The organism is Spirosoma sp. SC4-14 (assembly GCF_037201965.1).
Lineage (GTDB): Bacteria > Bacteroidota > Bacteroidia > Cytophagales > Spirosomataceae > Spirosoma.
Genome location: NZ_CP147518.1, coordinates 25,001 through 82,671, shown reverse-complemented (window position 1 = coordinate 82,671; position 57,671 = coordinate 25,001). Strand labels below are relative to the sequence as shown.

General features: G+C 47.2%; 43 protein-coding genes, 1 tRNA gene and 2 rRNA genes (2 of these 46 running past the window's edge). 12 read left to right on the top strand and 34 right to left on the bottom strand.

Going from position 1 to position 57,671, the window contains the following annotated elements:
• Nucleotides 1-1,718 carry the 3' portion of a T9SS type A sorting domain-containing protein gene (locus tag WBJ53_RS00320; RefSeq protein ID WP_338874059.1) on the top strand. Its footprint begins 595 nt before the window's first position, so only the last 1,718 of its 2,313 coding nucleotides appear in the window; its start codon lies off the left edge, out of view; it ends in the stop codon at nt 1,716-1,718.
• A gap of 46 nt (nt 1,719-1,764) precedes the next feature.
• Entirely contained in the window at nt 1,765-3,204 is a 1,440-nt protein-coding gene (locus tag WBJ53_RS00315; protein WP_338874058.1) for an MOP flippase family protein, read from the top strand.
• 63 nt (nt 3,205-3,267) lie between these two features.
• Here the strand turns inward: WBJ53_RS00315 and WBJ53_RS00310 are convergent, their stop codons facing one another.
• The 7 genes from WBJ53_RS00310 to WBJ53_RS00280 all read right to left on the bottom strand — a co-directional run bounded on the left by WBJ53_RS00310 (nt 3,268) and on the right by WBJ53_RS00280 (nt 21,241).
• On the bottom strand, nt 3,268-7,341 hold the full coding sequence (locus WBJ53_RS00310; protein ID WP_338874057.1) for an amino acid adenylation domain-containing protein: 4,074 nt from the start codon (nt 7,339-7,341) through the stop codon (nt 3,268-3,270).
• A complete protein-coding gene (locus WBJ53_RS00305) occupies nt 7,342-14,034 on the bottom strand; it encodes an amino acid adenylation domain-containing protein (protein WP_338874056.1) in 6,693 nt (2,230 codons plus the stop codon).
• 101 nt (nt 14,035-14,135) lie between these two features.
• Nucleotides 14,136-16,331: a lipopolysaccharide biosynthesis protein gene (locus WBJ53_RS00300; RefSeq protein ID WP_338874055.1), complete on the bottom strand. Its 2,196-nt coding sequence runs from the start codon at nt 16,329-16,331 to the stop codon at nt 14,136-14,138.
• 9 nt (nt 16,332-16,340) lie between these two features.
• Entirely contained in the window at nt 16,341-17,162 is an 822-nt protein-coding gene (locus tag WBJ53_RS00295; protein WP_338874054.1) for a TolC family protein, read from the bottom strand.
• A 406-nt stretch (nt 17,163-17,568) separates the two neighbouring features.
• Complete coding sequence (locus WBJ53_RS00290) at nt 17,569-18,768, bottom strand: glycosyltransferase (RefSeq protein ID WP_338874053.1); 1,200 nt, start codon at nt 18,766-18,768, stop codon at nt 17,569-17,571.
• A gap of 225 nt (nt 18,769-18,993) precedes the next feature.
• Nucleotides 18,994-19,911, bottom strand: a complete 918-nt coding sequence (locus WBJ53_RS00285) for a PfkB family carbohydrate kinase (protein WP_338874052.1) — start codon at nt 19,909-19,911, stop codon at nt 18,994-18,996.
• A 94-nt stretch (nt 19,912-20,005) separates the two neighbouring features.
• Nucleotides 20,006-21,241, bottom strand: coding sequence for a hypothetical protein (locus tag WBJ53_RS00280; protein WP_338874051.1), 1,236 nt, complete (start codon nt 21,239-21,241; stop codon nt 20,006-20,008).
• A 260-nt stretch (nt 21,242-21,501) separates the two neighbouring features.
• On the opposite strand from WBJ53_RS00280, the gene cysS reads away from it, so the two are divergent.
• The 3 genes from cysS to WBJ53_RS00265 all read left to right on the top strand — a co-directional run bounded on the left by cysS (nt 21,502) and on the right by WBJ53_RS00265 (nt 24,562).
• Nucleotides 21,502-22,989: a cysteine--tRNA ligase gene (gene cysS / locus WBJ53_RS00275; protein ID WP_338874050.1), complete on the top strand. Its 1,488-nt coding sequence runs from the start codon at nt 21,502-21,504 to the stop codon at nt 22,987-22,989.
• An 81-nt stretch (nt 22,990-23,070) separates the two neighbouring features.
• Nucleotides 23,071-24,090 (top strand): M28 family peptidase, encoded by a 1,020-nt coding sequence (locus tag WBJ53_RS00270; protein WP_338874049.1) that lies wholly within the window; start codon nt 23,071-23,073, stop codon nt 24,088-24,090.
• Between the two features lie 91 nt (nt 24,091-24,181).
• Nucleotides 24,182-24,562 carry a hypothetical protein gene (locus WBJ53_RS00265; protein ID WP_338874048.1) on the top strand — a complete coding sequence of 127 codons (381 nt, stop codon included), beginning with the start codon at nt 24,182-24,184 and terminating at the stop codon, nt 24,560-24,562.
• A 15-nt stretch (nt 24,563-24,577) separates the two neighbouring features.
• On the opposite strand, the gene nadD is transcribed toward WBJ53_RS00265, so the two are convergent.
• The 7 genes from nadD to WBJ53_RS00230 form a co-directional block, all read right to left on the bottom strand.
• A complete protein-coding gene (nadD, locus tag WBJ53_RS00260) occupies nt 24,578-25,150 on the bottom strand; it encodes a nicotinate (nicotinamide) nucleotide adenylyltransferase (protein ID WP_338874047.1) in 573 nt (190 codons plus the stop codon).
• A 45-nt stretch (nt 25,151-25,195) separates the two neighbouring features.
• Nucleotides 25,196-25,795 (bottom strand): guanylate kinase, encoded by a 600-nt coding sequence (gene gmk, locus WBJ53_RS00255; RefSeq protein WP_338874046.1) that lies wholly within the window; start codon nt 25,793-25,795, stop codon nt 25,196-25,198.
• A 165-nt stretch (nt 25,796-25,960) separates the two neighbouring features.
• Nucleotides 25,961-26,203 carry a hypothetical protein gene (locus WBJ53_RS00250; RefSeq protein ID WP_338877132.1) on the bottom strand — a complete coding sequence of 81 codons (243 nt, stop codon included), beginning with the start codon at nt 26,201-26,203 and terminating at the stop codon, nt 25,961-25,963.
• 128 nt (nt 26,204-26,331) lie between these two features.
• Nucleotides 26,332-27,006, bottom strand: coding sequence for a sigma-70 family RNA polymerase sigma factor (locus tag WBJ53_RS00245; RefSeq protein ID WP_338877131.1), 675 nt, complete (start codon nt 27,004-27,006; stop codon nt 26,332-26,334).
• A gap of 270 nt (nt 27,007-27,276) precedes the next feature.
• The gene (locus WBJ53_RS00240) at nt 27,277-27,774 is read right to left on the bottom strand and encodes a hypothetical protein (RefSeq protein ID WP_338874045.1); all 498 of its coding nucleotides are present in this window, start codon (nt 27,772-27,774) and stop codon (nt 27,277-27,279) included.
• A gap of 80 nt (nt 27,775-27,854) precedes the next feature.
• Nucleotides 27,855-28,658 (bottom strand): (Fe-S)-binding protein, encoded by an 804-nt coding sequence (locus WBJ53_RS00235; RefSeq protein WP_338874044.1) that lies wholly within the window; start codon nt 28,656-28,658, stop codon nt 27,855-27,857.
• Between the two features lie 100 nt (nt 28,659-28,758).
• On the bottom strand, nt 28,759-30,150 hold the full coding sequence (locus tag WBJ53_RS00230; protein WP_338874043.1) for a 4Fe-4S dicluster domain-containing protein: 1,392 nt from the start codon (nt 30,148-30,150) through the stop codon (nt 28,759-28,761).
• Nucleotides 30,151-30,291: 141 nt separating this feature from the next.
• On the opposite strand from WBJ53_RS00230, the gene WBJ53_RS00225 reads away from it, so the two are divergent.
• Nucleotides 30,292-30,364: transfer RNA gene (locus tag WBJ53_RS00225), tRNA-Phe, on the top strand.
• A gap of 400 nt (nt 30,365-30,764) precedes the next feature.
• On the opposite strand, the gene WBJ53_RS00220 is transcribed toward WBJ53_RS00225, so the two are convergent.
• The 7 genes from WBJ53_RS00220 to WBJ53_RS00190 all read right to left on the bottom strand — a co-directional run bounded on the left by WBJ53_RS00220 (nt 30,765) and on the right by WBJ53_RS00190 (nt 36,487).
• A complete protein-coding gene (locus tag WBJ53_RS00220) occupies nt 30,765-31,196 on the bottom strand; it encodes a hypothetical protein (RefSeq protein WP_338874042.1) in 432 nt (143 codons plus the stop codon).
• A 17-nt stretch (nt 31,197-31,213) separates the two neighbouring features.
• Complete coding sequence (locus WBJ53_RS00215) at nt 31,214-31,339, bottom strand: hypothetical protein (RefSeq protein WP_338874041.1); 126 nt, start codon at nt 31,337-31,339, stop codon at nt 31,214-31,216.
• Between the two features lie 76 nt (nt 31,340-31,415).
• The gene (locus WBJ53_RS00210; protein WP_338874040.1) at nt 31,416-32,201 is read right to left on the bottom strand and encodes a LytTR family DNA-binding domain-containing protein; all 786 of its coding nucleotides are present in this window, start codon (nt 32,199-32,201) and stop codon (nt 31,416-31,418) included.
• Nucleotides 32,198-33,232: a histidine kinase gene (locus WBJ53_RS00205; protein ID WP_338874039.1), complete on the bottom strand. Its 1,035-nt coding sequence runs from the start codon at nt 33,230-33,232 to the stop codon at nt 32,198-32,200. Before WBJ53_RS00205 ends, WBJ53_RS00210 begins: the two co-directional genes overlap by 4 nt.
• A gap of 124 nt (nt 33,233-33,356) precedes the next feature.
• Complete coding sequence (locus WBJ53_RS00200; RefSeq protein WP_338874038.1) at nt 33,357-34,385, bottom strand: S41 family peptidase; 1,029 nt, start codon at nt 34,383-34,385, stop codon at nt 33,357-33,359.
• A gap of 39 nt (nt 34,386-34,424) precedes the next feature.
• Nucleotides 34,425-35,246, bottom strand: coding sequence for a hypothetical protein (locus WBJ53_RS00195; protein WP_338874037.1), 822 nt, complete (start codon nt 35,244-35,246; stop codon nt 34,425-34,427).
• Between the two features lie 821 nt (nt 35,247-36,067).
• Nucleotides 36,068-36,487 (bottom strand): DUF1772 domain-containing protein, encoded by a 420-nt coding sequence (locus WBJ53_RS00190; protein WP_338874036.1) that lies wholly within the window; start codon nt 36,485-36,487, stop codon nt 36,068-36,070.
• Between the two features lie 121 nt (nt 36,488-36,608).
• Here WBJ53_RS00190 and WBJ53_RS00185 point away from each other — a divergent pair, with 121 nt between their 5' ends.
• Both WBJ53_RS00185 and WBJ53_RS00180 read left to right on the top strand, forming a co-directional pair.
• On the top strand, nt 36,609-37,580 hold the full coding sequence (locus WBJ53_RS00185; protein WP_338874035.1) for a helix-turn-helix transcriptional regulator: 972 nt from the start codon (nt 36,609-36,611) through the stop codon (nt 37,578-37,580).
• Nucleotides 37,581-38,006: 426 nt separating this feature from the next.
• Nucleotides 38,007-38,906, top strand: a complete 900-nt coding sequence (locus tag WBJ53_RS00180; protein ID WP_338874034.1) for a DUF2279 domain-containing protein — start codon at nt 38,007-38,009, stop codon at nt 38,904-38,906.
• Here the strand turns inward: WBJ53_RS00180 and WBJ53_RS00175 are convergent.
• The 4 genes from WBJ53_RS00175 to WBJ53_RS00160 all read right to left on the bottom strand — a co-directional run bounded on the left by WBJ53_RS00175 (nt 38,897) and on the right by WBJ53_RS00160 (nt 44,111).
• On the bottom strand, nt 38,897-40,711 hold the full coding sequence (locus tag WBJ53_RS00175) for a DNA mismatch repair protein MutS (protein ID WP_338874033.1): 1,815 nt from the start codon (nt 40,709-40,711) through the stop codon (nt 38,897-38,899). The genes WBJ53_RS00180 and WBJ53_RS00175 overlap by 10 nt on opposite strands.
• 57 nt (nt 40,712-40,768) lie before the next feature.
• Nucleotides 40,769-41,185 (bottom strand): transcriptional repressor, encoded by a 417-nt coding sequence (locus WBJ53_RS00170; protein ID WP_338874032.1) that lies wholly within the window; start codon nt 41,183-41,185, stop codon nt 40,769-40,771.
• Between the two features lie 52 nt (nt 41,186-41,237).
• Nucleotides 41,238-43,043 (bottom strand): ABC transporter transmembrane domain-containing protein, encoded by a 1,806-nt coding sequence (locus WBJ53_RS00165; protein ID WP_338874031.1) that lies wholly within the window; start codon nt 43,041-43,043, stop codon nt 41,238-41,240.
• Nucleotides 43,044-43,133: 90 nt separating this feature from the next.
• Complete coding sequence (locus WBJ53_RS00160) at nt 43,134-44,111, bottom strand: gliding motility protein (protein WP_338874030.1); 978 nt, start codon at nt 44,109-44,111, stop codon at nt 43,134-43,136.
• A gap of 39 nt (nt 44,112-44,150) precedes the next feature.
• Here WBJ53_RS00160 and WBJ53_RS00155 point away from each other — a divergent pair, with 39 nt between their 5' ends.
• A complete protein-coding gene (locus tag WBJ53_RS00155; RefSeq protein WP_338874029.1) occupies nt 44,151-45,053 on the top strand; it encodes a porin family protein in 903 nt (300 codons plus the stop codon).
• A gap of 56 nt (nt 45,054-45,109) precedes the next feature.
• On the opposite strand, the gene hisF is transcribed toward WBJ53_RS00155, so the two are convergent.
• The 6 genes from hisF to WBJ53_RS00125 form a co-directional block, all read right to left on the bottom strand.
• Nucleotides 45,110-45,964: an imidazole glycerol phosphate synthase subunit HisF gene (hisF, locus tag WBJ53_RS00150; protein ID WP_338874028.1), complete on the bottom strand. Its 855-nt coding sequence runs from the start codon at nt 45,962-45,964 to the stop codon at nt 45,110-45,112.
• A complete protein-coding gene (locus WBJ53_RS00145) occupies nt 45,964-46,386 on the bottom strand; it encodes a GNAT family N-acetyltransferase (RefSeq protein WP_338874027.1) in 423 nt (140 codons plus the stop codon). Before WBJ53_RS00145 ends, hisF begins: the two co-directional genes overlap by 1 nt.
• A gap of 18 nt (nt 46,387-46,404) precedes the next feature.
• Complete coding sequence (locus WBJ53_RS00140) at nt 46,405-47,064, bottom strand: hypothetical protein (RefSeq protein WP_338874026.1); 660 nt, start codon at nt 47,062-47,064, stop codon at nt 46,405-46,407.
• Between the two features lie 11 nt (nt 47,065-47,075).
• Nucleotides 47,076-47,798, bottom strand: a complete 723-nt coding sequence (gene hisA / locus WBJ53_RS00135; protein WP_338874025.1) for a 1-(5-phosphoribosyl)-5-[(5-phosphoribosylamino)methylideneamino]imidazole-4-carboxamide isomerase — start codon at nt 47,796-47,798, stop codon at nt 47,076-47,078.
• Between the two features lie 24 nt (nt 47,799-47,822).
• Complete coding sequence (hisH, locus tag WBJ53_RS00130) at nt 47,823-48,425, bottom strand: imidazole glycerol phosphate synthase subunit HisH (protein WP_338874024.1); 603 nt, start codon at nt 48,423-48,425, stop codon at nt 47,823-47,825.
• 223 nt (nt 48,426-48,648) lie between these two features.
• Nucleotides 48,649-49,560 carry a DUF72 domain-containing protein gene (locus tag WBJ53_RS00125; protein WP_338874023.1) on the bottom strand — a complete coding sequence of 304 codons (912 nt, stop codon included), beginning with the start codon at nt 49,558-49,560 and terminating at the stop codon, nt 48,649-48,651.
• Between the two features lie 162 nt (nt 49,561-49,722).
• Here WBJ53_RS00125 and WBJ53_RS00120 point away from each other — a divergent pair, with 162 nt between their 5' ends.
• Both WBJ53_RS00120 and WBJ53_RS00115 read left to right on the top strand, forming a co-directional pair.
• Nucleotides 49,723-52,380 carry a valine--tRNA ligase gene (locus WBJ53_RS00120; RefSeq protein WP_338874022.1) on the top strand — a complete coding sequence of 886 codons (2,658 nt, stop codon included), beginning with the start codon at nt 49,723-49,725 and terminating at the stop codon, nt 52,378-52,380.
• Between the two features lie 191 nt (nt 52,381-52,571).
• Nucleotides 52,572-53,090, top strand: a complete 519-nt coding sequence (locus WBJ53_RS00115; protein WP_338874021.1) for an HAD family hydrolase — start codon at nt 52,572-52,574, stop codon at nt 53,088-53,090.
• 323 nt (nt 53,091-53,413) lie between these two features.
• Here WBJ53_RS00115 and WBJ53_RS00110 read toward each other — a convergent pair whose 3' ends face one another.
• Entirely contained in the window at nt 53,414-54,895 is a 1,482-nt protein-coding gene (locus WBJ53_RS00110; RefSeq protein WP_338874020.1) for an arginine decarboxylase, read from the bottom strand.
• Between the two features lie 282 nt (nt 54,896-55,177).
• Here WBJ53_RS00110 and WBJ53_RS00105 point away from each other — a divergent pair, with 282 nt between their 5' ends.
• Nucleotides 55,178-56,560, top strand: a complete 1,383-nt coding sequence (locus WBJ53_RS00105) for a Mur ligase family protein (RefSeq protein WP_338874019.1) — start codon at nt 55,178-55,180, stop codon at nt 56,558-56,560.
• 100 nt (nt 56,561-56,660) lie between these two features.
• Here WBJ53_RS00105 and rrf read toward each other — a convergent pair.
• Nucleotides 56,661-56,771: ribosomal RNA gene (gene rrf / locus WBJ53_RS00100) — 5S ribosomal RNA — on the bottom strand.
• 103 nt (nt 56,772-56,874) lie between these two features.
• Nucleotides 56,875-57,671, bottom strand: a 23S ribosomal RNA gene (locus WBJ53_RS00095); it runs 2,036 nt beyond the window's last position.

Sequence of the window (57,671 nt, the reverse complement as noted above, 5' to 3'; positions counted from 1 at the left end):
GCGTTAACGCATTTGAATGGAATTTTGAAGAAGCCAGTTCGCCCTGGCAGGTAGAAGACAGCCGCATTCATGCAATGAAAGCCTTTTCGTCAGTGCGGCATTATATCGACTGGGAAAAGCTCGAAGCAACCAAAGGGGCCTATACATTTAACCCAACGGCGGCTGGAAGCTGGAACTACGATGCCATTTATGAACGCTGTCGGGCAGAAGGTATCGAGGTGTTGGCCTGCATAAAAACACTTCCTAAATGGCTCGAAGAAAGCTATCCGCCCAACGGGCGCGATCATGAAAATATACCAGCGCCATATGGCAGCGATTTATCGTCGCCGAAGTCGTACATCGATCAGGCAAAAGTAGGCTTTCAGTTTGCTGCCCGCTATGGCAGTAATAAAACCCTCTCGCCCTCGCTCGTCAGTGTAAGTAATGAAAAAACCTGGGCAGGCACCAACACGGTTAAAATTGGCCTTGGCCTAATCCATTATATCGAGTGCGAAAACGAACGCGATAAAACCTGGAAAGGACGCAATGCGTATCAGTCGGCCCGAGAGTATGCAGCTAACCTGTCGGCTTTCTACGATGGCCATAAAAATACTCTGGGACCGGGCGTCGGTGTAAAAAATGCCGATCCATCCATGACCGTTGCCATTGGCGGACTGGCGGCTTCTACTACCGATTATGTACGGGCCATGATCGACTGGTGTAAGGAATTCAGAGGCTATTTGCCCGATGGCCGCGTCAATCTGTGTTGGGATGTAATGAATCAACACCTGTATGCCAATGATGCCAGGTCGTCGCAAAATGGTGGCGGAAACCGGGGAGCAGCTCCCGAACTAGCCGGTGTTGGCGACCAGGCTGCCGCTTTTGTAGCCGTTTCTCATCAGTTGGCCAACGACATGCCCGTCTGGATTACTGAAGCGGGTTATGATGTTAACCAGGGTAGTCCATTTAGAGCCATTCCGATCGGCAACAAAAGTGTTCTGGAAACCCAGGCCGACTGGATTTTGCGCACGGCTCTTTTGTATACGCGGGTGGGCATCGATCGGCTGTTTTTCTATCAGTTGTACGACGACAATCTGGAAAACTCTACTCAATTTAGTTCAATGGGGCTGGTGAATGGTGATAAGACACGCAAACCAGCAGCCGACTACCTATATCAGGCGCGGCAGTTATTGGGCGACTATCGCTATAAAGAAACAATTAATGCCGATCCGATCGTCGATCGCTACGAAGCCGACGGCCGATCGGCCTACGTACTGGTTATTCCCGATGAGAAAGGCCGCACCGGAAAATTCAGCCTTCCAGTCGCAAAAGGCGATACCATGTTCGTCTGTACGCCAGTCATTGGACGCGATGCAATGACTCAGACAGCCCAGGTCAGCACAACCGGCACCATTACCATAAACGTTACCGAAACGCCTGTGTTTTTGATGCCTTCTGCTCGCTCCTTGCCAGAATTAACCGACTTAGGTACGGTTTCTGTTTATCCGAATCCAACGGCCGATAATGTGCAGATCGCGATCGAAAACGGCGTAAACAGCTCCGTCGAAATAACTATGTATGATGTGACTGGCCGACAGCTCAAACAAGCGACATTTCCCAAAGCCAACCGAACTTTTAGTGAAACCATACCCTTAACCTCGCTGCCTTACGGTATTTATTTGCTGGAAATTAAACAGGGGAAAGCGCGAGCCGTAAAAAAAATTCTTCGGGCCAAATAACTGTCCCCGATTACCTATTCTACAAAATAGTTAGTAAAATTAACGCATGAGTAACACAACTAAGGCAATGAACGGCGGTAAATGGATCACAATTGCAACCGCAATTTCGACCGTTTTCCAGTTTATCCAGGTAGCCATCTTAGCGCGCTTACTGGAGCCTTCGGCTTTCGGTATTGTTAGTGTTAGCACATTAATTATCAGTTTCTTTCAGATCTTTTCAAATCTCGGTTTTTCGAACTCAATCATTTATAAGCAGGAGAGCGACCAAAAGGTCTTATCGACTCTCTATTTTCTGAACCTGCTGGTAGGTGTATTTATTTTTATTGTGATTCAGTTTAGCTCACCTTACATTATTTCATTTTATCACGAGCCTAAACTGGATCGGGTTCTACGCTTTTCTTCCTGCTATTTCCTGATCGTTTATTTTGGTCAGCTGTATATGTTTTTGCTGGAAAAAGAGCTTCGGTTTAAGTCAGTAGCAACGATCGACATAACCGGAACCATCGTAGGATCGCTCACTACAATTGTACTGGCCTATAGCGGTTTTGAAGAGCTGTCTCTGATTATTGGTTCGCTAGTAATGCAGACTGTAAAAACTGTTTTGCAGATCGTGTTCGGCCTTAAATTTTTCTTTCCATTATTGGCTTTCGACCTCAAAAATGTACAGGAGCATTTGCGATTCGGGATCTATAATCTGGGCGATGGTCTACTGGGATTTATTCAGGCCAATTCAGATAGTATTTTCATTGGCGGTATGCTGGGCGTAAAAATGCTAGGCTATTATACCATTGCCTATCAGTTGTCGGTTTTCCCTATTTCTAAGTTAAATCCGATTATTCTACAGGTAGCCTACCCCATCCTGGCGAAAATGAAAGATAGCAATGATGCTCTCAAAAATTCGTACCTGAAAATTCTGGATTTCATCAGCTATTGCAATATGCCCCTCCTGGCCGGTTTATTCATAACGGCCGATAGCGTTGTACCCTTAATCTATGGCCCCGGCTGGGACATGACCGTCGATCTTATTAAAATCTTCGTGTTTGTTTCCATCCTTTCCTGTCTGAGCCATCCATTGTTTACGCTTGCGTTTTCGAAAGGGAAACCGAATTTGCTGTTTTACCTTAATCTGGTAACGCTAATCGTAAAAATTCCGCTTGTGTACTGGATGGGCAATACCTGGGGGGTTATGGGAATAGCCACAGCTTTTCTGCTGGCAACACTCTTTAACCTGATTGCCAACTTTCTGCTGGTTCACTACCTAATCGGCAATTTCTGGGAAGATTTTCTAAAAAATATAGCGAAGCCCACGCTCTTCTGCCTGATTATGATTGGTATTATTTATGCCTATAAAATCCTGATCGGCAACGATGGTATTATTAATACAGGCGTCGAAATTGCACTTGGCGGTATAACCTATCTGGCGTTAACATTAGCCTATAAATTATCTTTTTCGGAGCTGAAGGCGTATAGACAAGCGCTTTTATAAACGACTCGTCCGCGATATAATCGCGGACGAGCATTATTCCATTCGGCTCTATTGAGCCATTTTTCAGCAGTTATCCAACGCTTTCTGGAGCACCTGGGCAAACGTTTTATCGTTGGGCGGAAGCAGCATCATCTTATGATCGCCGGGAACGTTATGTACACGTACACCTTTTCGGGCAAACTTCTTCCAGCCTAAAAACTTACTATCCTCAACAAAGTATAATCTTGTCTGCGCTTTAAATAAGTCAATTACACCATCATAGGGTTTCATGGTGTAATGCAGATATGCCGTCTCGTGTTTTTCAACAATGTGGCTGATTAGGTCGAAACCCGCTTCTTCCTGAGGTGGCTCATGCCGCAACCCAGCAGCCCGCAGAAGATTACCCCATATACGTTTAGCATGATCCCGCTGGTATCGTATTGTATCGACCGGATTTCTGAACAGCGACCGGCTAAACCAGACTGCCTTAGGGAACTGTCGAAGTATTTTCCGCCCGAGCCTGCTCGTGGCCGAATAGTTGATCTCCGATTCCTGTGCATTGGTGTCGAACATGGCCAGCATCTTCACCTCTTTCCCCATTGCCTTTAGTTGCTGAGCCATTTCAAGAGCAACATACCCCCCAAACGAATAACCAGCTATGGCATAAGGCCCCGATGGGTTCTGTTCCAGCAGTTCTTTTATGTAAAATGCGGCAATTTCCTCCATCGTATCTGGGGGTTCATCGACACCATCCAACCCACGAGCCTGAAATCCGTATATGGGTTGTTCCGGATCGAGATTTGCCAGCAAACCGCTAAAATTGAGCACGTTTAAACCAATGCCATGAATCACATAAATCGGCATTTTATTGCCTTTCGGTTTAATGGGGACCAGCGATTTCCACTTCGTAACTGGTTTTTCTTCATCAACAAGCTGAGCTAATTTCTGAATGGTGGGATAGGTCATCAAGGTCGACAATGGCAGTCGACGCCCGGTTGCTTTTTCAAGCTCAGTCATAACCTGAAGGGCAATCATCGAATGGCCTCCTATCTCAAAGAAATCGTCGTGAATACCAATTTTTTCCAGCCCGAGCGCATCGGCCCAAATAGCGGCAATTAGTTTTTGATTATCCGTACTAGGCTCGGCGGTATCGCTTCCAACTGTCCGTAGCGCCCGATCTGGTTTAGGCAGGGCTTTCCGGTCAACTTTTCCATTAGGTGTAACCGGAAACGCCCTTAACTGAATAAAATCGACCGGCACCATATAGTCGGGTAGCTCTTCCTGTAGGCTCGAACGCCACGCCGGAATCTGTTTCACAAAGGCATCAGCCGCCAGCAGAGGTTCAGTTACCAGATAGGCCACCAGACGCTGGTCGCCAGGACGGTCTTCGCGTGCCATCACCAGCACCTCCTTAATACCATTCAGGCGACTAAGTGCCTGCTCTATTTCGCCCGGTTCAACACGATAGCCTCTGATTTTTATCTGTTGATCGACCCGGCCCAGGCAGTAAATTTCGCCGTTGGCCATGAACTTACCCAGATCGCCGGTTCGATACATACTAGCCTGCCCTGATCTATCGAACGGGTTAGGCACAAATTTCTCCCGATTTAGCTCTGGTCGGTTCAGATAGCCCCGCGCCACCCCATCGCCCGCAATGTAGATTTCACCGATGATTCCTTCGGGCACCATGTGCAACTGTTCATCGAGAATATATACCTGCGTGTTATCAATGGGCCGCCCAATGGTTATAATCTCATCGCTGGCCAGTATTTGTTTACCCGTCGAATAGATTGTTGTTTCGGTAGGCCCATACATATTGAAGAGCGTATCGCAGCGGGCCGTAAGCTTCTGGGCGAGATCTTTCGACATGGGTTCGCCACAGCAAAGAATTTTGATGGGAATGGGTGTTTCCCAGCCAGCCGCCAACATCATTTTCCAGCTTATGGGCGTAGCCTGCATAATAGAAATGGACCGAGTTACTCCCGTTGGTGCAAGTTGAACAGGCTCCTGAAGAATCTGCAACAAGGCCCGACCATCTTTAGCTGTTTCGGCATCGGCCAGAACAAGGGTTGCGCCTACCAGCAAAGGCAAATAAAGCTCTAAACCGGCAATGTCGAATGACACCGTTGTTACACCCAGCAAAACGTCTTCGGCCGTTATACCGGGCATGGTTATCATACTGTAGAGCAGATTAACCAGGTTATGATGCTCAATCAACACCCCTTTCGGTCGCCCGGTCGATCCAGATGTGTAGAGGATATAGGCCAGATCGTTACCCGTTACAACTACGTCTGGAGCTTCGGCAGTTGCTCCCTTCGGTCCACTCATTATGGCTTCAATGAGTAGTTCTTTCGCCCGATGAGCGAGTCGGCCAGCATATTTTTTAGATGTGATTAGTAATCCCGCCGACGAATCGGTTAGCATGAACGCAATCCGATCCTGCGGATAGGTTGGATCGATAGGCACATAAGCGGCTCCCGCTTTCAGGATTGCCAACAACGTAATAAGCAGTTCGGGAGAACGATCCAGCACTACGCCTACAACATCGCCTGTTTTGATACCTTGCTCACAAATGGCGAAAGCTACCCGATTAGCCTCCTGAATCAAATCTCGATAAGTCAACGAACGCCCGTTCGAAATCAGAGCCGTTTTATTGGGATGGGTAGCCGCCGTCTGATCCAGCAGTATGTGTAGTGGCGTATGGCGCGGATACTCGGCGGCTGTATTATTCCAACGGGTTACTTTTTGAATGAGCTCGTCGCTATCCGTTAACGGAATTTGCTCGATTCGTACGGATGGGTTCTCGACAATTGCCTCCAGCAAACTCACGAATTCGGCCATTATACGGTCAATCGTGCTTTCCTGAAACAATTGGGTATTATAGGAACATTCGGCCGTTAGCGACTCGGCCGACGATCCGCTTATGTTTACAGACAACTCAACGGTTTCGAACTGGCGGGGATTACTAATGAGCCGATGTTCAAGACCGTAGAAGTCAACGCCGTCGTCCAATCCGATATCGACATTAAAAATGACAGGAACGAGCGGTACTCTAGACGGATCTCGGGCAATGGGTAGTTTTTTCAATAGGCTACCAAAGGTCAGTTGCTGGTGTTCATAAGCATCCAGAACACCGTCTTTCCGTTGCCGCAGAAACTGAAGAAAACTTTGCCCAGGCTCCGGAAAACTACGTAGGGGCAGCAGATTTACACAATGCCCTACCAGCCGCAGATTACCAGTTGCCGATTGACCGGCCGCCGGTAATCCCAGCACAATATCTGTCTGGCCCGTTAGGCGATGCATCAAAACCTCAAATGCCGCCATCAGCGTTGTTACAAAGCTGGTACCAGACTTTATGCCCATTTGCTTAAGAGCCAGTACCAGCTTGTCGTTAAGCGGGTAGTCGCGACGGTTGCTTTTGTAGGTTCGTAAGGCTGGACGGGGAAAGTCGGTTGGCAGAGTTACGACGGGGACCGTATTCGCATACTGATTTACCCAAAACGCTTCTACCTGCAGATATTCCTTACTTTTCTGATACGAAGCCTGCTCCATAGCATACTGCGCAAAGGAAGGGGCTTCTGGCAGTTTTGGGAGTAGATTTTGGGCATAAGCCGAATAAAGCGTACTTAAGTCCTGAAGCAGAATACCGGTCGACCAGCCATCACAAATGATATGATGGGCAGTAAGTATAAACTGATGTTCGGTTGCCGATAATTTAATCAACCCCACTTTAACAACCGGTCCATTAACCAGATCAAAAACATGCCGTGTATCCTGCCGAACATAGTTCGAAACCACCTGCCGCTGCTCGGTTTCAGAGGTCGCCGAACAATCTATGTATGCCAGATCAAGTGGGGCATTGCGAAGTACACAAATCTGCGTACCATCGCCACTAAAAACCGAACGAAGCGCTTCGTGCCTCCGCACAAGCGCCAGTAAGGCTTTTTCGAAGGCCGATCGATCCAATGTACCGCTTAATCGGAGTGAAACAGACTCATTATAAGCACGGCTGGCATCATCACCCCCTAGTTGGCAAGATGTCCATATCTCTTCCTGAGATTCCGTAATTGGCGCCAACCGAATAAGCTCGGAACCTATAAATGGATCATAATCAATTTCAACTAGGGTTATGCTGGTGTGGGTAGCACTTTTAATCATCTAAATTTCATTTAGTTTGACTTGGAGATATTTACCGGGCCGTTCGGGATTGGGAACGAACCAGGCCGGATTACCAACCAGATCGCGCCCTAATCGGGCTCCCGGAACGGGTGGTAAATCTCCTGCAAGTGCTACGCCAGCCATGTTTGCTCTAGCGGTTAACGTTGGAGAAGCGTTTAAAAAGCCCGCTTCAACCAGTTCATTAATGCTTCGCGAAAAACGATCAATGATCGTATTTATATCCTTATCTGTATGGGCTTCTGTAAGAAAACACGGAAAACCATCCCAAATGTGAATACCTTTTTCGCGCATAAGTGTGAACAGGAGCTCGCCATAGGGTATATCTTCCTTAAATTTTATTTTCCAGAGGGAGCCAAAATGGGCAACAAAAAGAGGAAGTTGCTGACGGTCCAGCAAAGCATTTAACTCATCGGACAAACGGCGGGTTTTCTGCGTAAGCTCCTGCTGTAGAGTTGGGCCTTTTGCCTTCATATACTGCAAGGCGGCTTTGGCAGAGGCCAACGCCAGCGGATGCCGAACAAATGTGCCAGCAAAATACGTAACCCCTACTTCAGGTACGGACTTGTCGCCATATTGCCAGAAACCACCATCGAGCGCATCCATAAACTGGCGTTTACCGGCAATAACACCGATCGGCAATCCGGCGCTCACTACTTTGCCATACGATGCCAGATCGGCTTTAATACCAAATAAAGCCTGAACGCCACCAGGATGCGTTCTGAAACCCGTAATCACTTCATCGAAAATGAGTGCTGTACCTGAGGCTGCCGTAATAGCCCGTACTTCTTTCAGGAAATCGACTGGCACAAATTCTGGACGACGGCTTTGGACAGGTTCAACCAGAACGGCTGCCAGCTCGTGAGCCCGCTCCCGAATAATTTGCAGGCTTTCGTCGGTACCGTAGTCCAGAATGAGCATATTCTGAACAGACTCAGGCATAATACCAGGCGCTGCCGGAAATGACTTTAGTTTCTTTGTGCCCCGAACTAAAACCTCATCGACAATGCCATGATAAGACCCAGAGAAAGCTACAATCAGCGACCGCCCCGTTACCGTACGGGCAATACGCATCGCCCCTAATACGGCTTCCGACCCCGTATTACACAAAGCTACCCGATCGGCCCCAGTTAATTCACAGATTAACTGACTCACTTGACCCGCCAACTCATGCTGAGGGCCAACTTCGTATCCGGCTTCGATTTGCTCGTGCAATGCTTTTTTAATGATATCGGGCTGATAGCCAAACATATTCGAGCCAAAGCCATTGAGTGCGTCGATGTATTCATTACCATCCATATCCCACAATCGGCTTCCCTGCGACCGATTAACGACTAATGGATAGATAATTTCTTTTGTAAGAGGCCGAAAACCCGTTACCACCCGTGGGTCGGCCATATGCGCCCGATGCTCCTGTGCATAGGCTTTACTCTTACGCGTCTTCTGATTGTAACGATTTGTAAGGCGGATTAAAAAAGTCTGTTGCTCATCCGTCAGTTCCGATGCCTGACGTTCGATCCGGGCGGTGGCCCCAAAGGGCTTTTTCAGCTCAACTTTTTCTTCCGGCGTTAAATCAGCCGTTTCATTAAGCGATTTGGCGGGCACTTGTTTATCTGGCTCCGAAACCGGTGGAACTGCTACTGGAGTAGACACCGGAATTGCCGGTACTGCTACCGGGCTGTCTTGTAAAAGCGCAACCTGTTTGGCCAGTATCTGCAACTGCTGCGCAATAAGGCCCAGCGCCGAATCAGTTAGCGGAACGCTCAGTTGCCCCATTGATGGAGCGGGTTGAGCTATGGGTTGGTTAGTGGTGGTAGATGTTGTCGATGGTTGCGTTGTGGTGGTAGGTTCTTCAGTTGTAGGTAATGTGTTATCCAGAAAATCAGCTAACAAATTGGGGGTTGCATAGTCACTAGTCAGTTGTCGAAACGAAATTGGTACGCCAAACTCTTTTTTTAGTGTCATTGCAACCTGGGTGAGCAGCAATGAGTCGAGACCTATTTCCAGAAAGCTCATATCAGGCGTTACATCATCCATATCTATGCCGGATGCATCCTCCAACAGCTTATTGATTTGGCGGAGTAGCTTGTCTTTTCTCATGCTTATCTTTGGTTTAATCGAGGAGGAAACATCGTTGAGCGACTCTACCTGTAGAGGTCTTTCGACTACGGGCTCTGCAACAGGGTCGACCCAACAACGCTTTCTGTCAAATATGTATGTAGGTAGATTGATTCGTTTACGAGACTGCCCCGCATAATATGCCTTCCAGTTAGGGTTCAGGCCACTGCAATAAAGCTGGCCCAGAGTTGTCAGGAGCGACTCGCAGGCAGTTGGCCAATCGTTATGATTAACGAGGCCTGCTAAAATAGTAATTGGCCGATGCCCTTTCTGTTGCCGGGCGAGCGTTGCCGTAACATGGCCTGGACCCACTTCGAGCAAGAGTGGATTATCTAACTCCAGCAGCGTAGTAACCGCATCGGCAAAACGAACGGTCTCGCGCAAATGATTTGCCCAGTAAGCCGGATCTGTTGCCTGTGCATCTGTAAGCCAGGTGCCCGAAACGGTTGAAACCAGTGGCATTTGCGGCCGATTGAGCGAAATTTGTTCTACCAGTGCTTTAAAATCGCTAACGATCGGGTCCATCATCGACGAATGAAACGCATGACTGGTTTCAAGCGGCTGGTTTAGCACTGATTGTTCATCGAGCAACCGGGCAAAATCGGCAATGTGCTCGTCGGGGCCAGCAACAACACAAAGCTTTGGGCTATTGATGGCGGCAATTGAAAGCGTAGAAGGCAACATGGCCGCAATCGCTTTAGCGTCCATCCGAACCGAAAGCATACTGCCACGTGGTAATTCGCTTACCAGACGACCACGCATGGCTATTAACTGCAGGGCATCGGCCAGTGTGAAAACGCCAGCCAGATGAGCCGCCACAAACTCCCCAACACTGTGTCCACAAAATATGGTTGGTTCAATGCCCCAGCTCATCCACAAACGCGCCAGTGCATATTCCGTTACAAACAGCGCCGGTTGTGTATAGCGTGTGTTTCGCATACGCTGCTCGGCTTCCGAATCAACAGTTTTCGGATAGAGCACCTCCCGAATGTCGGTCGTCATAAAGGCTCCCAACAAATTGGCACACTCATCGATAGCTTGCCGGAACACTACTTCATGCTCATACAGAAACCGACCCATGTTCAGGTACTGAGCCCCCTGACCAGGAAACATAAACACGACCTCAGCAGGCACTTCTTTTACCGTTTTAGCACCCGAAGTTGCGTCGGAACGGAGCGTTTCGATAATGTCTTTCTTCGAGGTTGCCACAACAAACCGACGGTGTCTGAAATTGGCTCGGGTTGTTTGTAGTGTAAAAGCCACATCGGCTCGTTCTGCATGCTTATTCTCAGCAAAGAATTTTGCCAGACGCTCGGCATAGGCCTCTCGGCTCACTACAGTTTTGGCCGACCACGTAATAAGTTGGGCCGGCCGTTCAGCAAGTGGTAGCTCGGCAGGCAGTACCGGAACGCTATCCGTAAATTCTTCCAAAACTACATGCACATTGGTACCCCCCACGCCAAACGAACTTATGCCCGCCCGGCGCGGAAATCCCTTCCGAACACCGGTCAATTCCCAATCTTTGTGTTCTGTATTAACAAAAAATGGGCTATTCGCAAAGTCGATCGCCTGATTCGGGGCCACAAAATGAAGCGATGCCGGAATTTGTTTATGATATAAGGCTAAGGCCGTTTTAATGAATCCGGCAACGCCTGCTGCTGCCGTAAGGTGGCCTATGTTGCTTTTTACAGAGCCAATTGCGCAGAACTGCTTTTCTGCCTGCTCTCCAAAGCCAATCGTTAGCCCTTCTATTTCGATCGGATCGCCCAGTGGTGTTGCCGTACCGTGTGCTTCTACATAGCTTATGGTAGCCGGATCAAACTGCGCATCCCGGATCGCCATTGCAATAGCTCCTGCCTGTCCATCGGCATTAGGCGCGGTGAAACTTCCCTTGCCAGCGCCATCGTTAGTTACACCAACACCTTTTATGACAGCATAAATAGTATCGCCATCACGCTTCGCGGCCTCCAGACTTTTTAATAAAACGACACCAGCGCCATCGCTAAACGTTGTTCCCTGCCCTTGCGCGTCGAAAGATCGGCAATGACCATCCTTGCTCAGCATTGCTCCTTCCTGATATAGATGGCCGCTATTGATTGGAGCCGTTATGCTGGCACCACCCGCCAGCGCTACTTCGCACTGCCCGTTACGAATACTTTGAGCCGCCTGTGTGATTGCCAGTAGCGACGACGAACAGGCCGAATAAACGCTAACGGCAGGACCTTTGAGGTTTAACTGATAGGCCGTACGAGATGCGATATAATCTTTTTCGTTCAGGGTCATTACCTGAAACCCACCCACCTGATCAATCAGCTCTCTGTGGCCAAGTACATTGTTCAGGTAATAGGTATTGTTGCCACAACCCGCAAACACTCCCACCCGACCGCTGTAGTGCTCCGGAAGATAGCCCGTTTGCTCCAGCGTTTCCCAGGCAATTTCCAGAAATACCCGCTGCTGCGGGTCCATCAGTTGAGCAAGGGTTGGAGGCAATCCAAAAAAGCTGGCATCAAACTGATCGGCATTGTCAATAATGCCTCGTGCTTTTACATAAAGTGGATCTTTTTTAAGGCGATCTGGTATACTTTTATCGAGTTCTTCATCGGTAAAAAAGCGGACGGTTTCTTTACCAAGCGTAATAATATTCCAGAACTCATCAATACTTTTGGCGCCCGGAAAACGGCCAGCCATACCAATAACGGCAACTGCTGTGGGGTTCGGTGATGAGCTTTCCTGATGTGATGCGGGGTTCGGGGTTATTGCTGGCGCTGTTTCCCGAGGTTGCAGATACTGAACAATTCCGCTAATGGTTGGGTACTGATACAGCTTTGTTACAGGCAGCACATAACGCTCCTGTTTTAAGCCAGCAACAAGCCGCTGGGCTAGTAATGAATTACCACCTAATTCAAAAAAATTATCATCCAGGCCAATCTTATCGACCTGAAAAAGGGTGGCCCAAAGTCGCTCAATAGTCTGTTCAGTTGTTGTTTTGGGCTTCCGATAAGTGGTTGCTAATTCGGGACGTTTACGCTCAGGTTCGGGTAGTTGTTTTTTATCGACTTTGCCACTACTGGTTTGCGGAAAGTAGTCCATCCAGACAAAAGCCGATGGCATCATATAGTCGGGTAGCCGATGCTCCAGTTCTTTCCGCACAAACGAACTGTCGGTCTGCTCGGTTGCCGAAATCAGGTATGCAATCAGTTGTTTCTGAGCACTCACCCCGTCACGCGCAACAACTGCTGCCTGCTTGATTCCTTTTACCTGATTAAGCGTCACCTCAAGTTCGCCCAGTTCGACACGGTGGCCCCGGATTTTTACCTGATCGTCGCGACGGCCCAGAAATTCGATGGTGCCATCGGGCAGATAACGAGCCAGATCACCAGTTCGATACACCCGGCTTATGCCCTGCCCCGGCACGTTTAGTGTGATGAATTTTTCGCTGGTTAAAGCAGGCTGGTGCAGATACCCTTCTGCCAGACAGGCACCCGCAATGCATAGTTCTCCAGCTTCGCCTTTAGGCAGTAGATTCAGCGCATCGTCTGTAATATACAGGCTAACGTTATCGATGGCTGCACCAATCGACGGCAGTTGCGGCCAGGTTGTTGGATCACCATCCAGCCTGAGCTGGCTTACTACATGACATTCTGTAGGGCCATACTGATTAAATAGAACACAGGTTGGCAGAGCGGCAAAAAAATCGACTAGCTGTGGGGTAATTTTCAACTGTTCGCCAGCCGTCATTATCTCCTGCAATGCTACCGGAAACCGACGGGAACTGACGGCCGCTTCGGCCAGATATTGTAAGGCGACAAATGGTAAAAACAGGCGATTGATTGCCTGTTTATCGATAAATAGCAGAAGCTCATTTAAATCCAGCCGTAATGCCTCGTCGATCAGAACCAGTGTTCCACCGGTGCAAAGGGTAGCAAAAATTTCCTGAAACGAAACGTCGAAACTAAGCGGAGCCAATTGCAACGTACGGCTATTGGCGGTTGCCTGCGACTGTTTGGCCTGCCATTGTAGCAGATTTACCAATGGGCCGTGTCCCATGCAGACACCTTTTGGCTTACCCGTTGAGCCCGAAGTATATAAAACATAAGCTGTGCTATGCTGCTGACCCACTCCCCCCCCGGCTACTGAATGCATCTCATCGGATCGAATAATCTGAAGATTCAGCCTAATGAAATCGGTCAAATTTTCGGTCGTGGTCAGGCAGGTTTTGATACCCGAATCGGCAACAATTTGCTGTAACCGCTGTTCAGGATAGGTTGGATCGAGTGGTAGGTAGGCTTTTCCGGCTTTTAGAACGGCCAGTACGCCAACAACCATTTCCAGATTACGATGTGTGCTAATCCCGATGAATTTGGCGTGCGGATCGGCCTCCAGAATCGCTTGAGACAGCTTATCGGCACGTTCGTTTAGCTGCTGATAGGTAAGCACGTTATTGCCAAATACGACGGCGATGTGCTGTTGTTTTTTATTAGCTACCTGCTCAACAAGCTGATGAACAAATAACGGGGAAAGAAAACCCCTATCCGCTATGTCTTCGGAGACCTGCATACCCGTAATTCGTTAAGGCGACGCTGGGTCGCCAGATTTCATTAATAGGTGGTTGCTAACAGCGAGTCTGTCCAGGCTTCACTGAGTGTATCACCCCAAATTTATGATAGATTCATATTACGCTTAGCTAGCAATGAGCGCTCTGACGTTGTTGAAACAGGCTTAATATCGTCGCGTCCTGGAACGGCAATATAATTCCCTTCAACTTTATTCAAGATTGTAAATATGGGCTGATTTGTTACCCGTATGTACAGACTTAACAATTGTTTCTCTGCCCGCCCCCAGGCACTATTGGCATCGACAACCAGCAGCGACAGTGCACCATTTTTAAGAAGATATACCGGTATCTGGTTGTTCAGTAAAGAAGGCAGCTCAAGGATTACCCGATCAAACTGCGATGCATCGAAACCATCTTTATAATCAATCAGATAATCGATGCCCGTAACGTTCATAAAATCCGGACGGATTGTATAGGGAAAGTACGTAACGCCCTTAAAATATTCCCGTTGCTCTTTGCCCGTCACACGCGGATAACAATAAGCTACCTGCTGGTCGGCATCGGCATACAACTGGTTCAACCCATTGGCTACCCAGCTCTTTCCCTGCTTTGATCCTATACTGAAAAGCGTAATAATTGGCGGATGCGATTTGGTAGCTCCCTGGGCAATTTCAACGTTTATTGTATTGAATAGCTGCTCGAATGTGTTGCGGGTAGCCAATGTTGCCCGTGAAAACACATTGGGTTTTTTCACGATTGGGAACAATGCCGTAACGGGCATTCCAATCATCTGCTCGGCCTGTTCGGGCGAATGAATCCGGTTATCGAGCCAGAAACGCAGGGCTGTCAGCAGCAGGGCAATAAAAATTCCGGCTCCTGCTCCTATAGCTACGAGTTGCAGCCGCTTCGAGAGTTGGGGGGCCAACGGATAATCGGGCGCATCCATAATTTCCAGCGACCCACCAATAGCAATGTCCTGTTGTCGGGTCTGCGATTGCTCAACCTGCTGCAACAGATCCAGGTATTCTTTTTCTGCTACACTCAGATCACGCTGTAATTGCCGAAGCTGCGAACCCAATGGCGTATACTCATTGGTCTTGACCTGATACTCATCCATTCGCTTTTTATAGAGCTCCAGGCGAGCCACCGACTCTTCGTATTCCAGCGATTTGGTCATTCGTTCACTGGCCAGCTCCTGAGCCGTTACGGCGTCCGATGTGTTAGTCACCGCATCGTATTTCTGAGCGCTGGATTTCAGATCTTCAGAAGCCCGCGTAACGGCATCCTGCAACCGGTTTATTACATTTTTCGGTTGCCCATAAGCCCGTGCATTAGCCAGCTTATTTTCGGCATCCGACAATTTTTTCTGCTTATCGTTCAGATCGGCATTGGCGGCATTCAATGTACTCTGCTGACCCATTCGTTTATTGAGCGCATCCAGTGATGCTTTGGCCGCATTTTTGCGCATCAATTCCTGATTGTACTCATTAATAAGCGCTTCACGCGAGGTGGCCACATTGCGAGCTTCTTCGTCGTAATCCAGTACGTTATGGTTCGTATTAAACGCCCGCAAATTGGCTTCGGCCTGATCGAGTGTTTGTTTCGCTTTTTGCAGCTTCTCTTCGTAATAGCCAACCACCGAATTGGTTTCAGACGATTTAAGGGTCGAATATCGCTTATTTAAAGCCTTAATGGCATACACAAGCGTATATTGCGCTACCGCCGGATCATTGGCTTCGTACTCCATCGTTAGTACGTCGTTCGTATTTTTCCGAGCCGAAGCTTTCAACTTTTCGGCCATCTCCTGTATCGAATAATTCGATTTCGACTTAACCAATAGTGTTTTTACTGGATTGTCGAATTGTGATCTGGCCAGACTATCAACTACATGGTGCAAATGAGCCGAATCGCTGTCCATCAGCAACAGGTTTTGCCACTGAACCGGAATTGCCTGCCGAAGCTGATCATAGCCCGGCGCGGCTAAAACAAGTGTATCGGGCTGGCGGAGCCGCAAATGGTCGGTCAAAAGATCGACCCCAATTTGCATGAGTGTTTCTTTTGAGGTCAGCGTTGTCAGGATGTTATCAATGGCACTGGCCGACCGATCGACAAAGCCGCCCTGCTTATCAGAAAGTAAGGAATAGCGCGATACCAGGCCCGTATATAACGTAGCCTCCGATTTATATACTTTCGGTTCATTTCTGGTAACGAAAAATGCCGTTCCGGCCGTTACACACGGAATTAGAATAAACCAGAGTATATTCTGCTTTAGAAGCCGTAAAAATGCATCGACTGTCATACGATTCTGTTAATTACGCTTCAACCGTTGAATTGGAACACCCATTAATGTTTCAAAAAAGTGTACATTTTTCAGGAAGTCGCCTTTAACCTGCTCCGACACTGATTTCGTTTCTATATACCGACTTGTGGCACTTGCCAGTTGGTCGGCCGTTATTTTGCCTTTCTGAATCTCAACCTCTGCTATACGATAAGCAGCCAGTGAAGCCTGTTCGTCGATCAAACGTAGCTTTAGTATCTGTTGCGATGTAATCATATCCTGATAGATCGACACCAGTTCGCGTTTTATCTGCTGTTCGATCGTTTCTTTCTGAATCACAGCCGCCCGATAGTTCGAATAAGCCTGCCGAATCTGATGTTTGCGACCAAACAGATCGTATAGTGAAATCCGAACGTCAACCCCGGCACGATACCCGTTAGCAATTTGACCTATCGGATCGCGCCCGGTCACTGCCGCTCCCGATGAAAGAATGGTTTGATTACCACCCGAATAGTTACCAAACCCCGACACATTCTGTAAAATTTGGGCCTTAGAAGCGTGATAAGTGGCATCCAGCGAGTTGGCAACCTCGTTTTGATATTTAATTAGAGGAGAGTTGGTAATGGCCATTTTCAACAATTCTTCGAACGGAATTAACTGAACGGCAATATCCTGATCGATATCAAGATAGACCGTATCATTTGCTGCTCCCGACGACGTACCAAACATCATCAGCCTTCTACCGCTTACTTTCTGCCCGAGGCAGGTAGTAATTGATAGGACGCCGAATAATAAAATCAGGACAGTTCGACAATACGTAGTTACCAACTGACCATAAATATAAAATTTCATTATAAAATAAGTTTGCAATTCGCTTTCACCTAAGCCCTCATTCCCAAATTCAGGAAAGCAACTGTTTATATACTACCCTTTTATCTATCCTTAACGTTCAGATTTGCCACTTTATCTGTCCATCTAGTAGACTCTCGTAAACTTTTGACGGTTATTTGCCTACGGTGTCACATTGTTAATTTTTTCTATTTTTTGAACAATCCTAAGAATTAGAATTATTTAACCTTACAATTAGACAAAACCCATATACTTAATAACATTGAAGCCATCTACTTTGCGTACATCTGTTCTGGACGCTTAAAGTAGATGGCTTCAAAAAGAGTATATGCAGCTTTTGGGCCTATATATCCAACGGATTTACAGACTAGCTGCATTTAAAAAGAATTTTCAGCTAAAGCGCATGAATTTAAGCTTTATCTGAAGATGGGTCTGGTGTATTTGTATGCGGAGTAGGCATGAAACTTTTAAATGCTTTCCGCATATTGAAAATAGCCCGCGCAAAACGAAGCATCAATACCGGAACGAGCATCAACTCTCGGGTAGAAATCCGTTTTCGTAGGTAATCGGGTACTGAAATATACAGACTGACACATAGCATCGCTAACGAAAGTAAAGGAATTAACCATAATGCAGTATGTCCCGTTAGCAACCCTAAAAGTATACAAACAAAAAGTATACCAAGTAGTAAAACTCGTGGCAATACCATTGCCTGAATAACTTTAAAAGCACTGGCCATGCGTCCGTTGACAAACTCCGTAACACCCCTTCTAAAGTAATGTGTCAGAAACTGCCATTGAGCCGCAATCCAGCGAGTACGCTGGTTTTCAAACACGGCTTGCTTAGCTACTTTTTCATCATAAACAAAGGCATCTTCCAGGTAAGCGATCCCATTCCCGGCCAGAATAATATTCATTTCCAGCTCTTTGTCGTAGCCGCCCATTGTGTGCAGGTCGGCCATTCCCTTTTTCATCAAAGCTGGTTCAAAAGCCATTCCCGAACCAATAATCGAAGAAGCTAACCCTAAAGCTCTACTTCCCTTCCGAAAAATATGGTTATTGATTTCTTCGCTGATAGCGTCTAAAACCGCAACACTCGTATCGGTATTCTTTGCCACCCGATGCCCCTGCACAGCTTTCCAGCCCTGAGCAAATGCGGTATTGATCCGGCTCAGAAAATCGGGAGCCATATGATTATCGGCATCCGACACAACCAGAATCTCATACTGATCATCTGGAATCTGGGCAAGTGCTGCATTCAGGGCTTTGGAAACGGTCGATTTTTCGAAAGCTACTACAATTACCCGAACAGGCATAGTGGCCAGTTTGGCCAATGTATGCGGCTGAAACGAATCGGCAATAACAATCAGTTCAAATTTGTCGGCCGGATAGTTCTGCTTCAGATTTGCAGCAACCGAATCGATAATGACGGCATCTTCCTTATAAGCCGGAATGAGCACACCTATTTTCTTATATACCAGTGGCTGACTGGACGGGTAATGATCGTCGGCCCGGCCAAGCCGCCCGGCAACAGCAAAGACAGCCAGATAAAGTACAGATAATGCTAGATATCCTAAAAAAAACAGAGCGATAAAATATAGTATAGACATAGCTGATCTATTTCGACTATCAGGCCCTTCTTATAAACGCATTAACGATTCATAGATAATTGTAATAAAAGTAAAACCAAAATTTTATCTATCAATATTCCGATTAAAACAATAGTAGTAACAACAGGCCGTTTGATTTCGTAAATAATAAAAAAATGCGTCGGTAGCCAACTTCTCCAACGTTCCTACGTCGAACTCCGTCAACTACCGACACTATCAGGCCGTTTATTCCAGTCCAAAGGCCGACAGCTTTACAAACTCACTGACCCGATCCTGAATTTCAGCCTCTGTAAGGTTCATAATCCGTTCGGCACCGAACTTTTCTACACAGAATGAAGCCATTGCCGAGCCATAAATAATGGCCCGTTTCATGTTGTCGAATGATGTATCGTCGGTTTTAGCCAGATAGCCAATGAAGCCTCCGGCAAACGTATCGCCCGCTCCGGTTGGGTCGAAGACTTCTTCCAGTGGCAAAGCGGGAGCAAAAAAGATACGCCCTTCGCCAAAGAGCAAAGCGCCATGTTCGCCTTTTTTAATAATAACTGTTTTGGGGCCCATGGCATGGATTCTGGCAGCAGCCCGCACCAGTGAGTATTCATGCGTGAGCTGGCGGGCCTCTTCGTCATTAACAACCAGAATGTCGACCAGTTTCAATACGCTCATCAGGTCTGGATTTGCAATGTTAATCCAGAGATTCATCGTATCGAGCATGATTAGTTTGGGGCGGTTCTTCAATCGCTCAATCACGGTTTGCTGAATGGCCGGTGCCGTATTGCCCAGCATCAGGTACTGACAGTTCTGATACGAATCTGGAATGATCGGATCAAAATCTTCCATCACGTTCAGTTGGGTTTCCAGCGTATCACGACTGTTCATATCGTTATGGTAGCGACCCGACCAGAAAAACGTTTTTTCGCCTGCCCGAACCTGCAACCCTTCGGTATTAATTCCGTGTTGGTTAAAATCGTTGATCATGGTGTGTGGAAAATCGTCGCCCACAACAGCCACCAGGTTATTTTCTTGCGTGAAATAGGATGCCGAAAGGGTAATATAGGTGCCAGAACCACCAATGATTTTGTCGGTTTTACCGAACGGGGTTTCCAGGGCATCGAACGCCACCGAACCAACAGTAAGTAAGCTCATTTTAAATTTGGTTTATGTATGAAAGCCCCCTAACCCCCAAAGGGAGAAGTGCTGCCGCATGAGTAGCTATGCAGTCAGTAATATAAGGCACAGCTTAAGTGCCTGTGGCAGCACTTCCCCCTTTGGGGGCCAGGGGGCTTTTCCGCCCAATCACCGGGCAGCGTTTAAATGGTTTTGTTTCGTCGAATAGTTTACGATACGTAATATGTGTTTTTACGATCTTCGAGCCTAGCTGGCTCACAAACCGTACCATAATCGGGTTGAAATCGCCAACCCAGTTCATTTCGAGCTCGGTATACTGAAAATTAGGGTTGTGTGCTGCTTCATATGGCATCCGCAATGCAATTGCCGCTTCAACCCCTTTACCCTGATGTTCTGGAGCTACGCCAAACACGACACCGAACGCTTTGTGATTGGTTTTCATAACCATATGCCACAAAAACTTCAGCTTACCAATCAGGTCGAGTTTACCATTTACGTACTTGAATACTTGATTCAACTCAGGCAAACAGACGAAAAAAGCAACCGGCTCGTCACGGTAGTAGGCAAAATAGATGATTTTATCGTCGATAACCGGTTTCAGTTTCTGCATGAGCACCTGAGCCTGCCCGGCCGACATTTCCTTAACTCCGCTGTGCGCCCCCCAGGCCGCATTATAAATATGCCGAAACTGTTCGGCAGCCGCAGGCAGATGTGTTTTGTCGATTTTTCGGAAGCTATAATCCGGATTGTCATATACGCGCTGAGCCCGGTCTTTCACTGCCTGCGACATATCGGTCAGCTTGTCCCAGGTAGTAGGAATGCCAAACGTAAACTGTTTGAAATAATCCTTAAAGCCGTAATTTTCGAAGAACGCAATATAATATGGCTTCGTGTAGGGCATACAATAGTTCGGCTCACGCTCAAACCCATCGGCCAGCAAACCCCACCAGCGGTCGCGATCGCCGAAATTGACAGGACCATCCATCGCTTCCATTCCATGGCCCTGTAGCCAGCTTTTCCCGGCATCGAACAGCATAAAGGCCGCTTTCTGATTGTCTATACATTCAAAAAAGCCGATACCGCCAGTAGGCTGATCATTATCGAGGTTAGCAATTTCGTAGTCGACAAAAGCCGCAATACGCCCTATAGTCTCGCCGTTGTTGTTCAGCAACAGATACCGAATGCATTCGCCATGCTCGAATCGTTTGTTTCGAGTTGGGTCAAATACTTCCTCGACATCGGTATCTAATGGCCGAATCCAGCACGCATCCTGGCGATAAAGCCGTACGGGAAATTCAATAAATTCTTTCTGATATTTGGCATTTTTGCCAACCTCAACTACCTGCATTACTGAGACAAAGCGGAGAAATTCTCAAAACAAAACGCGAATATAGATAAAAGCACTCGGGCTACGTTGTTTAAGCAACCGTTTTCCGCCGAACAATCCGTAACTTCGCCCCAAAGAACAGGACTATTCTGCTATGCTGATTAAGGAAATCCTCCATTCTGCAGCTCACTGCTGTTGTTGACCATCTTATCTCTCCTGGCTACCAATCGATTGGGTAACTCCATTCCTTTATCAGTTTTTAAGAAACAGTAGACATACTCATGCAACCGTTACATCTGTATAATACGCTTTCCCGTAAAAAAGAACTGTTTGAACCTCTCAACCCTCCTTATGTGGGTATGTACGTTTGTGGTCCAACGGTCTATAATTATGTTCACCTTGGCAACGTCCGTACATTTTTAACGTTCGACACGCTGTATCGTTACCTAACATTTATTGGTTATAAAGTGCGCTACGTTCGGAATCTGACCGACGTAGGACACCTGGTTGGCGATGGTGATGATGGCGAAGATAAAATTGGGCGTATGGCCAAGCTGGAAAAAGTGGAACCGATGGAAATTGTCCAGCGCTTCACTAATGATTTCCATACGGTGATGGGCCAGTTCAATACCATTCCACCCAGCATTGAACCCACGGCTACGGGTCACATGGTTGAGCAAATCGAAGCCGTACAAAGCTTGATGGGCAATGGTTTAGCCTATGAATCGAATGGCTCCGTTTATTTCGATATTGAAGAATATAACCGTCGGGGTGGCAACTATGGCAAGCTTTCGGGTCGTATTCTGGACGACCTGCTGAACGAAACCCGTGAGCTGGACGGCCAGTCTGAAAAACGAAATCCGCTCGATTTTGCGATCTGGAAACGAGCTGCGCCCGAGCATATCATGCGCTGGAATTCGCCCTGGGGGGCAGGCTTTCCGGGCTGGCATCTCGAATGCACCTGCATGAGCACCAAATATCTCGGCAAACAGTTCGACATACACGGGGGAGGTATGGATCTGAAATTCCCACACCACGAATGCGAAATTGCGCAGGGCGACGGTCTGACGGGTCATGATCCGGTTCGGTACTGGATGCATTCGAATATGCTGACCGTTAATGGCCAGAAAATGTCGAAATCGTTGGGCAATTCGTTTCTTCCATCTGAGCTATTTGCGGGTAGTCATTATTTGCTGGAGCAACCCTATAGCCCCATGACGGTTCGGTTCTTCATGCTTCAGTCGCATTATCGCAGCACGCTCGATTTTTCGAACGAAGCGTTAAAGGCCGCCCAGAAAGGGTTTCGCCGACTTGCCAACGGCCTGCGTGTTATCAAAACTCTGTCGTATCAACCTGACGATTCCGTTCTACCAAGCGAAGACAAGCAGCAGGACATTCGGCAAGCTGTTCAGCAGTTTTACGAAGCCATGAACGACGATCTGAACACAGCCGTTAGCATTGCTCAATTGTTTACATTGCTGAAGTACATCAACATGATTTATTTGAATCAGCTTCAGTCGGCCACGCTGGGTGAAGAAGTATTCAATCTGCTGAAAGATTCGTTTATTGCATTCATGCAGGATGTGCTGGGGCTGAAAGAAGAAGGCACCGAAAACCAGCCTGTTCTGGAGGGCCTGCTCACATTATACCGCGAATACAAAGAGCAACGGCAGTACGATAAAGTAGACCAGATTCGTTCCTACTTCAAAGCGCAGGGACTGGCTATCAAGGATATGAAACACCAGATTGACTGGGCATACGAAGAGTAAAACGAGTCAATCTCCAGGCTGGCTCACAACCATTAGGCGATTAATAACGTGGATTAATCTGGAGGTTAATCCAGATCTATCATGACTAAGTTCATAACACTTACTGCGCTGGCATTTTTATTCACCGTAAGCGCCTGTCGAACAAAGCAGAGTGATACTACGCAGACCAAAGAGGAACCTAAAACGGTTACTGCGCCTGCCTTCAATGCCGACTCAGCGTATTCGTACATTGATCAGCAGGTGAAATTTGGTCCACGCGTTCCTAACACCGCTGCTCATGTTGAAGCCGGGAATTATCTGGTGGCAAAATTAAAGCAGTTCGGCTGCCAGGTTACAGAGCAGAACTTTGTTGCCACCACCTGGGATGGCAAAAAACTGAATGCCCGAAACATCATTGGCAGCATTAATCCACAAGCCAGCAAGCGCATTGTGCTGGCTTCGCACTGGGATTCGCGCCCTCATGCCGATCAGGACCCCGATAAGGCCGACCAGTCTAAACCCGTTATGGCTGCTAATGATGGCGCTAGTGGAGTTGGTGTTCTGCTCGAACTGGCCCGCACCATTCAGCAAAGCCAACAAAAACCAACTGTTGGCATCGACATTGTTTTCTTCGATGCCGAAGACTGGGGTAATGGCGAAAAAGCGGCCAACGATTTCGAAAAAGAAAGCGGAAATCAGTTCGACTATATTGGTTTCTGCCTCGGATCGCGCTATTGGGCCAAAAACCTACCCAAACCCGGCTACTCGGCTTACTACGGAATTTTGCTGGACATGGTCGGAGCTAAAGGAGCCACGTTTGCGAAGGAAGGCCTTTCCATGCAGTTTGCCCCATCGGTCGTAAACAATGTGTGGCAAACCGCCAGTCAGTTAGGCTACAGCCAATATTTTGTCGATACGCCGGGTGGACAGATTACCGACGACCATGTTGCGCCTAACACAATCGCGAAAATTCCAATGATTGATATTATTCACACAAATATTGGAACCGGTGGTTTTTTCTCTGCCTGGCATACTGCCGACGACACTATGAGTAACATTGATCGGGCCACGCTCAAAGCTGTTGGGCAAACACTTTTACAAGTGCTTTATAATGAAGAGTAATATAATGAAGACTAGATTGGCATAGACAGAACGAGCACAGAGGCCAAATCTCTGTGCTCGTTCTGTCTATGCCGACAACCGCTAATTCTGTATGAGAGTTTTAATCCTGTTATCAATTATCTTTCTACTGGCCGATTGTAGCACAGCTCCCGATCAGTTTGGTAAGCTCAATCTGAAAAAATGGCGTAGCGACCGGGGTGGGTGTAATGGTGTTCGAGCCACACTCGAACCCGACTTTAAGGCAGAAATTCAAAATCTGAAAGGAAAAACAACCAACACAATCGGCGAACTACTCGGTCGGCCAGATGTTAATCAGATTGAAGACCGTAACCAGAAGTTTTATATTTATTATATCGAAAAGGGCCCTCAATGCGACCAGCCCGGTGCAAAATCCAACAGCCGTTCAGTGGCAATTCGGATGAGTGCCATTGGCCTGGCAACCGAAATTACGTTCCAGAATGGCATTCCATAGCGCACCCGAAACGTATTACACATAAAACCTCTTTCGCTCAATCATTTCTTCTACCACATCCGGCACCATGTAGCGAATGGAGCGATTAGTGCGGATGCAATCGCGGATGTAGGTTGCCGAAATATCCAGCAGGGGCGACTCAATAAGGCGAACATTTGGGTGGACTCGGAATGGACTGGCAACTGCCCGCGGGCGCGGATAAACATATAAGCCATAGTATTCCAGAATTTTATCGTAGTTTTTCCAATTGGCAAATTGGTCGAGATTATCTTCTCCCATAATTAACCCGAATGTATGCTGCGGATATTTTTCGCTTAGCCTTACCAACGTATCAATTGTATAGCTGGGTCTGGGCATAGAGAACTCAATATCAGTCGCTTTAAGCCGACTATTATCGGCAATAGCCCGTTCAACCATATCGAACCGGTCGAACTCATGCAGCAGACTTTTCGTTTTTTTAAACGGGTTTTGGGGCGACACAACAAACCATACCTGCTCCAGATCGGTCGATGTAGCCATTGTATTGGCAATAATCAGATGACCAATATGGATAGGATTAAATGAGCCGAAGAATAGACCGATGTGCATGGGCGTAGGAGTAGGGCATAGGGATTAACAACCCCAGGCCCTGCGCTAAATAACCGTTCCTTTGGCAGGCACTTTATTTTCTTTGACAAAATCGTCGACGAGCTTCTGCGCTTTGGCCAGCGACGTTTCCAGTTCATCGTTAACCAGAATCACATCAAAGCGATCTTTAAAACTCATTTCGAAATGAACCTTAAATAAACGCTTCGACAGGCTCTCTTCCGTTTCGGAGCCCCGGCCAATCAATCGCTGGCGGAGTGTTTCTTCGTCAGGAACCTGAACAAATACGGCCAGTGCTTTTTCACCATAGTATTCTTTCAGTTTCAAGCCGCCCTGTACATCAACATCAAACAGCACATGCTTGCCATTGGCCCATACTCGCTCAATTTCAGACTTTAGGGTTCCATAAAATGCGCCCGTATAGACTTCTTCCCATTCAACAAATTCGTCCTTGTCGATTCTCTGTTTGAACTCTTCAGGTGTCAGAAAATAATAGTCTTTTCCATTTTCTTCGCTACGGCCCCGGCGGTCGCGTGTGCAGGCCGAAATGGAAAAGCCGAGATTATTGTTCTCGGCTAGCAAATGCTTTACTATTGTAGTCTTGCCCGAACCAGATGGGGCCGAAAAAATGATCAGTTTACCGTTCAAAGTGGGTGATTGGTTTACGGCTTCTGGATTGCCTTTTACAAACCTGGCTAAGTAGCCACATTACGCATAACGCTACAATCCCTAAACCTTCATTAAACGATTTGGGGTAACTAAGGCTGCTTGCGGAAGCACTCCCTTAATTACCCCAAATCAGTATAAATTTCACTAGCTGAAACTCAGTATTTTGGCTTTGATCGTTGCCACTAACTGCTCAGGGCAGCATCGCTTTTCCATTCTTTTTGTCAGCAATTCCTTTACTTCTTTTTCGAGATGGTACATCTCGATACAAGGTTTACATGATTCGAGATTAACCTTCAATCTGGCGAGTTGCTGTTCGGTAGCCTCCCCGTCCAGAATTAATTGAATCATCTTCAGGCAGTCAGCCCTGTGACTGCAATGTTCTTTCATCTCAGGCTTTGTGTTGGATGAAGATGATGATGGCAACGACGTTTGCATTGGAAAAGTCTTATTTATTCCAAGAATATTGATACGTTAAGTTACTAGCAGAACCAAAATATAGTTAGAAAAAGTTCGGTTTATTCTTCATTTTCTTCATTATAACCCATTGATGATGCATAATCACGCAATTTTTCTTTCAACAGGTTCCGGGCACGGTGTAATCGGGATCTAACAGTACCAATTGGAATGTCCAGAATTTTGGCCATTTCTTCGTACGTGAATCCTTCAATATCACACAGAATGATTACCGTACGGAAATCAACTGGTAACGAATTCAGTGCCGTGGCTACTTCATCGCCAATCAGGTCTGAAACCGACTCTGCCCGCAGATCAACCGTATGTTCTGCTTCGGCATCTTCCGAATTATAGGTCGTTTCAACGTCCTGATAATCTACTTTAGCCGGTTCTTTACTTTTCTTTCTGTAATCGTTGATGAAGCTGTTCTTCAGAATCCGAAACAGCCATGCTTTAGCGTTAGTTCCTTGCTCGAAAGAGGAAATGAACCGAAATGCCTTTAAATAAGTATCCTGTACGAGATCGTTGGCATCGTCCTCGTCGGTTGTCAGGCGAAAAGCAAAGTTGTACATGGAGTCGATGTGGGGCATAAACTCCTTGTTGAAAATCTGATACTTCTGCTCATCGGTATAACCGCGTGTAGGAGTATCGGCCGATGGCTGATCGATTGGATCGCCGTCGGGTAAGAATTGGTCTGGTCCGGCATCCCGGTCGTCGCGAGTTGGCGTATCTGACATAACTTCGTGTATGGTCGCCATAAAAGTAAGAGTTAATTGCCTTTTACCGTCGGCAATACCCAACGAATTCAATAATTATACAAAAACTAATTCGCTGGACTGTATTAGAATCTGACTACAAAAATCAATCCTTTGTTTAAAAAAAAGCTCAAAATCAAGCAAATATGACGATTTGGCAGTGAACGTTTCGAGATCCTTTCCTGTTAAAGCCAACCAGCCGCTAATTGGTGGGCGATTAGCGGCTGGTTGACTGGTACTATTTACGAAATATTAGACCCCTACAGATTTAAAATACCGTTTTAACCACGAATCTGCCGCTCTGACCTGCCAATCTGCCAAAAACTCGGCTTTTGTTTTTACAAGTGTATTAAACAGTATGGTGTCAGGTGTCAGTAATCCAGTTGCCACTGCCGTTTTTATTTCAGGTAGTGAATACGTAGCTACGGTTCCATCGGCTGCCTGTACTGCTGCCGACCGATCGAAGAAATCAACCCCAACGGTGCTACCAATATTTTTCAGGGTTCTTACCGACGAATCAATTGAACAACCGCTAGGCAAAGTATATCCTTCATCGACGGCAACAACAACAAACCGGTTTCCGATAACAAATGCCGAAGCCAGAAGTGGTTGCCCATGCGCGGCCCATTGCGCCACGGCAGGTCTCAATGCAGTTTCAATATCATTTACCTCGTCATCGGAGAGCGGGCGGTTGGCCTGATATACCCAAAGGCGGGCATTGTCGGGCAATTTGTCAAAATCAACGTACATTTTAAATGATGAATTAAGAACGATAACCAAGCAACAGCGAACGTCTGTTGAACATTCATCCTTTTGGGGTTATTGCCCATTTAAAGTCCCTGTTTTTGGGCAATCAGCTCCGCTATATCGTAAATCCGAACCGAATCCTCCCGGTTTTTATTTTTAACGCCATCCGACATCATCGTCATACAAAAGGGGCAGGCTACCGCTATAGTATCGGCACCAGTACTCAGCGCTTCTTCAACCCGTTCTACATTTACATCTTTGTTGCCGGGTTCGGGTTCCTTAAAATATTGCCCTCCTCCGGCTCCGCAACAGAGCCCATTGGCCCGTACTCGCTTCATTTCAACCAGATCAGCATCCAGCGCTGCCAGTACATCGCGGGGGGCTTCATAGATTTTATTGGCCCGGCCCAGATAACAGGAATCGTGGAAAGTGATCTTTTTTCCTTTAAACGGCTGGCCATCTTTTACCCGAACCCGCCCGTCGTTGATCAATCCCTGCAAAAACTGCGTATGGTGTATAACTTCGTACGCCCCTCCTAACTCAGGATACTCATTCTTAAGTGTGTTAAAACAGTGCGGACAAGCCGTAACGATTTTCTTTACCTTATAGCCGTTTAACACCTGAATGTTCGACATGGCCTGCATCTGAAATAAAAATTCATTGCCGGCCCGGCGGGCGGGGTCGCCCGTACAGGCTTCTTCGGGCCCTAATACGGCAAACTTAATTCCTACATGATTTAGAATACGGACAAAGGCAATCGTCACACGCTTATACCGATCGTCGAATGAGCCCGCGCATCCAACCCAAAACAAAATTTCTGGCTCTTCGCCCGAAGCAGCCATATCGGCCATGGTTGGTACTTTATATGTTTTTACTTCTTGTGTCATGTCTTCAGTAGTTGGCTTACGGTAGTTGGTTTATGGTAGTTGGTTATGTCTGCCTATGAGCATACACCCTTCTTAAGCAGCGCATCCATAAACCTACTACTTATTTAAGGTCATTTACCTGATCGGCCCAGTTGAAGCGATCGCCTGGTGAGAACTTCCAGGGAGCCATATTATTTTCGATGTTACTAAACATAGCATTCCAGGATGCTGGTGCCTGCGACTCTTCCATAACCCGATAGCGACGTAACTGAAGAATAATATCAAGTGGATTGATATTGATTGGACACGCATTCACACAGGCCTGACAGGTTGTACAGGCGTTTAGTTCCTCGGCCGTAATGTAATCGTTGAGCAAGGATTTATCATCTTTGTATTCGCTGCCGTGCATTTTCCATCCGCGCTGAACTTCTTCAAGCCGATCGCGGGTATCCATCATGATTTTGCGGGGCGACAGTTTCTTACCCGTAATATTTGCCGGACAGGCTGCCGTACAGCGGCCGCATTCTGTGCAGCTATAGGCATTCATCAGATTAATCCACTTCAGGTCCTGCACATCTTTAGCGCCGAAACGTCCAATCTCGGCTGGCGAATCTGCACCAGATTGTAGGCCATTATCATTCACCTGTGATCCATCAGCTTCTGTTGTAATGGGCAACCCCAGCGCTAACTGAACTTCTTTGGTAATTTCGGGCATATTCTGCATTTCGCCTTTAGGCTGTAGGTCTGAGAAGTAGACATTCGGGAAGCCTAGGGCAATATGCAGGTGTTTTGAATAGGTAACATAGAGTGCGAAGGCCAGAATCCCCAGAATATGCGCCCACCAGGCCACACGCTCATAAACCACCAGCCCCGTATCACTAAAGCCAGTAAATAGCGGCTTCAGAAACTGGCTAATCAGAAAATCGGGCACCACGCCCTGTAGAGCACCATAATGACCAATACCGCGATCGCGCAAAACGCTATCGGAGGCATTCCAGGTTAGAAACGCTATCATCAGCAAAATCTCGGCAACCAAAATAATAGTAGCGTCGGAAACTGGCCAACCTTGCAGTTCATGATGGCGACTTGCCTGCAAACGGCTAACACGGGCAATAAAACGTCGACCTAAAAAAATGATACAAACGCTCAGGACGCCAAAAGCCAATAGTTCAAATACATCGATCAGAATTGGATAAACAGACGTGATATAGGGAGCAAATAAACGGTGGGTTCCCAGAATACCGTCCAGAATAATTTCCAGAATTTCCAGATTAATAATGACAAACCCAGCATATATAACAAAATGCATAAATCCAACCAGTGGGTTATTGAACATTTTCTTCTGCCCAAATGCCACCAGTAGCATTGTCTTAAGGCGTTCGTCAGGCTGATCGAATCGATTTTCAGGACGTCCCAGCCTGATAGCGCGTGAAATGAGCCGAATACGCTTCGTTATCAACCAGGCGGCAACTGCTAGAGCTGCGACAAAAAGAATTTGTTGAAAAATTTCCATTCGCATTTAAAACTTAATCTATCTGACAATCAGACACATGAATTAGTCGATTAGCTAGCATACAAAAAAAATTCTATTTAGCTATTGCAAAACCAATCTTAGCGCGTACTTTTGCACCCACGTTTAACGGCATGCCGTTCTGGTGATGTAGCTCAGTTGGTAGAGCAAAGGACTGAAAATCCTTGTGTCGGCGGTTCGATTCCGTCCATCACCACTAGAATATGAGACAGTTACAGCTAAAAGTTGTAACTGTCTTTTTTGTTGGTACAACATTTATTTTTCGAGCTAAGTCTGTAATCCATTGATTATAAGTCGTTCGCTTGGTACTGTCTTCAATTGCACCTTGCTCTTCCCTCCATACAAATAGCTTAAAAACAGCTTTTTCTTCTCTTTTTCGGCGAAATCACCCGCAATATACTTGTTTTTCCGGTAAATAGTATGCATGCATACTATTTACCGGCGTAATCCCGCTACAATCCGTATTCATAAGGATTGATTTCCTCAAACGATTAAAGACCCTGTGCCGTGCAAATAATATAAGCGTGCACAATTTAAATAGTCTGTAAGAAATAGTTTGTATTATTTTCTAACTTGCCCTTATCTTGACTTTAGCCTTATGCAGTCCAAGCCAATGCGTTTTGCCATAGCGGGTACTGTTCTTGGCTCATTTTTACGTGTATCACCTCCGAATCAGATGGCTGAAAATTCATTTCCTGCCACAAATACCGGCAAACTCCGGCTAGGGCATCGCTGAAGATCAGGTGCTGTTTGATATACCAACTACTTACTTGGCAGGTCAACAATCCCCGTTTCTGGAGCGAGTTAGCCACTAATGTGACCAACGAAAATAGGCCCATCAACACGGGTGTGGTGCGGCCGATAGCCAAATCACTCCATTGCCGTTGGGTTTCTACCCCTAAATGCCCTCTCACTAACGCAAATATTGTTTCAATCGACCAACGACACACAAAGTATTCGATCATTGCAGGGGCGGTTAAGGCCGGACCGTTGCTGACCAGACCGGTTAGCTTACTGTTTAGACGCATCAGCACCCACCGGATGGTTACAGGCTTTTGCCCGCGTGATACCACAGGGCAGTACCTGTACAGTAGTCGACTGTTTGCGGTTGACCACCGTACCAGTTGGCCACATCGACGTTTTGCCAACTGGTCGTTTTGTCTTCCGCCATGTTGAGCAAGGTGGGTAACCGACCCCCTTTAAGTCGTTGCGACCACGCTGGCTGGGGAGCGCCACTGGGACAGATACTATTCGCCCAGCCAGCGTCGGAACGCCATCGCTTTCTCGCGGCTGATGATGACTTCCTCGTCGGCCACCGGGTTGAGCTCTACTTTCAGCTTACTGGTAAAATACAGGTGGACTTTTTGAATGGCTTTATGACCAACGATGAACTGCCGGTTGGCCCGGTAAAACCGGCGCGGGTCGAGTGCCTGTTCAAGTTCGTCGAGCGAATAATCAATTGCATACTGCTTGTCGGCAACGGTTTTGAGGTAGGTGAGTTTGTTGGCCGAAAAGAAATAGGCCACTTCCGTCACATCAATGGGGAGCAGACGCTGGCCCATGTGTACCAGAAACCGGTCCCGGAACCAGGTTTCGGGCCGTTGGTACTGATTAATCTGACGCACCAATTCGTCAATAGGTACCAATAATCCCTCCGGCAGTGTACCACCGTAGGTCTGACGTAGTTGCCGAAACTTATCCAGCGCTTTGTGCAGGGCAGCTTCCTCAATGGGTTTGAGCAGATAATCAACGCTGTTGACCTCAAAAGCCCGCCGGGCGTACTCATCGTAGGCCGTGGTGAAGATGACCGGACTCGTCACGGTCACCTGGTTAAATATCTCAAAGCTTTGCCCGTCCGAGAGTTCAATGTCCAGCAGAATCAGGTCGGGCCGGGGCGACTGGCGCAGGTAAGCTACAGCAGTTTCGATACTGTTCAGCACAGCCAGCACCGAAATGTCATCGCCTGCCCGGCCCAGCATGGCTTTTAGTTGACGAGCGGCTACGGCTTCGTCTTCGACAATCAATACGTTCATACCGGTTGAGGTTTGAGTAGGGGAACGGCGACCTGGAAGATCGCGTCGGTTTGGTGAATAACGATATCAGGTTGGTTAAACAGCCGGTATTTAGCCGCAATGTTGGTTAGTCCCAGCCGGTTTGATGGAACTGGCGACTGCTTGGGTTGCCGGTTGTTGACCACCACTACGTTCTGAGCCGCATCGGTATAAATGCGAATCGTGAGCGGGTAGAGGGCCGACAGCCGGTTGTGCTTCACCGCGTTTTCGACCAGCATTTGAACGGTTAGCGGGGGCAGACTGTAAGCGAGCATCTCCGGCGCTACATCAATTTGCAGCACTAAGCCCTGCTCGAAGCGGGTTTTGAGCAGGGCCACGTAAGCCCGAATAAACTCCAGTTCCTTCGCCAAAGGGATAACCAACTGCTCATTGCTTTGGAGCAGATAGCGGTACACCTGAGAGAGGTTGATGATAAATGAAACGGCCTGTTCTTTCTCATCTTCCATTACCAATCCCTGCAAGGTGTTCAGGCTGTTGAATAGAAAGTGCGGTTTGACCTGTTCGCGTAACGATTCAAGTTGGGTTTGCAGGCTCATTTTCTTTAGTTCTTCGGCCTCATAATACGTCGTCCGCCACTGGCGATACAGGTATAATCCTTCATAGATGGCCGCGATGGGAATGACGCAGAAGATGCCCACCGCGATGTTATACAGGTACCGAAGGGGGGTGTATTGGTAGCCCCAAATCATGGTTAAGTCGTAGAGTGTTGAGGTCATCAGCCGGAACAGACCCGTAATCAGCAAAAACCACAGCGCCTGAAAAATTACCCGCTGCCGCGTCTGATTCAGCCTCGGATAACGGCGACGTGACTGAAGAATTCCGTATCGGCTAATCGTCCACAGCAGCGATACTTCGACCAGACTAACCAGGTAATCGATCCAGAAGGGCAAGCCGTGCTGCCGATTGATTTCATCGTAGAAAATCCAGTCGCCCAGCAGGGCCACGAGCGGGATACCCACCAGCCGAAACCAACGGTCGTTTAAGGGGATCATCGAGGGAATTTTTATGTTTTTAAATGTATAGTGGTTTGACGAAATACGGGAGAGAATCGCAGTGGGATGTCCTTGACTTACACACACGTATAAACCTTCATGCCACAAAACATATACACCTAATTTACCGAAGCAATTCAATGGCCGTTTCCAACGCCCGGTCATGACCTGCTTTCAGTTCCTCGGGCTTGTTTTTGACCAGTACCTTCGGCACAATACCAATACCTTCGAGGTTACGGCCGGTGGCATCGCGCACGTCGGCGATAGGTACGCGGAAACTCCAGCCGTTGGGCAGGTCGCGTGGCACGGCATCGGAAAAAGCCCCGCCCGTTACGTCACCAACCTGCGTGACGGTTTTGTTCTGAAGCATAGCCAGCATAAACGTTTCGGCTGAGCTATACGACGATAGATTTGTCAGCACAACAACCGGTTTGGTGTATTGGAAGCTACCCGCTGGTTCGGTATAAAATCGGAGCTCGGGGCCGAAATCGGTGTGTTGAGGGCCGTTACGCAGTCGGGACGTAAACGACAGGTGTCGCTCAGTAGCAAATCGGTTGGCGATGTACTGCGCTACGCGGTCTTCGCCACCGCCATTGTCGCGCAGGTCGATAATCAATCCTTTCGTATCCCGGAAATACGTCAGCACCGAGTCCATTGTTTTGCCGTAGGTGGCTATGTTGTTTTCAAAACCTTTCAGCAGGATGTAACCCACGTTGCCGGGCAGTTTACCGGTACTAAACTCGTTGGTGAACGTCCGGCTTTCGGTCAGGTAACGCTTCACAACTGCACCGTCATACGTCCGCTCCCGGGTGCGACCCAGAACACCCCCGTCATACCAGGGCAAACCGGTATTGGCTGTGGGGCGGAGGTACACGTGGTTATCGTCGAGGTTGTCAAGCAACGCCGTCATTACCCGATATAGGTCCGCGTCGGTGGTCTGCTCGTTCACTTGAGGGCGGTAGGTCTTATAGAGCGCATCCCAGTCGAGTTTTTTGGGTTCAAACGCGCCGTAGAGCCGGTCATATTCGCCCCACAGATGGTCGAAATTGGTAACGGGGTTGTTGGGCATTTCAGGGCCGATGAATCGGTTCGAGCATGCGGCAAACAGCGTAGATACGCCAAGGATGAGAATGGAAAAGAGCGACTTTTTCATGATTATTCGCCGGAGGGCTTTATAGGTTGTCTACGAATATTAAAAATGAACTTCGCCTTCCAGGGCTATGGAACTACTAAAAGCGCGGACCGGACGAGGGTCGGGGTACGACAGGTAGCGGGCGCGATACATAGCACCGACACTCAGGCGTGGACTCAGGCGGTACGAGTAACCCAGTTGCACCTTAACATCGCCCAACTTACCAACTGTAGCCGGGTGTGTGCCTTGTTTGAAGTAGGCGACAACGTTGTTGTCGGCTGTTGATTTAGGGAAGCTGGCCCAGATGGCGCGGGTGATCAGCCCCACAACGGCCATATCGACCCGCAGCGTCAGGCTGTGTCCGGCTGCGAACGTGTAATCAGTCTGCACTACGGGTGAGAACGTAGCCGTGTTGATGAGCCAGGGGAAATTAGCTACTTCATCCGCGTAAAGCAGCGATTCGCTAATTGAGCCACCCACCCACGTATTGAACCGGCCGGGCTCAGCCCCACCGACCCGCCGGAGGTAATCCGCTTCAATGTTGACGTGATATAATTCTGAAGAAATCTGGTAGGAAAACGGCGTACCGTCGCCCAACTTGGTCGAGTAGGTTCGAGGGCCGAACCGTTCGGGGTTCAGCAGGCCCATTCCACCCGACAGCCGCAGATTAAACTGCGACTGGTCACTATGGTGATGAAACCTGAACCCGTATAGCGGATAAACGGTGCCTCCGTATCGAAGCGGTGATGCCTGCTGGTCGAGCGTACGAAGATGAAGCGTACCGATAGACAAGCCGATGCTGTTGCGGTACGATTGAGCGGTGGCCGTTAGGCCAGCCAGAACCAGAGCAGCGAAGCAGGCAGCTTTTGGAAAGAGGTTCATTCGTGCAATGTTGTTTGGTTTACATCGCAAAGCTGTCATATCCAAATCAGGTTCTCAATCAATTGCCGACGAACTGGAAAAGAGGGGTATTTATGCGTAAAAAAAACGCACTGAAAAGGCTGGATATTCCGCCGGCAAGTGCTTGAAATTGAAGATTTCGAAGATAGAGACCAACTGATTTCGGTACAAGCTGGTTCAGCGTCACTTTAGGCGAATCCTGGCAGTTTTTCGAGTTTGAGTGGATATGGATTTATCTCCACTGTTTCCTCCTGGATTTATGCTTTGTGGTCAACAAGTCAGATGATGTGATCATTCGGTTGTTAGCAACCAATACCGTCACGCTCACTCGCCGAGTTCATAGTTTCTATCAAGGCACTCTAGCCGATTTACCCATGAGCGGTAAACGGATTAAGCTATTAGTGCGCCTGCATAAGTTTTTCTGCGCTCTAGCCAGTTGCCCTCGGTGCGCTACGGCCAGCGCGTAGGAACCGGTGTGCAGTTGATTGAACACGACCCGGCTGCTTAGCCTGTTGATGGGTGCCTACACACACAGCGCAGGGCCTTTTTGTCGTCGGAGGGAAATCCATCGGCTGAGTTGAAGAGCCAGATCTTACACTGTGTCCCTACTCGTTATTGAAGCCGGTTATGTTGACCGTCAGTGCACCTTGTGCGAACGTAGGCGCGGCCCACAGCTCTAGCGGTATTCCCCAGCATAGTATTGTTCTCATCATATTTAGCGTAGTTTCAGCCGTTATTAGAAGGATTCGATAGGGTATTAACGGATTAGAAAAGGGCACCAGCGGCTAGTAGGACCAGCCCAATCAATCCCCCATAACCCGAAGCCAATGAAAGTTCATCCATCGGTCGCGCAGCTGCATCCAATTGATGGGCAGAGCCGAGGCATCCCAGTGTACAATCTGCATCACAAGGGGTACCTCAATCCATACCGTAACGAGGAGCGCAGTCAGAAAGCCGATAAAACCCGCCAGCGTGAACCAGAAAGTAGTCGGCTGGCTACCGAACGACAGGTACAGCGTAGGCAGGGTAGAGAGCAGCCCCAACGGAGTGAGGTAGGTCATCAGGCCCGCCATATTTTGATTAAGTCGGTGGGTAATGGCCAGAAACACGCCTGGGTCGAATGTATTTAGCGAGCGGCTCAGGGCTAGCCAAGGGCCCCAGTACATGCCGCCGACAAGAGCCGACAAGACTAGATTGATGAGTTCAAAGCATTTTAATGTCATGATGAGTAATGGCTATTTTCTAGCCGTTGATGAGTCATCTCATTTTGAATGGGACAAAATTCATGCTCAGAAAAGAAAGGAAATACCTATATTTAGCTAATAAATAGTCGTATTCAGTCAAATGCAATTTGAGATTGACTCCTCAGGGCCAGTCGGTCGGATTAAGGTGCTACCCGAAGAAAGCCATGCTACCAACACCGGCTTAATGGAGATGGCCTTTCCTTCCGCTTTGGGAATGGGGACTATCCGGCGGTTCATGCTGAATCCGCTTCTATTTGTGATGGTGCACCACTACACCCTCAGCCGGGACGTGGAGCTACGGCGTCAGACCGAAGCGGGCCATCAGCCGATGATTACATTTAGTTTTCGCAACCTAGTGTCCATGTCTACTCCGCCCGCTCGCCCATCGGCTAGTCGAATGCTGCCAGCGGTACAGGTAAGCTCAAGCGATCTAGATTTAGCTGTTTTTTTTCCCGCCGGTACACTCATTCAGACCATCATTGTCGGCATTAACGCCGACTTGTTGGGGCAGCTCCTGGGGCAACAAGCTCAAAAACCGCTGGTACAGACCCTGCTGGGCGGTCGTCAATCATACCTTTATGAAGAAATGGGATCACTGGCTGTTCAACAGATTGCCAGTGATCTGCTGGCCCATCCCGAAACGGACCCGCTATTCGCATTTTACGTTACCGTTAAAGGTCAGGAGTTAGTCTATCAGTTTATGAGTGAACTGTTACAGCGCGAGACGAAAACGGTTTATCCGCTTCGGGAAGATGAGGGTAAGACGCTGTTTATGATACGGAACGAGTTGATCAAGGATTTACGTAAAGCGCCAAGCATCCCTCAACTGGCTTGGGTGGCAGGCATGAGCGAAAGTAAACTCCGGCGCTTATTTCGGCAGGTCTTCGGTCTGAGCCTTTACGCGTATTACCAGACAGTGCGTATGCAAGAAGCGGCCCGGCTGTTGCGGGAAGCGAAGCTATCGGTGTCAGAGACGGGCTATCGGCTAGGATTTGAAAACCTAAGCCATTTTACGCGGGTCTTTGTAGATCATCTAGGTCAAAAGCCTAAACAGTATGCAAAGTCTGGTTAGCCTAAACCTCTGTCATTAAATTCCCAAAAACGCTCCCAACTGATGTCTTAGCCCTCTATTAACTGGACAGATTTTCTAAAATGGCGGCAGCCGCTGCTGTTGTGTCGTAATTCACCTGTGCTTCTTCCCATTTTTGCTGGAGTCCGGGCCGCCCTTTAGGTTTGAGGGATCGCAGTTGAGGATCGACGCGTGTATAGGAATCGCTCCAATCGGCATGGTCGTCACGAATGGCTTACTGTACGATGGAATAGCGGTCTTGGGGAGTAAACCTGCGCCTTATTTTTCTCATGATTTCTGAATGTAAAAGGACTAATCGCAGTGGCGCACCACCTGTTTTTACAATTTTGTCCAGCCATTCAGGGGGTTAAGACAACGATTTCTTCAACTTATGTAACTTTTTCGAGTGCTTTGAGTCCAATAGCGCGTATGGGTCTTAGCTCGTTTATTCTTTTAAGCATTCTGCATAGTTCTCTGGTAACCGATTCGTTGCCTTCATCAGAAGATAGCCTTATCAAAAAGCAAGTCGTTCTGAACAAAGGACGAATATGGGCGGTTGGAGCGACTTCACTGCTCACCCTGGGTTCAACCTATACCTACCTTGAACGAACCTGGTGGCATGAAAAGGGCGTGCCGTTTCATTTCGATAATGGACGCGATTTAACGTATGCCAATGGACTAGACAAAGTAGCTCATCTGACGGGCGGTATTTTTGTATCCGAAGCCTATTATAGTGCTTTTCGCTGGGCTGGTGTTTCTCAACGAAAGGCCGAATGGCTGGCACTGGGCTCAGCAGCGTTTGTTGAATTAGGCATTGAGCTAAAAGATGCTTATTCGCCAACGTATGGATTTAGCTGGCGCGATGTTACAGCCGGAACCATTGGCGGTTTATGGCCTATAGCCCAGCATCGCTCGGGTTTTCTGCGCGATGCCCAGTGGAAAGTAAGTTACTGGCAGCAAACCAGTAAATATTTCGATGAACGAGGTATTCCACGTCAACGGTTCTCTATCGACGATTACCTGAATCAGACCTATTGGTTTTCGTTTTCACCCAAACATTTTGGGGGAAGCCGCTGGCAGAAACGATGGCCCAACTGGCTTCAACTATCTGTTGGCATGGGGCTTGAGGCCGAAACCTGGAGTGTTCGTCACGATGGATTGGGCGGACGGCATGAGTGGTATATTGCCCCAGACATAAACCTAATTAAACTTTTTAAACCACGCAGTACTGCGGCAAGGCTAGTGCTTGGGGTTTTGAAATACGTGAAAATCCCGGCTCCAACGCTGCAAATTGGCCCTAAACTTCGCTGGCATTGGCTTTACTTCTGAAGGGCATCGATCTCGATACCAATAGCCTGCATGAGCTGACTGGCATTAAAACTTTGGCAGATACCATCCCGAAGTTTATAATCGAACAGTAGCTCTCCATCCTTCAGGTCTGATTGAAAGTGATAGTTTCTGACAAAGTTGCTGGCATCGGTGAGTTGCCCCAGCTCTAGGTCATGCGTTGAAACAAAACCCGATGCAGTGGTCCGATGCAGCTGGCGAATTAGAGCTTCGGCACCCCGATGCCGATCAGCCGAATTAGTTCCTTTCAGGATTTCATCCAGGAAATAAAGAACAGGTACCCGCTCCTGGCCCGACTGTTTGGAGAGATAAATAAGCGTTTGCAAGCGTTTTAATTCAGCGTAGAACGACGATGTGCTCTCTTCCAGCGAATCCTGCGTTCGCATGCTTGTAAACACCCGTACGGGCGAACAGCTGAATTGGCTGGCACTTGTAACGGCTCCGGCAAGTGCCAGTACAACGTTCGTCCCGACCGTGCGCAGAAACGTGCTTTTGCCCGACATATTCGAGCCGGTAATCAGGATCGTTCGACCATTGCCGCTAACTGTAAGCGAATTAGATATACTACGGCCGGGTGGTAATAATGGATGTGCTGCTTCTACAAAATCGAGTATTAATTCGTCTTCAACAATGTTGGGGGTTGCATAGGCGGGATGGGCATAAGCAAATCCGGCTAAACTATTTAGGGCTTCCAGCTCACCCAAAGCCTCGAACCAGCGACTCAAATGCGGACCATGTTCTTTCCGCCAGCGCTCCAGTCGAAACAGGTAATGGATGTCCCATAAAGTAGCTATGCCAAATAGGAGGTAGAAATAAGGATTTCGCCGATAGTTCAAACCTTCGGTCAATTGGGCCAGTTTTCCAATTGCTTCCGAAGCCAGCCGGTCGGTTGAGGTCAATGCTTTTCCAATAGCCTGCAATCGTAAGGCATTCCCTTTCAACTGTTCGGCATGTTCAAATAAAGATCGAAACGAGCGTAATGCCGCCGATATTTCGAATGTTTGTTCACTTACGTCTTTTGCCCGAGCCGCCGTTTGGCTAAGCACTAACCCATGAACGGCCAATGCCATCAGTACAATTGCTCCTGGTAAATAGCCCGTAAACCACAGAGCGGTCAATGCCAATGTAATGATAGGAAATAGAAATCGAACAAGGTTCAGATAAGATGGTGTCGGCACAACGTCGGCAGTTGCCCACTTGATCAGCAAGTCAGGCGAACGAGTAATGGTTTCTTCCAGATAGGCTTTGGCTTCAAATTGCTGACGCCAATCAAGCTGTGGAGTTAACTCTCGGGCGGCCTGCTGACGCAACCGAATGGCATCGGGTCCAGATGGTTCCAGCAACCAGTTTGCCAATCGCTTTTGACCTTCGAACGTATGGGTTCGATTCAGCAACCGAAACAGTGAATGTTTGCCGAAGACATCTAAATCGGTCGCATAAAAGTGCGTCGGATTGGCGAATTGGTCGCCTGCCTCTGGGCGAAGGTATTGCCGTTTCAAGCGTGCGGCTTCGTCCTGATTAATAAACGCCAGATAATGACTTAGGTCGCGTTCGACCCGAATAGCCTGGTGTTTTTTCAGTAAAAACATAAATCCGGCCACGCCTACCAGCAAAACAAAAGCGGCCCCCAACTGCTCATCCATTTGAATTAGAAGCCAGAACACCACCGCACTGCCTAAAAACCAGATAAGGCGCCAGAACGCCCATTGATTATATTGTCGCTGAGCTATCTGCCCAGCCCGTAAAAACTGCTGTTGCTGTTCCTGAAAAATGGTTTCAGTGGTCATGTAGTAACGCGGGAGAAGCCCGCGATTTTATTCGTCAAATCGCGGATTTTTCCCGCATCATCTATTACAATCCTGACAAACGCCCTGGATGAGCAAATTTGTTTCTTTACGGTTGTAGCCGTTAGGTAAGTCGATTGTTGGAATGCTAACCTGGTCGAGACAAGTAGTTTGTCCACAGGCTTCACATTTAAAATGAACATGGTCGTGGTGATGATGGCCATGGGCGCAGGCTTCACGGCAGAGGGCATACTTAGTGCCTCCTTCATCGTCAAGGACCTTATGCAGTAATCCTTTATCCAGAAACGTCCGTAGTGTCCGATAGATCGTGACCCGATCATGATCTGGACCAAGGCCATTTTCTACGTCGTTATGCGCCAGTGCATGACCAGCGTTCAGAAACAAATCCAGCACTTCTTCCCGGCCATTCGTATGGCGTAGGTTAAAGTCTTTCAGGGTTTTAGCAGCAGGAGTCATAACGGTAATTTGGTTTATGGGTTTCGGTCTATGGCAACCGTAGGCTGAATCCCTAATCTATAATTTCAAACTGCAATTTAACCAGATTCGCATAGATACCGTCTTCCTGTATGGCCAGTTCGTCGTGCGTACCCGACTCAGCAATCATCCCTTCACGAATCACATAAATCTTATCAACTTTCCGAATGGTAGCTAACCGGTGTGCAATAATAATTGTTGTGCGATTTTGCATTAGCTCATCCAGCGCTTCCTGTACTAACCGTTCCGATTCGGCATCCAGCGAACTGGTTGCTTCGTCCAGAATTAGAATGGCCGGATCTTTCAAAATAGCCCGCGCAATGGCAATACGTTGCCGTTGACCACCCGATAGTTTAACACCTCGTTCGCCCACAACGGTTTCAAAACCTTCGGGAAATGATTCGATAAACTGCAGTGCATTGGCTTTGCGAGCCGCTTCACGAACTTCAGCTTCACTGGCTCCGGGCTTTCCATACTGAATGTTTTCCAGAATGGTTCCACCAAACAGCATTACTTCCTGAGGAACAACGGCAATATTTTTCCGAAGATCGGTAATATTGAAACTCATCAGATCGCGGCCATCAACCTTAATCTGCCCATTGCCAATGCCATAATAGCGCATCAGCAATTGAACAATTGTTGATTTACCAGCTCCACTTTTCCCTACTAACGCAATTTTACGGCCGGCAGCAACATCCAGCGAAATTCCTTTAAGTACTGGCACATCAGGCCGCGACGGATACGAGAAATGAACGTCATTGAATTGCACATCGCCCCGAACCGGCACAAACAGTGGCCGTTCTTCATCGGCCTCCACTTCTGATGGCTCTTCCAGAATTTCCAGAATTCGTTCAGAAGCGCCAATTGTGCGTTGCAATTGAGCGTATAAATCGCCCATGCCAGCCACCGATCCACCAATAAACGTTGTATAAACGATAAATGTAAGAAGATCCGAGAAAGGCATTTCGTTCGATAGTACCAGCGAACCACCATACCAGACAACACCGATAATGCCGCCGAAAAGTGCAAAAATGATGAATGATACAAATACACCCCGGAATTTTGCCGCCCTCAGCGCCGTACTTACAACTTTGTTCAGTCCAATACCGTACCTATTAATTTCGACTTTCTCATTCGTAAATGCCTTCACTACGTTTACCGATTGCAGCGTTTCTTCAACAATCACATTGGCCTGTGCCAACAAATCCTGCGCCTGTTTTGATAGCCGCCGAATAAATCGCCCAAAAATCATGGCCGCCACTATGATAACCGGAAATGTACCCAGCATGAACAGGGTCAATTTCCAGGAAACATAGAAAATAATAGCCGTACCAATTGTCAGCGTAGCCACCTGCCGGAAAAGTTCGGCTAGTGTCAGCGTCAGCACGTCCTGTAGTTGCGAAACATCGGCCGAAATACGGCTGGTCAATTCGCCAACGCGTCGTTTTTCGAAAAAGGTGATCGGAAGCGTAATGATTTTACTATAAGTTGCCCGACGCACATCGGCCATTGCGCGCTCGCTCACCTGCGAAAAGAAATAAATGCGGCAGAACGAGAAAATAGCCTGCGCCACCAGTACACCCACAAAAAACAGGGTAACCTGGTTAAGTGTAAAATTTGATTTGCCCTGAATCACACTGGTGATTTGTCCGATAAGCAAACCAAAACTCATGGTTGTGCCCGTAGACAGAATCAAAAAGATGAACCCAATTCCATATTGAAATCGATATGGTTTAATAAATTGAAAAATACTGAGGGCCTTTTTTATGCCTTCACGGCTTAATTTTTTTTTATCAGCTTCGCTGGCTTCCTCGCCAAAACCTCGTCCTCGTTTTGCCATTGGTTATAATTCTGTCGACTGCTTTATTGAGTAGTCGTTATTTGGTCAAAAAATATTGCCTGGTCAATTGCCAAAGCCTGGTGTTATTGATTATTCGTCCGTTTGCCCTTTGTAGCCCGATTCTTCAAAAATTTGCCGGGCGTTTGCATTATGCATCAGATCGGAAATACCGACGCCGTTATGTTTATCGAAGTACATACTTACGATTCGCCAGCCCAGCCACCGGCCAATAGCCCCCGGGCAGGCAGGCCCAATTTCGGCTGTAAAGGGTCGCTCATTCAAATATCGTTGTTTTACTGCCGGATTTGTCTGATATAGCAACTGATTATCAATAAAATGTCCCCAAATTATATCCTGGGCATTAAACGTTTCGGTAAGTTGTTTGTCTGAATATCCGATAATGAGGCTGTCAGCTACTTCAGGAAGCATGGTTTTTGTAAAAACATAGCTCTTGCCAAAATAAACCATATCGGCCAGCATAGTCTGGTCAGTGCGATTTGTGGCATTGTATTTGTCTGATAGAGCAAAAATAATAGCTGGAGCAATATACTCTTTTTGATACCGGCGCAGAATATATTGAGGGAATTCGGGACCGCGGGGACGATACTTAGCCTTAGGGCCAGCAAAATAATCGATACCAATAATGATCAGGCTGTCAGAAACAACTATGTCGGGGCCAGCAAAGCCCGTTACGAGTGTAGCAATTTTGGGAGAACGAAAATCGGGAAAGTTTTTTTTGATTTTCGTGAAGGCTTCAGCCAGCTGTGTTTTCAAATCAGCCATATCACCGAATTCGGCTTCCGTTTGCTGATAGAGTTCATTGAGCGCCGGATTGTTGATCCGGTCGGTCAATTCTCGGATGAGTGCTGTATCATTTCCGGCTTCGTTCGCGTTAAAGTACAATTGAGCAACATCGGGGTGTTGATTCAGAAATCCACGAACATTTTCGGCAGATTTACCCGAGAAAAGCTGTTGATCAAGTCGGATAAGAGTAACGTCTTCGTTTTTAGTGCACGAAGCAAAGAAGAATAAACAAAGAATTCCGGCAAAGGCCGTTTGTAGTCGCATGAAACTCACTGGTTTTCTGTATTGAAAACGTGCAAAATTATGAAAAAAGTTGCAGGGTTAGGGTTGATTTTGGTTGTGCTGACGGTTGTCAGCAGTTGGGCGCAATCGACGTCGCCTGCACTCTACCAATTGAGAACGAAAGAATCGAGCGTAACTGAAAAACGGTTTCGTAAAATTTTGGGCGATAATTACGATGGCCAGGACCAGAACCGGCGCAACTATGACGATGACCGCAAACGTCGGCGTCGACAACAACGAAACCAAGACAATGACACGAATGAAAACAACGGTTACGGTTCTGGTCCAGACTATGCCTGGCCTACTCATCTCATTGAAATGAGTATTCGGTTTGCTCCTTCGCTCAACATGAACACCGCCGAAGGAACGGGCAACTACACGGGTTTTCGCAGCAATGGCATTGGTGCCCGGATGAGTGTTGGGCCAACGCTCGACTATTTCTTTTTCAAAAACCGCTATGCGTTCAGTACCGGACTTTGGTATACAGTTAAACGGTCGGGTTTTCAAATGCCAGGTACGTTTGGGCAAGCTGTGTGGAATCCGGGCGCGCCCGAAAAAGAGTCTGTTTACAACCTTCAGTATCTGCAACTACCAGTAACCGTAAAGCTGTTTGCGAATAATATTGCGCCAAACATGCGGCTTTATATTCAGACAGGCGGTCTACTGAGCCTGAAACTGGCGGAGCATGCCCTCGATCAGTCTCGCAATGGTTTGTATCAGGCCGAAAGTGGTGGCGACCGACGGCAGTATGGGTTCGGTGATGTTGAAATGCTCCTGGGAACCGGTGTCCAATACAAAATCAATCAAAACAATGCATTTAACATCGGCATGAGCTATCAGCGCGGCCTGATCAACGTAGCGCGTGGGAGCCAGCTTGTTTCAAAGAGCCGAATTGTAGCCCTCGATCTGGGCTTTAAGTTTTAATGTCCTACACGGGCAGCCTCTTGTGGGTTTGAAAACACCGGCCTACAAGATGCTGCTTACAATCGCATTTCAATTCCTTTTTCTCGCAAATAGCCTTTCAGATCTGGTATTTCGATTTCCTTGAAGTGAAAAATGCTGGCAGCCAATCCGGCATCAGCTTTGCCGGTTGTGAACACATCGACAAAATGATCCATTGTACCAGCACCACCCGATGCAATCACCGGAATATTAGCTGATCCAGAAATTTGCGCGGTCAGTTCAAGCGCAAACCCGGCTTTAGTGCCATCGGTATCCATCGACGTTAGCAAAATTTCGCCAGCCCCGCGTTCCTCTACTTCTTTTGCCCAGGCTATAGTGCGCAGATGCGTCGGCTTACGGCCTCCGTGGGTATGGACGATATGAGCGAAGGACTGAGGGCTGAGAGCAAGGGGCTGGGAGCTGAAGGTTGACACTCCGCCCTCTACCCTATGCCCTTCGCCCTTTGCCCCTTGCTCTAAGCTCTCTACCTCAATCCAGCGGGTGTCGATTGCGACAACGATGCACTGGCTACCGAATTCAAGAGCCAACTCGTTGATCAGATCGGGGTTGCGAACGGCGGAGGAATTGATTGAAATTTTATCGGCACCTGCATTTAGAAGCGTCGACACATCGGCAACCGACGAGATTCCACCGCCAACCGTAAACGGAATGTTGATGGTATGGGCCACGTTCCGAACCAGTTCGATGAGGGTTTTACGCTCGTCGACTGTTGCCGTAATATCCAGAAAAACCAGTTCGTCGGCTCCCTGTTCGGCATAGATAGCCGCCAGAGCAACCGGATCGCCCGCATCGCGCAGGTTGACAAAATTGGTTCCCTTTACGGTGCGACCATCTTTTATATCCAGGCAGGGAATAATCCGTTTTGTAAGCATCAGTAACTGGTAAATGTTTTGGTTGACATTGTATTTTCGGGATTGGCGATGGGCTGGAAGCCAAACTGCTCATATAATCCATGTGCATCGCGGGTAACCAGCATCATCCGGCGCAATCCCTGTAAAGCCGGATAAGCCATAATAAACGCTACTAGCTGTTTCGATAAGCCTTTACCCCGATGTTCCGGCAAAATGAATACATCAGCCAGGTAGCCGAACGTTGCCTGATCAGTCACAACACGGGCGAACCCTACTTGTTGGTCGCCCCAATAAACACCGAAGCAAAGAGAGTTTTCGATTGATTGCTGAACAATAGTAATGGGAATATTCGGGCACCAATAAGCCTCTTTGCTCAGAAACTGGTGAATTAGGTCAATGTTAAGTTTCGCTTTATCGGTGCTGATGGTGTAGTCTTCAAGCATAAATTTGATTAAGTAGGGCTATTTACTGGAGGGAAGAAATCTCGACTCTATTGAATTCAGAATGCAAACCACTTTTTGTAGCTGAGTTATTTGGGGTTTAGCGTGTAAGTATGATTTGGGATTACTATAGGTATAGGTTCGATAACTATCCTGGCCGAATACCTCAAAATAGTAGCTTTCTCCATCTAAAATCCAGACAGATTTTTCCCTTTTATGTCCTCTAATGCTGATACTACTATCTTTTTCCACAGTGACCCATGTAGATGTGTCATGATAGGGGCGTAGTTGACTTTCGATTGCAGATTCATCAGGCAATGCTAAAATATCTTGTTGGGCTAATTGATACCATAGGCTATCTGTAACAGGCTTATCAGGTTTAAGCTTTTTGCTAGATTTTAGCCTTTTCTTACCAGACTTGAACACATATTTAACCAGACCAAACCGATCCCTGTGGCTTGTTAGTACATAAAGTATCTGCGCTTCGCCATACTGAAACGATTTTTGGTTCCAGATTCGAACTTCAAACTCACCAGATTTTAGCATGGGAGGTTTCAAACCAATCTTATTAGCTAACCCCATAAAGCGATACATTGACAATGGTTTAGGTTGCATACCTGATGCATGTACATTCCATAATACCTTGAAACCAATAAATAAGCCAACATACCAACCTTTCATGGTACTCATTTTTAGATTCCCATAAATCGACTTAATTCCTTCAATGTCACGCGGCCTTCGTAAATGGCCTTACCGACAATAACACCGAAGAGATTCATATCGGCCAGCGTTTCGATATCGGCCATATTGCTGACTCCACCACTCGCTATGATGTTCAGCGTGGGAAACTGATCCTGTAAGTTTCGGTAGAGTTCAAAGGATGGCCCCTGCAATAGACCGTCCTTTGCCACATCGGTACTGATTACGTACTTAACACCTTTGTCGACCCACTTTTCCACAAAATCGTAGACCCATACTTCGGTCGATTCTTCCCAACCGCTAACGGCAATTTTTTCGTTTTTGGCATCGGCACCCAGAATAATGGCCTCAGAACCATGTCGAGACAACCACCGTTCCATTACTTCCGGCTTTTTCACGGCAATACTACCACCCGTTACCTGTTTAGCGCCACACTCGAAAACTACCCGCAGATCATCGTCCGACTGCACTCCTCCACCAAAATCAATATGCAGGCTAGTTTTCGAGGCTATCAACTCCAATACTTTCCAGTTGATTACACGTTTTTCTTTAGCGCCATCGAGATCAACAAGGTGCAAGCGAGTAAGCCCCGCATCTTCGAACTGCTGCGCTACCTCCAGCGGACGCGCATTGTATTCTTTTTTCTGACTATAATCGCCCTGGGTCAGGCGAACGGCTTTGCCTTCGATTAGGTCAATTGCAGGTATTATATACATGGACAATGCGGACGACTGTCCGCGTTACAAGTTCAAAAAATTCTCCAGAATCTGTTGGCCAACATCACCGCTGATTTCGGCATGAAACTGTGCTGCGTAGAAATTATTGCGATGCAGCATGGCACTGAATGGCCGCACATAATCGCAGGTTGCAGTGGTTTCGGCGCATATATCGGCTGCGTAGCTATGTACGAAGTAAACGTAGGCGTTTTCCGACAGTCCTTGTGTTAATGGCCCTTGTAGGGAGTGAATGCTATTCCAGCCCATGTGCGGCACTTTAAAGCGAGCAGGGTCGTCGTCACGGTGGGTAGGAAATCGCCGAACATCGATGTCGAAAATACCCATACAGGTTGTGTTGTTCTCTTCGGAGTAGCGGCACATGAGCTGCATACCGACGCACGTTCCCAGAACAGGCTGTTTCAGCGATGGAATCAGTTTATCCAGACCACGCTCGCGCAGATAAGCCATGGCGGTGCTGGCTTCACCTACGCCCGGAAAAATCACTTTATCGGCCGAGCGGATTTCGGCTTCATTGTCGGTCAGCAGATAGCTTGCCCCCAGTCTTTCCAGCGCGTACATTACCGACTGGACATTACCTGCGTTATATTTAATAATGACAGTTTTCATTGTTTTGGATTGAGGCTGTTCGATAGCCAGCATTCGACGAATAAAAACGAAAAACCCGACTCTGTAGCAGAACCGGGCCGGGTATATTGTGTAATTAGGATTTTCGTTCCAAAACTCACAAACACGAGCGTCTTGTTCTGCTGCGTTACCGCCCAGAATGGTGATGCCGATGGTTTGTAGTTGCTGAAATCATGAAACAAAGGTAAACGGTTCGTCGTGCAAATCAAAACAAACTACCCTGCACAACTTTGGGCTGTAGTACGGGCTCTCTTAAATTCAGACCACAGTGTTTATTTAATTCCCGAATCCAGTACCGAATCAGTTCGGGAGCCGTATCGTTGTCTCCCCCGCCATGAATGAACAAATAAGCCGTTTGTAGTCCTTTTTCAAACCAGGTTTTCAGCCGTTGTATCCAGGCATCTGTCCGTACATAATCAGTTGGATGGCCTTCATTGGCAATAAACCGAAGCGTCAGAACTGGGCTGCTTAAGCTCATATGCAATACATCGCGCCGACCGGCTACATCGGTAATCACCACATGCCGATGCAGGGCATGAAGCCCTTCGAGAGTTTGTTGCCAGATTGATGATTTATTGAACCAGTCAGGATGCCGAAATTCTACGGCCACATCCAGTTCGTCGGGCAGGCTTTTTAAATATGACTCCAGCAATGGCCATTTTTCGGGACTAAACGAAGGGGGCATTTGCAGAAATGCCATACCCAGAAACTCCTCCAGACCCAACACCGCGTTCACAAACTCTTCGGTTAATGCTTCAGTAGCGACCAGTTGCCGTTCATGACTAATTACCTGTGGAAACTTTGGGCAATAGGTAAAGCCTTCGGTTGCTTCGGTTTTCCATTTTTCAATCATACCGACCGTCGGAATCTGATAATGGGTCAGATTTAATTCAATGGTATTAAACTGCCGGGTATAGTAATGCAAAAAATCACGCTCCTTTGCATTCGAAGGATATACTTTGCCAACATAATCTTTGTTGGCCCAGATTGGTCCACCGATGAATACCGAAGGGTGACTGGTCGGCTCAATACCTGCCCACACACGGGCATTAAACGAAGGGCCCGGCGGTAGTGTCAGGTTGATAACGTCGAGATTATGTACTTTTCCGAATTCCATAGACGAACCATGAAGTGTAGTGCTAAAACCAGGAAAGAACGTCTTTCGTTTTTACGCCCTATCCAATTTAGCTAATTTTGCCTTTCTTTCCGTGAATACGGCTCCTTTTCTATCCAGATTCGGTTTAATGGTTGAAGAAAAGTCATTCGTTTTGACTGCTTTATGATTTCAAAGACATACACTCCGCAGGACATTGAAGAAAAATGGTATCAATACTGGATTGATAACCAGTTTTTCAAATCGACTCCCGACGAACGGGAGCCTTACACTATTGTTATTCCTCCTCCCAACGTAACAGGCGTATTGCACATGGGGCATATGCTCAACAATACGATTCAGGATGTACTGATCCGGAAGGCGCGTATGGAAGGAAAAAATGCCTGTTGGGTGCCCGGTACCGACCATGCCAGTATTGCTACGGAAGCTAAAGTCGTTGGCATGCTCAAAGAGCGTGGCATCAGCAAGCACGATCTGACTCGTGATCAGTTTTTAGAATATGCCTGGGAATGGACTCACAAATACGGCGGCATCATTCTTCAGCAACTTCGTAAGCTCGGTGCATCCTGCGACTGGGATCGTACCCGCTTTACAATGGAGCCTGATCTATACGACTCGGTTATCGATGTATTCGTCGATCTGTACGAAAAAGGTAAGATTTACCGGGGCGTCCGCATGGTTAACTGGGACCCTCAGGGCCTGACAGCCGTTTCGGACGAAGAAGTTATAACCAAAGAGGTTCAGCAAAAGCTGGTTTACATTCGGTATCAAATTGCCGAGGGTGGCCCCCTAAGCCCTGAGCCCCAGGCCTCCAGCTATATCACTATTGCTACCGTACGGCCCGAAACGATCATGGCTGATGCTGCCATTGCCGTTAACCCTAACGACGAGCGGTATAAGCATTTGCACGGCAAAAAAGCCATTATTCCGCTTATTAACCGTGAAATTCCCATTATCACTGATGAGTATGTGACAATGGATTTCGGAACGGGCTGCCTTAAAGTTACGCCTGCCCATGACCCGAACGACTATACGCTCGGCATGAAGCATAATCTGCCGGTTCTGGATATTCTGAACGATAATGGCACACTAAACGAAAAAGCGCAGATTCTGGTTGGTCAGGATCGCTTTGCGGCCCGGAAAGCCATTATCAAAATGCTCGAAGAATCGGGCAATCTGGAAAAAGCCGAAGACTACAAATCGAATGTTGGTTTCTCGGAGCGCACCAATGCCGTAATTGAGCCGAAGCTGTCGTTGCAGTGGTTCCTGAAAATGGACGAAATCTCGAAACCCGCGTTCGAGAACGTTATGAACGATACCATTCAACTCCATCCGCCAAAATTCAAGAACATGTATCGTTCCTGGATGGAGAATCCGCACGACTGGTGTATTAGCCGTCAGCTCTGGTGGGGCCAGCGTATTCCGGCTTTTTATATGAAGGATGGTACCATTATCGTTGCTAAAGATAAGCGTGCCGCCCTACGGAAAGCTCAGCGCGATTATCAGTTGTTTGCCCTTACAGAAGCCGATCTGACGCAGGACGAAGATGTACTCGACACCTGGTTTTCGTCGTGGCTCTGGCCAATGTCGGTCTTTAATGGCCTAAAAGACCCGAATAATGCCGACATCCAATATTATTATCCGACCAATACGCTCGTTACGGGTTTCGATATTATTTTCTTCTGGGTGGCTCGAATGATTATTGCTGGCTACGAATATCGGGGAGAGCGGCCTTTTAAAGATGTTTATTTTACGGGTATGGTTCGCGACAAGCAGGGCCGTAAAATGTCGAAGCAATTAGGCAACTCGCCCGATCCACTCGATCTCATTGAAAAATACGGAGCCGATGGTGTACGGACGGGTATGCTCTTTAGTTCAGCAGCCGGTAATGACCTACTGTTCGACGAAAAGCTGTGCGAACAGGGCCGTAACTTCAGCAATAAAATCTGGAATGCATTCCGGCTGGTTAAAGGCTGGACGGTTTCAACGGCTGACCCTTTTGAGACGCAGTCCGTTGCATCTCTACCAATTCGCTGGTTCGAGTCGAAGCTTAGCACAACACTAATTGACCTGGAAGATCATTTCAGTAAATTCCGGATTTCGGATGCTCTACAAAGCATTTACAAGCTTATCTGGGACGATTTCTGTTCGCAATATCTGGAGTTGATAAAACCTGGCTTCGAACAACCCATTGACCGTGCTACGTATGAGGCTACCATCAATTTCTTCGAACGACTGATGTCTCTTGCGCATCCATTTATGCCGTTTATTACGGAAGAAATATGGCAGGAAATTCGGGAGCGCCAGCCAGGCGACAGTATTTGCATTGCAGCTTTCCCTAAAGCAACCGCTGCCGATTCGCAAATACTGGCCGATTTCGATATCTTATTCGATGTCGTCACCAATGTTCGAAACATTCGGAATGCCAAACAGATTTCACCTAAAACCGGATTGCCACTGGCAATAAAAACTACTGCTCCTGAGCGCTTCCAGTCATTGGAACCTCTAGTTCAGAAGATGGCTAATGTGTCTGAAATCAGCTATGTATCCGAGAAAGCCAATGGCATTTCGTTCCTGATTAAAGGTGATGAGTTTTTCGTTGACATGGCTGGCGAAATCGATACCGAACAGGAGATAGTTAACACCCAGAAAGAGCTGGAGTATAACCTTGGGTTCCGTGAATCAATCCTGAAAAAACTAGCGAATGAGAAATTTGTAGCGAATGCCAAGCCGGAAGTTGTAGATCGTGAACGCCAGAAACTTGCCGATGCCGAAGCCAAGGTTCAGGCGTTAGAGCAACGCTTGCTGGATCTGCGTGTATAAAACAACCCTCTAGATTTATAAGTTAAACTGGCATCTACGACGTGGAAGAGTCCACAGTCGTAGATGCTTCTCTTTTCCACAAAGGGCTACTACTTATTACTTATAATAAAATAGTATAAACATAAAGAATTTCAATACTATTATTTTTACATTATTTTGTATTATTGCCTAAACCACATTCTTTTTTGTTAATGAATAAGTGCGTGTTTTTAGATAGAGACGGCGTTTTGAACGAGGATAGGCCGGATTATGTCTATCGGATTGAAGATTTTATTATACCCGACGGAGTACCCCAGGCTTTGCGTTTATTAAAAAATGCTGGGTATTTACTCATAGTTATTACCAATCAGGCAGGTATTGCGAAGGGGCTCTACACTCGTAAAGATGTAATGGACTGCTATAATTACCTGCAAGACCAATGTGATCATTTGATTGACGATATTTACTATTGTCCCCATCATCCAAACTACGATACGCAGTCACTAACTCGCAAACCAGGTTCTCTTCTGCTCGAAAAAGCTATTGCCAAGTACAACATCGTTCCTGATAAATCGTGGATGATTGGCGATGCTCTTCGCGATATGCAGGCTGGTAAACGAGTGGGAGTACGTACTGTTCGAATTTCGTCTGAACTAAAATTCGATGATGAATGCGACGGTTGCGCACCTAATTTACTGGAAGCCTCCCGCTTTGTTTTGGTAAACGCTTAAAAGCCCTCTAAACCTGCGCAGGTTTAGAGGGCTTTTAAGAATCCATTTCTTTTCCCTTAAACACGTGCCTGCGTTGGCACAGGCTTTTGCACGCTCCCATATGCAGGACAGTTTGCTCGTCGAGCACATGACCCAAGCGACAGTGTTGCTAATACTGCCCCTAAAACCAGTAGTTTTTTCATGAAATATCGATCTGTTTTTGCTTCCAAACTTCAGATTGTTAAACGAATATAGTGCCAAAAACCATACAATGTTTACATCTTCTTAGTTTAGCAGTTGCTAGAGAAGGCATTTTTATTTAACGATTGCCGATCTCTACTTAGTTATTCATCTTCTTTAACCAGTTCTTCTTCTTCACGCTCTTCAGCGGCCTCAGTAGCCTCTAATTCGGTCATACCCGGTTCTGCATTTCCGAAGCCCAGAATTTTAAGCATTACTTCACTATTTTGTTCGGGAGCAAACAGCCTCGATCGCAAATTTCCTTCCTCATCCTTATCAATAATCACATGCTGAGGTGCCGGAATCAGGCAATGCTGAATACCACCATAACCACCAAGCGATTCCTGATAAGCACCTGTATGGAATAAGCCAATATACTGGTCTTCAGCATCCTGATCGAAAATGGGCAAATACAAATCAGCACTGTGAGCTTCGGTATTATAGAAATCGTGCGAATCGCAGGTCAAACCACCCAGGTTAACTTTTTGGTATGGGTTATCCCAGTTATTAACCGACAGCATAATGTACTTTTGGCCTAATCCCCACGAGTCGGGTAGTTGCGTAATAAACGAGCCATCAATCATATACCACAATTCTTTGTCGTTTTGCAGTTTCTGATCAATTACTTTGTAAATCACCGCTCCGCTTTCGCCAACCGTATAAGAACCAAATTCCGTAAAGATATGCGGTACCGGTACGTTATTTTTATTGCAAATCCACTGAATACTTTCCACAATCTGATCGATCATGGCCTGATAGTCATACGTAAACTGGAATGATGTCTGAATAGGCATTCCGCCACCAATATCAATCGAGTCCAGATCTGGGCAAATTTTCCGTAATTCACAATACTTATACATGAACCGACTTAGTTCGCTCCAATAATAAGCACTGTCTTTAATACCTGTATTGATAAAGAAATGCAGCATTTTAAGCTTAAAACGCTCGTTTGGCTGAATTTTGCTCCGGTATAGTTCATTTACATCGCTATAGCGAATACCCAATCTTGATGTATAGAACGCAAAGTTTGGCTCTTCGTCTGTTGCAATCCGAATTCCGAAATTAACTGTTTCTGCCGTTATCGAGTTTTCGTAGGCTTCAATCTCTTTCAGGTTATCGAGCACAGGAATACAATTAGAAAAGCCCTCATTGATCAGCTCGCTAATGTACTGCGTATATAATGGCCGTTTATAGCCATTACAGATTATATAGGTACTTTTCGACACCTTTCCCACCTTATACAATTCCCTAAGAATAGGAATATCATAGGCTGATGAGGTTTCGAGATGAATGTTATTCTTTAGTGCTTCTTCGAGCACAAATCGAAAATGGGATGACTTAGTACAATAACAGTACGTATAATTTCCCTTATAATTATAGCGCTTCATGGCATTCTTGAACAAAATCTTAGCATGTTCAATATGCTCCGTTATTTTCGGCAAATAAGTTAATTTAAGGGGCGTACCATACTGCTTTATAATATCCATTAGTGGGACATTATTAAACAACAGTGCGTTGTTTTCGACGTTAAATTCCCGTGTCGGAAATTCGAACGTCTGGTCAATCAGGTCATAATAAGTCTTCATCCCTATGTTCGACGCATAAAATGGGGCTTTTCCGCTTAGTGTGATACGCGCTGTTGCAGTACCGGTTAGTGCGGTTGTGGTTCGGAAAAAACAGGCGCGAATTTGCGTCCGAAAAGTTAGCTTTCCAAGTACAGACCATTCGCAGATTAGTCAACGAAAAAGCCAGCCGTTTGATTCGTATACGGACAAAATTTAATAGTAACGACATCCGTCTTCTTTCGATCTTTCTCCAAAAAGAAAAGAACCCTACTTTTGCCCCTCGACACTATTAATTTTTACCGAATGCCTCAAACCATCCACTTCATCTCGATTGGTGGTAGTGCTATGCACAACCTCGCTTTAGCTCTTCATCAACAAGGCTATATTATCACTGGCTCCGACGATGAAATTTATGATCCTTCGCGGTCACGATTACAAAAACATGGGCTGCTACCGTCTGAAATGGGCTGGTTTCCCGAAAAAATTCATGCTGGATTAAGTTCAGTTATTGTGGGGATGCATGCTCGCAAGGACAATCCCGAACTCGTTAAAGCTCAGGAATTGGGTTTACCAATATTTTCGTATCCAGAATTTCTCTACCAGCGAAGTCAGCAAAAACAACGAGTTGTAATAGCGGGCAGTCATGGAAAAACCACCATTACAGCTATTATTCTACATGCTCTTCAGTTTCATGGTCGCGACTTTGATTATCTGGTCGGTGAACAGATCGAAGGTTTTGAAACGATGGCAAAACTAACTCCAACGGCACCAGTCATCATTATTGAAGGCGACGAGTATGCATCATCACCTATCGATTCGCGTCCTAAGTTTTTACACTATCAACCTCATATTGCCCTAATTAGTGGCATTGCATGGGATCATGTCAATATCTATCCAACGTGGGAATCATACGTTAAGCAATTTGAGCAACTGGCCGAAGCAATGCCTAAAGCAGGTATTCTGATTTTTGATGAATCGGATAATATGCTCGACATTATTGGCCAGAAAGAACGGACGGATATTACTAAAATACCCTATCTAGCTCACCCAAGCAAACTAATTAATGGACAAACATATTTATTGACGAAGCAAGGCGGGCAGGTGCCTGTTTTGCTGTTTGGCGAGTATAATATGAAAAATATTAGGGGAGCCATGGTTGTTTGTGATCGAATTGGTATCACTGAAGATCAGTTTTATGAAGCCATTCAATCCTTCAAACCTGTAGCAAAACGACTAGAAAAAATTGCGAGTAAAGCGAATTCTCCAACAACAAATCGAGTTTTACTTCGTGATTTTGCCCATTCACCAGCTAAAGTCGAAGCAACTACAGACTCAGTAAAGAAACAATTCCCTAATCAGAAACTAGCAGCTATCGCTGAATTACACAGCTTCAGTAGCTTGACTAAAACCTTTCTTAGCGAATACCAGGATGCGTTAAATGCTGCAGATATAGCTGTAGTTTATTTTAATGCCCATACAAGGCCTTATCTGGATTCAACTGATCCAATTTCTGTCAATGATGTCATAAACGCTTTTGGAAGAGCTGACTTGCACGTATTTACGCAAGCAGATGAACTAGCAGATTTTTTAATTCTAGAGCGCAACAATGCCGATATTTTTCTCTTTATGGGCTCCGGCGAATTTGGTGGTTTAAATGTGCAGGAACTTAGTCAGAAACTTCTGTAACTATTTATATGTACAAGTCTCCTTTTCTTTAAGTACTTCCTGGTGGTTTGGCTTAAAACAGAGAAAGCCCTCTTTGGGAGGGCTTTCTCAACAATTCATCAGGTGGCACCTACCTACTCTCCCACTTGTGACAGCAGTACCATCGGCAGTACGGGGCTTAACGGCTCTGTTCGAAATGGGAGAGGTGTTCACCCGCCTTAACAGCACCAACCTGTTGACTCTTTTGAGCTTATACGCTCAACTTCTTTTCGTCTTTAAGCCCACAGAGAGAAACTTCGATAACGCTATCCACACAATAACTCCTCTAAACTGTATTATACTCGCGTCCGGGCTCATTAGTACGACTCAGCTCTATGCATCTCTGCACCTACACCTGTCGCCTATCAACGTGGTCGTCTTCCACAACCCTTTATACCGGATGACTCATCTCGGGGCCAGTTTCGCACTTAGATGCCTTCAGCGCTTATCTGTTCCCAACGTAGTTACTCGGCCGTGCCTGCGGCCAAACAACCGATTCACCAGCGGTTGGTCCATCCCGGTCCTCTCGTACTAAGGACAGACCCCCTCAGTCATCCCACGCCCACCACAGATAGGGACCGAACTGTCTCACGACGTTCTGAACCCAGCTCGCGTGCCACTTTAATCGGCGAACAGCCGAACCCTTGGAACCTTCTCCAGCCCCAGGATGTGACGAGCCGACATCGAGGTGCCAAACCTCCCCGTCGATGTGAGCTCTTGGGGGAGATCAGCCTGTTATCCCCGGCGTACCTTTTATCCTTTGAGCGATGGCCCTTCCATGCGGAACCACCGGATCACTATACCCGACTTTCGTCCCAGATCGGCCTGTATGCCTCACTGTCAAGCTGGCTTCTGCTATTGCACTCCCCTGCCGATTACCGTCCGGCATGAGCCAACCTTGGGAAACCTCCGTTACCCTTTCGGAGGTGACCACCCCAGTCAAACTACCCACCAAACACTGTCCCCCTTACAGGGTTAGAACGCCAGTCAGCCAAGGGCGGTATTTCAAGGTTGATTCCACGATGCCTGGCGACACCGCTTCGCAATCTCCCGCCTATCCTACACATGCCTGACCAGCATCCCATGTTAAGCT

Bases quoted from the DNA above. Each gene is read 5' to 3' on its own strand.
- WBJ53_RS00285 (WP_338874052.1), bottom strand. From the start codon at position 19,911: ATGAGCTTACTTACTGTTGGTTCGGTGGCGTTCGATGCCCTGGAAACC.
- WBJ53_RS00125 (WP_338874023.1), bottom strand. From the start codon at position 49,560: ATGGAATTCGGAAAAGTACATAATCTCGACGTTATCAACCTGACACTA.
- WBJ53_RS00175 (WP_338874033.1), bottom strand. From the start codon at position 40,711: ATGACCACTGAAACCATTTTTCAGGAACAGCAACAGCAGTTTTTACGG.
- WBJ53_RS00300 (WP_338874055.1), bottom strand. From the start codon at position 16,331: ATGACAGTCGATGCATTTTTACGGCTTCTAAAGCAGAATATACTCTGG.
- WBJ53_RS00195 (WP_338874037.1), bottom strand. From the start codon at position 35,246: ATGAACCTCTTTCCAAAAGCTGCCTGCTTCGCTGCTCTGGTTCTGGCT.
- WBJ53_RS00120 (WP_338874022.1), top strand. From the start codon at position 49,723: ATGATTTCAAAGACATACACTCCGCAGGACATTGAAGAAAAATGGTAT.
- WBJ53_RS00105 (WP_338874019.1), top strand. From the start codon at position 55,178: ATGCCTCAAACCATCCACTTCATCTCGATTGGTGGTAGTGCTATGCAC.
- WBJ53_RS00310 (WP_338874057.1), bottom strand. From the start codon at position 7,341: ATGATTAAAAGTGCTACCCACACCAGCATAACCCTAGTTGAAATTGAT.
- WBJ53_RS00110 (WP_338874020.1), bottom strand. From the start codon at position 54,895: ATGAAGACTTATTATGACCTGATTGACCAGACGTTCGAATTTCCGACA.
- WBJ53_RS00280 (WP_338874051.1), bottom strand. From the start codon at position 21,241: ATGCAGGTAGTTGAGGTTGGCAAAAATGCCAAATATCAGAAAGAATTT.
- nadD (WP_338874047.1), bottom strand. From the start codon at position 25,150: ATGCACATCGGTCTATTCTTCGGCTCATTTAATCCTATCCATATTGGT.
- WBJ53_RS00190 (WP_338874036.1), bottom strand. From the start codon at position 36,487: ATGACATTAAAATGCTTTGAACTCATCAATCTAGTCTTGTCGGCTCTT.
- WBJ53_RS00315 (WP_338874058.1), top strand. From the start codon at position 1,765: ATGAGTAACACAACTAAGGCAATGAACGGCGGTAAATGGATCACAATT.
- WBJ53_RS00265 (WP_338874048.1), top strand. From the start codon at position 24,182: ATGAGAGTTTTAATCCTGTTATCAATTATCTTTCTACTGGCCGATTGT.
- WBJ53_RS00250 (WP_338877132.1), bottom strand. From the start codon at position 26,203: ATGAAAGAACATTGCAGTCACAGGGCTGACTGCCTGAAGATGATTCAA.
- WBJ53_RS00295 (WP_338874054.1), bottom strand. From the start codon at position 17,162: ATGAAATTTTATATTTATGGTCAGTTGGTAACTACGTATTGTCGAACT.
- WBJ53_RS00170 (WP_338874032.1), bottom strand. From the start codon at position 41,185: ATGACTCCTGCTGCTAAAACCCTGAAAGACTTTAACCTACGCCATACG.
- WBJ53_RS00215 (WP_338874041.1), bottom strand. From the start codon at position 31,339: ATGGCGGAAGACAAAACGACCAGTTGGCAAAACGTCGATGTGGCCAAC.
- WBJ53_RS00305 (WP_338874056.1), bottom strand. From the start codon at position 14,034: ATGCAGGTCTCCGAAGACATAGCGGATAGGGGTTTTCTTTCCCCGTTA.
- WBJ53_RS00235 (WP_338874044.1), bottom strand. From the start codon at position 28,658: ATGACACAAGAAGTAAAAACATATAAAGTACCAACCATGGCCGATATG.
- WBJ53_RS00140 (WP_338874026.1), bottom strand. From the start codon at position 47,064: ATGAAAGGTTGGTATGTTGGCTTATTTATTGGTTTCAAGGTATTATGG.
- WBJ53_RS00200 (WP_338874038.1), bottom strand. From the start codon at position 34,385: ATGAAAAAGTCGCTCTTTTCCATTCTCATCCTTGGCGTATCTACGCTG.
- hisF (WP_338874028.1), bottom strand. From the start codon at position 45,964: ATGCTTACAAAACGGATTATTCCCTGCCTGGATATAAAAGATGGTCGC.
- WBJ53_RS00155 (WP_338874029.1), top strand. From the start codon at position 44,151: ATGAAAAAAGTTGCAGGGTTAGGGTTGATTTTGGTTGTGCTGACGGTT.
- WBJ53_RS00245 (WP_338877131.1), bottom strand. From the start codon at position 27,006: ATGTCAGATACGCCAACTCGCGACGACCGGGATGCCGGACCAGACCAA.
- WBJ53_RS00230 (WP_338874043.1), bottom strand. From the start codon at position 30,150: ATGGAAATTTTTCAACAAATTCTTTTTGTCGCAGCTCTAGCAGTTGCC.
- WBJ53_RS00145 (WP_338874027.1), bottom strand. From the start codon at position 46,386: ATGCTTGAAGACTACACCATCAGCACCGATAAAGCGAAACTTAACATT.
- WBJ53_RS00205 (WP_338874039.1), bottom strand. From the start codon at position 33,232: ATGATCCCCTTAAACGACCGTTGGTTTCGGCTGGTGGGTATCCCGCTC.
- hisA (WP_338874025.1), bottom strand. From the start codon at position 47,798: ATGTATATAATACCTGCAATTGACCTAATCGAAGGCAAAGCCGTTCGC.
- WBJ53_RS00220 (WP_338874042.1), bottom strand. From the start codon at position 31,196: ATGCGTCTAAACAGTAAGCTAACCGGTCTGGTCAGCAACGGTCCGGCC.
- cysS (WP_338874050.1), top strand. From the start codon at position 21,502: ATGCAACCGTTACATCTGTATAATACGCTTTCCCGTAAAAAAGAACTG.
- WBJ53_RS00185 (WP_338874035.1), top strand. From the start codon at position 36,609: ATGCAATTTGAGATTGACTCCTCAGGGCCAGTCGGTCGGATTAAGGTG.
- WBJ53_RS00160 (WP_338874030.1), bottom strand. From the start codon at position 44,111: ATGCGACTACAAACGGCCTTTGCCGGAATTCTTTGTTTATTCTTCTTT.
- WBJ53_RS00210 (WP_338874040.1), bottom strand. From the start codon at position 32,201: ATGAACGTATTGATTGTCGAAGACGAAGCCGTAGCCGCTCGTCAACTA.
- WBJ53_RS00180 (WP_338874034.1), top strand. From the start codon at position 38,007: ATGGGTCTTAGCTCGTTTATTCTTTTAAGCATTCTGCATAGTTCTCTG.
- WBJ53_RS00270 (WP_338874049.1), top strand. From the start codon at position 23,071: ATGACTAAGTTCATAACACTTACTGCGCTGGCATTTTTATTCACCGTA.
- WBJ53_RS00115 (WP_338874021.1), top strand. From the start codon at position 52,572: ATGAATAAGTGCGTGTTTTTAGATAGAGACGGCGTTTTGAACGAGGAT.
- hisH (WP_338874024.1), bottom strand. From the start codon at position 48,425: ATGAAAACTGTCATTATTAAATATAACGCAGGTAATGTCCAGTCGGTA.
- WBJ53_RS00165 (WP_338874031.1), bottom strand. From the start codon at position 43,043: ATGGCAAAACGAGGACGAGGTTTTGGCGAGGAAGCCAGCGAAGCTGAT.
- WBJ53_RS00240 (WP_338874045.1), bottom strand. From the start codon at position 27,774: ATGTACGTTGATTTTGACAAATTGCCCGACAATGCCCGCCTTTGGGTA.
- WBJ53_RS00290 (WP_338874053.1), bottom strand. From the start codon at position 18,768: ATGTCTATACTATATTTTATCGCTCTGTTTTTTTTAGGATATCTAGCA.